Here is a 57,198-nt window from a genome sequence, read left to right as displayed (position 1 = left end):
CACATCACGGTCATGATGGACATCTGGGGCGGCGTCGATGCGATCAAGCAGCACGCGCCGGCCATCATCGATACGCGCGTCGGCGACGCCCGCCTGTTGAACGGTCCGAAGGCCGTCGATGATGAGGTGGGTCACGCGTCGCAGGACGACATCGACGCGATGTTCAACTAAAAATATCGAACAGCTTGTGACGAAAGAAACCCGGAGATCGCTCCGGGTTTTTCTTTTCAGGACGGCCGCCGGATCGCGATGAAACAGCCGAGCGCCAGCAGCGCCATCGCGATCAGCATTTCCAGCGCAACCGGTCCCGACCACCGGTCGATGACATAGGCCAGCGCGAACGGCGCGAACGCCTGACACATCTGCGCGGGCCGCGCGATCCGGCCCACCACGCGGCCGTATCCCACAGGCCCGAACAGCGCCAGCGGCAACGCGCCGCGCGCGATGGTGACAACGCCATTGGCCGCGCCGAACATCAGCGCGAACACCGTCGCGACGGCAGGCGAAATGCCGATCGCCACCAGAAGAGTGAATGCGCAGGCCATCAGCGCCATGGCTATCCGTGCGACCCAGAGCGGATGCAGCCGCCCGCCCGATACAAAGTCCGCAATCCGTGTGAGCACCTGCGCCGGCCCGAACAGCGCGCCGATGACCACCGCAGTTCCCGCATCGATCCCGCCGCGCTGCAGGATCGTCAGCAAATGCGCCAGCGTTCCGGATTGCACGAAGGCGTGGGCTGCAAATCCCGCCGCCATCAGAATGAATGGTACACCGGCGGCCGGTATGATCTTCGCAGGTTTCACCGGCACGGCGCCCTCAGCGACGGGCACCGGCACGTAGACCGCGTTGCGCGGCAGCACGAAGGCATAAAGCGGCGCGACGATGAACGCCATCACACCGGCGAATACGAAATAGACGCTGCGCCAGCCGCCATGCGAGATCAGCAACTGGGTCGTCGGCCATGAAAGAGTGGACGCAAGACCGCCGACGAAGGTCACCAGCGTAATCGGCCGCCGCGAGGCCATTCCGAAAATACGCGCCAGCGCCGTGAAGGCGGGGTCGTAGAGATTGCAGGCCATCGCGAGGCCGAGCAGCACCCAGCTTGCGAGATAAAGCCAGTACTGGTCGGTCAGCGGAAGAATTACGAGCCCGAGCGCGCCGATCAACGCGCCGCCTGCCATGATAAAATGCCCGCCATGGCGCTCGACCAGGCCGCAGGCGAACGGAGCGGCGAGACCGGAAACGCCCAGAGCGATGGAAAATCCGAAAAGCGCCTGCGCCAGCGACCAGCCGTGCGCGGCGGCGATGTGCGGCATCGTCAGCCCGGGCGGATAGAACAGCGCGCCCCAGCCCAATATTTGCGTAATGCAGAGAACACCGACAGCGCGGTAAGGGCCGGAGATCAGCACCCGAAGTCCGGCCTCCTTTTTTTGCCGCCCGTCTGCGCGAGCGGTCAGTCGTCAGGACAACGCTGAGGCCGGCTGCTCAGGCGCGCGGCGCGCAGCGGACGTACACCATTGTTCCATAGCGTCCCGAGGCGTCCTTGTCGATGAATCGCGTCATCAGAACCCGTCCATCGAAGGAAACAATCTCGCGATCCTTTTCCCCGCCAGCAGGACCGGCCGGACCGATGTAGTTCTTGCCGCTCTGGCTGCCCTTCAGGCGCAGCTCCTGCGGTGTGGCCTCGTCCGGAAGATGCATGATGACGCCACCGGTGGCGCCCTGCCCGATCACATAGGGATTTTTGCACTGGCCCCGCGCCGCCGCTTCAGTGCGGGCGCGATCCTCCGGTTTGTGGAACGACGCGAGCCCCCACCGTCCGACAATTTCATCGGATCGGATAGTCGCCGGGACGTCAGGCGCCACGCCGGGTTCCTGCACGGTGGGCTGCGATCCGCCGAAACCACCGAACCCGCCGAACCCTCCGCCGCCGCACGCGCCGAGAAAGCCCGACAGCACCGAGACGGCCATCAAGGTGGTGATTTTGGACCTGTTAGATGGCTCGATCGCTTTGATCATGGTGTCTCCCGGCAAGATTCTTGGGTCCCCGCTTGCCCGACTGACAAGCCGGGCCATCAACAGCGGATGATGGGGTGTTATCAAATACGCCCGCGCCCCTCTTATGGTTTCCAGATCATCCTATATTGGCCTCACCAAGGCCTTAAGGGCCTCGCTTGACAGGATCGGCGGCAACCCATATTCCGAACCCGTCATTAGCACTCTTGGAGCGTGATTGCTAAGGGTAAGGCTTCGGTCCCTCAAGGGGTTAGCTTAGCCCATTATCCACGGCCCGCGCTCCACCGCACGTCAAATCTTGCAATCAACGTCTAGAGGATACCCGATGGCCAAGACAACTTTTCGCCCGCTGCATGATCGTGTCGTCGTCAAGCGCATCGACGCCGATGAAAAGACCAAGGGCGGCATCATCATTCCCGACAGCGCCAAGGAAAAGCCTTCGCAGGGCAAGGTTGTCGGCGTCGGCCCCGGCGGCCGCGACGAAGCCGGCAAGCTGATCCCGATCGACCTCAAGGTCGGCGACACCGTGTTGTTCGGGAAGTGGTCGGGCACCGAAGTGAAGCTCGACGGCGAAGACCTCCTCATCATGAAGGAGTCGGACATCATGGGCGTGCTGAAGTAAGCGATCGACCAAAAAACGCGGCGCTCTCGGTCGTCATGCCCGGACTTGATCCAGGCATCCACGACTTGATCGACCGACGACGTGGATGGCCGGGACAAGCCCGGCCATGACGCAAAACAATCTTTCCATTTCGGAGTAACTCACATGGCTGCCAAGGACGTTAAATTTTCCGGAGACGCGCGCGATCGCATGCTGCGCGGCGTCGACATTCTCGCCAACGCCGTCAAGGTGACGCTCGGTCCGAAGGGCCGCAACGTCGTCATCGACAAGAGCTTCGGCGCACCGCGCATCACCAAGGACGGCGTCACCGTCGCCAAGGAAATCGAACTTGAAGACAAGTTCGAGAACATGGGCGCGCAGATGCTGCGCGAAGTCGCCTCCAAGACCAACGACACCGCGGGCGATGGCACCACCACCGCCACCGTGCTGGCGCAGGCGATCGTGCGCGAAGGCGCGAAGTCCGTCGCCGCCGGCATGAACCCGATGGATCTCAAGCGCGGCATCGACATCGCCGTGACGGCCGTCGTCAAGGACATCGAAAAGCGCGCCAAGCCGGTGGCTTCCTCGGCTGAAATCGCCCAGGTCGGAACCATTTCCGCCAACGGCGACTCCAACATCGGCTCGATGATCGCCAAGGCGATGCAGAAGGTCGGCAACGAAGGCGTCATTACGGTCGAGGAAAACAAGGCGCTCGAAACCGAAGTCGACATTGTTGAAGGCATGCAGTTCGACCGCGGCTATCTCTCGCCCTACTTCGTCACCAACCCCGAGAAGATGACAGCCGAGCTGGAAGACGCCTATGTCCTCCTGCACGAGAAGAAGCTGTCCGGCCTGCAGGCCATGTTGCCCGTGCTCGAAGCTGTCGTTCAGACCGGCAAGCCGCTCCTGATCGTCGCCGAAGACATCGAAGGCGAAGCTCTCGCGACGCTGGTCGTCAACCGTCTGCGCGGCGGCCTCAAGGTCGCTGCCGTCAAGGCTCCGGGCTTCGGCGATCGCCGCAAGGCCATGCTGGAAGACATCGCGATCCTCACCGGCGGCCAGCTGATTTCCGACGATCTCGGCATGAAGCTCGAGAACGTCACCGTGAAGATGCTCGGCCGCGCGAAGAAGGTCGTGATCGACAAGGAAAACACCACCATCGTCAACGGCGCCGGCAAGAAGGCCGACATCGAGGCGCGCGTGAACCAGATCAAGGCGCAGGTCGAGGAAACCACCTCGGACTACGACCGCGAGAAGCTTCAGGAGCGTCTCGCCAAGCTCGCCGGCGGCGTCGCGATCATTCGCGTCGGCGGCGCGACCGAGATCGAAGTGAAGGAAAAGAAGGATCGTGTCGAGGACGCGCTCAACGCGACCCGTGCGGCCGTTCAGGAAGGCATCGTGCCGGGCGGCGGAACTGCCCTGCTCCGCGCCAAGAAGGCCGTCGGCCGCATCCAGAACGACAACTCCGACGTTCAGGCCGGCATCAACATCGTGCTGAAGGCTCTGGAAGCTCCGATCCGCCAGATCGCCGAGAACGCCGGCGTCGAAGGTTCCATCGTTGTCGGCAAGATCCTCGACAACAAGACCGAGACCTACGGCTTCGACGCGCAGAACGAAGAGTATGTCGACATGGTCGCCAAGGGCATCATCGATCCCGCCAAGGTGGTTCGTACCGCCCTGCAGGACGCAGCCTCTGTCGCCGGTCTTCTCGTCACCACCGAAGCCATGGTCGCCGAACTGCCGAAGGAAGCAGCACCGGCGATGCCGGGCGGCGGCGGAATGGGTGGCATGGGCGGAATGGGCGGCATGGGCTTCTAAAGCCCGTCGCTTTCACCCCAACGACATCAAAAGGCCGCCTCCGGGCGGCCTTTTTTATTGCCTCAGCCTCTGAAGAATTTTCGCGACAATCCGTCCCGGTTTTGAGATTGTCCGCATTCGACGCACTCCCCTGCGATTCAGGATCAAGTTCAGGATCAAACTCCATGCGCGCATTGATGATTGGCTGCACCGTCGCTCTCGTGAGCGCAGGATCGTGGTCGGCAACCCACGCCCAAACGGCGAAAGACGCGAAAGCTGCCCCCGAGGGCAGCGTGCGCTACTTCAATTCGCTGGGCGACCTGCTCGGCGACCTGCCGGTCGATGCCTTCATCAAGGAAACGCGCGCAGGCGGAAAGCTTGTCTCGGCGCTGCTCGACGTCTGCTATTCGGTCTCGACCACGTCGGATCGCAAGGATCGCTTCGCCATCGAACTGAAGGTCGAGGGCGAGAAGCTCAGCGGCAGCGGACAGAGTTTCGAGAACAAGACCCCGGTGTCGGTCAACCTGATCCGCAAGGGCGGCAAGTCCACGTCATTCGACGGCAAGATCACTTTGGGAGGTGTTCCGAACTCCGTATCGTCGCCGGACAACTCCGATGTCGATGAGAAGGAATTCCAGCAGTCGCAGGTGGTCGATGACGACCTCTCCGACGCGCCCAAGGATTTCACGCAGGTGTCGCCGCAGTCGGTGGCTGTCCGCGTCAAGCGCGAGAATTTCGCCGATCTGGTCAAGAGTCTGAAAGGCCAGAACGTGCAGATCGCGCTCGACAGCATCGCAACCGATTGCAACGCGCTGCGCTCGGGCGGACAGGTGCTGCGCCTGGTGGTCGATCCGGCGCGCGCACCCGGCCTGGTCGCGAGCCTGAAGACGTCGCCCGGCGTGGTGACAGCGGGCTGGACCTCCGGCAGCTACGACATGGAGCGCGCGATCCGCTTTGCCGCGGCCGACTGGAGCGAAGGCGGAAAGCTGAAGCGGGACAAATTCGCCAACGCCATCGCCGCGACGGCCGCGAAAGTCATGTCGGCGAAACCAGGCACGGCAACCTGGAACGACACGACCGGCGAACTGACTTTCACGATCAAGCGTCCGAGTCAGTTGGCGCCTGCACTCGACCTGACCGAAACGCTGGAAATCACGGCACTGGTCAGTCCCGATAAACCCGGCGGGTCCGACCGCATGATCGTCTGGCTCGCCGTTCCCACCAGCAAGACCACCGACGAGAGCGCCGGTCCTCAATTGCAGTTCGCGGACAACGCCGGCGGCGAGGAGGAAAGCACGTTCAATGACGACGACGGCATGATCAAGGCGATCGCGTCCGAGTTGAAAGGGCAGCGCTGGGACACCGACAAGGCGTCATGGAAGTAATCCACCGCCCCGCGTCCGCCCGCCACAAGGTCCGATAAAACATGACGCGCTATGATGCCGTCATCATTGGCGCGGGCCTCGGGGGTCTCACCGCCGGCGCGATCCTCGCACGTGCTGGACGCAAGGTGCTCGTGATCGAGCGCAGCAATTCGGTCGGCGGCGCGGCCTCAAGCTACAAGGTCGGCGATCTGTTCGTCGAAGGCTCGCTGCACGAAACCAGCGACCCGCACGATCCGCGCGATCCCAAGCATGGTCCGCTGACGCGCGCCGGCGTCCTCGACGCTGTGAAATGGATTCCCTCAGGCGCGTTCTACGAAGTGCGCGGCGGTCCGGTCGGCGCGCCGCTCACGCTGCCCGACAATTTCGGCACCGCCCGGCAAGCGTTGACGGAGCGATTCCCGGAAGCACGTGACGGCATCGCGCGATTGCTGGGCGAGATGGAGAAAATCTCCTCCGCGATGGGGACCCTGTCGCGCGGCAGCCGAGCCTTCAGGACACCGCTGCAAGCCTTCGGCGCGCTGCGCAATCTGTTGCCCGCAATCCGCGACTGGAACCTGTCGCTGTCGCAAAAGCTCGACCGGGTGTTCGGCAACAATGAAGCCGTCAAAGCGGCCATCGCCGCCAACCTGTCCTACTATCACGACGACCCCGCCACGACGTGGTGGATGTTCTTTGCGATGGCGCAGGGCAGTTACTTCCTGAGCGGCGGACGCTACGTGCAGGGCGGATCGCAGCGGCTCTCCAGCGCGCTGGCGCGGGCCATCAAGACTGCTGGCAGCGACGTCATCCTGCGCCGCGCCGCAAGCCACATCGGCGTCGATGCGCAAGGCCGCGTCGTCAGCCTCACCCATACGGCGAAAGACGGCAGCGATCCGCAGACCGTGGACGCCGCGCGCGTCATCGGCAACGCTGCGCCGGAGGTGCTGGCCGCGCTGCTGCCCGATGCGGACGGCGCGAAACTGAACGCCGCCTACAGCAATCGCCCGCGATCGATTTCGTTGTTCGCGCTGACGCTCGGCCTGTCGAAGCCGCCGCGCGAGTTCGGCATCGCGCGGTATTCGACGCAAGTGCTGCCGGACTGGATGACCACGCTCGGCGATTACGCACTTGCCACGACGCTGATGGCGGGCGAGCCCGATCGGCATATGCCGCCTCTCGCTGTCGTCGACTATGCGGCGATCGATTCAGGCGTGCCCGCGCCACCTTATGTTCTGTCAGTCGTCGGGCCGGATGCGTTGTCGAACTGGGACGGCAGCGACGATCAGGATGCCTATCGCGCCAAGCGCGCACGGTGGCAGGACGCCATCGTGGCCTATCTCGACACACACTATCCGGGACTGGCGGGCGCCGTCGTGACATCGTCGTTCAACACCGCGCTGTCGGTGCGGACATATCTCGGCGCGCCGCTGGGCGCTGTTTATGGTTTCGCGCCCGTGCCGCCGCGCTCGCTGTTCGGCGCGCCGAAACGCACGCCCGCGACGCCGATACCGGGACTTTACCTTGCATCGGCCTATGCCGGATTCGGCGGTTACACCGGCGTGATCCAGTCCGCAGGCGCCTGCGCCGACATGATCCTCGGCGAGCGCTGAAACCCGCCGCTCAGTTCGTGTTCAGCCGGAACCGCAACGTCTTTGCACCGACGAACGACACGAAATCGCCCTGCCGCTTCCAGGTCGCCGCTTCGCTCAACGTAGCAACCAGCGCGTCGTCCGCTTGCGCACGCGCAGGCGAGCAGCCGCGATCTTCCAGCACACCCGGCACGAAGATGACGGTGTCGTTGGCCACCGAGAACTGGCCCTTGCCGGCCTTGCACCACAAATCGAGCACGGCTTCGCCCTTGTCGCCGATTTCGAGCGTCGGAATTTTCTTCGATCCCGGCTGCGGCGCAACGTCCAGAGTCATTTCAGCGCCGAACGGAAACTCGCTGGCGGCATTTGCCGGCGCAAGCCCGATCACACTCGCCGCGACGGCAAGCCCGAATACAGCGTGTCGCAAAATCGTCATGACTGATGACCCCGAATTTCGATTTCGCGCAGGTTCTAGACGCTAGCAGAGTTGTTTTCCAGTGCGCGCGCTGCCCAAATTGCGCGCGCATGACGGACAGAAAAGCCAAATGAAAATCCCCGCAGCTTGCGCCGCGGGGATTTGTGGAGAGCCGTAACAGCGATGAGTTACTTCAGTACCATCGCAGTGAACGGATAGACGTAGGCTTGCAGCATCACGAGGAAGCCGACGAGACATGCCAGCACGATCGAGTGCCAGAACACGTAGCGAAGGATCGTGCCTTCGTGGCCGTACCAGTTGGTGGCGGTCGAAGCCACGACGATCGACTGGGCGTCGATCATCTTGCCCATGACGCCGCCGGACGAGTTCGCCGCCGCCATCAGGATCGGCGAAATGCCGAGCTGTTCCGATGTGATCTTCTGCAGGTTGCCGAACAGCACGTTCGATGCCGTGTCGGACCCCGTCAGCGCAACGCCCAACCATCCGAGCAGCGTGCCGAAGAACGGATACAGCACGCCGGTCGCGGCGAAGGCGAGGCCGAGCGTCGCATCGACGCCCGACAGGCGCGTCAATGTGCCGATCGCAAGCATCGCCGAAATCGTGATCAGCGAGATCGCGCAGACCTTGATGGTGCGGCCATACTCTCCAATCAGCTTGGCGGGCGAGAAGCCCATCAGGAAGCCGGAGATGATCGCCGCGATCAGCATGCCCGTTCCAGTGAAGGACAAATAAGTGAACGAGAACACGGCGCCTTCCGGCGTCGGCTTCGCGGCCACCGGCGGCACCTTGTTGATCATGTTGTGCAGTTCGGGAACCGGGTAGTTCCAGGTGAAGATCGAGTTCGCCCAGGTCTTGAACGACCCGTTACCCCAGATCAGCATCACGATACAGACGATGATCCATGGCAGCATCGCGCTCCAGAGCTGGCCCTGCGTCAGCGGGGTCGTATCCAGTGGCTTGTTCGCCTTCATCGTCGCCGACGATTCGTCCTTGCCGCGCAGCACAGGCGACAGCCACAGCTCCTTCGGCTGCCAGACCTTCAGGAACAGGATCAGCGCCCCCATCGAGATCAGCGATGCACCGATATCGACGATCCAGGGATTGATGTAGTTCGAGATCACGAACTGGGGAATCGCGAACGAAACCGCGGTGACCAGAATCGCCGGCCACACCTGCATCATGCCGCGCCATCCGGCGAACGCCCAGATCACCCAGAACGGCACCAGCAGCGAGAAGAACGGCAGTTGCCGTCCGACCATCGCACCAAGAACATAGGGATCGAAGCCGGTGACGGACGCGAGGCCCTGGATCGGGGTGCCGAGTGCGCCGTAGGCGACCGGCGCGGTGTTGGCGATCAGCGACAGGCCGGACGCCGCAAGCGGCGAGAAGCCGAGACCGATCAGGACCGCACCGGTAATCGCGACCGGCGTGCCGAAGCCCGACGCGCCTTCGAAGAACGCGCCGAACGAAAACGCGATCAGCAGCAACTGGAGACGGCGGTCGGTGGTGACGCCGCCGATCGCACGTTGCAGCAGCTCGAACCGTCCGGTCTCGACCGTGATGCGGTAGAGGAAAATGACGTTGAGCACGATCCAGCCGATCGGGAAGAATCCGACCACGACGCCGAGCAGCGACGCACGGATCGACATGCCGGCAGGCATGGTAAAGACAAAAATCGTGATGATGTTGGCGACGATCAGAGCGATGATCGCGGCGATGTGAGCCTTGACCTTGCCGCTGGCGATCAGCACCAGCAGTGTCACAACGGGGATGGCGGCTGCTATCGTCGACAGCGCAGCGTTCCCCAGCGGATTATAAATTTGATTCCACATTGCAGTTTCCTCCCCACGTCATTGTTCGAACGGCCGACCAGCGTGGTTGGTCAACGCGTCTGCATGCTGGAGAGCACAAGCGTGTGATGAAAATCGTGAGCGCAGACCCGAGCCCCAAAACGCTCACAATGCCGCTAAATGAACGGCCCCCAGCCTTCGCCGTCGGCGCCATGCTAGAGTGAATGTCGCACCATGGACAAGATGCCGCAGGGTCAGCTCTTTGCGACTTTAGTCTAAAAATTGAGAATTTCTGATATTTTTCAGGGCCTTGCTGCCCATCCAAGGAGAAGAATTCTGTGAATGGTATCGGCGCGACGCTCAAAACCGTGTGGAGGATTGCCGCACCCTATTTCCGTTCCGAAGACAAATGGGCGGGCCTGGCCCTGCTCGCCGCGGTCATTGTCATCGAACTTGCGACGGTGGCCATCAATGTCTTGCTGAACTCCTGGAACAACCGCTTCTACAACGCGCTGCAGGAACGCAACTGGGACAACTTCGTCTCCGAAATTCTCTACTTCACGATCATCGTGACGATCTTCATCGCGATCGCGGTCTATCAGCTCTATCTCAATCAGTGGCTGCAGATCCGCTGGCGCAAATGGATGACCGAACGTTATCTCGGCGAGTGGCTCAATCACGCCAATCACTACCGGATGCAGCTCCAGGGCGACGCCGCGGACAACCCCGACCAGCGCATGACCGATGACGTCAAGCTGTTCGTCGACCGCACGCTGAACATCGGGGTCGGCCTGCTCAACGCCGTGGTGACGCTGGGGTCGTTCATCGTCATCCTCTGGACGCTGTCGAGCGCCGCACCGCTGCATCTGTTCGGACGGGACATCGACATCCCGGGATATATGGTCTGGGGCGCGCTGATCTATGCCGCGCTCGGCACTTGGCTGACGCACCTGATCGGCCATCCGCTGGTCGGGCTGGACTTCCGGCAGCAGAAATACGAGGCGGATTTTCGCTTCAACCTCGTGCGCGTCCGTGAGAACTCCGAACAGATCGCCCTGCTGGACGGCGACAGCGCCGAGCGTCAACGCCTGCTGACGCGCTTCGGATTCGTGGTCGAGAACTGGATCGGCATCATGAACCGCACCAAGAAGGTGACGGCCTTTACCGCGAGCTATTCGCAGGCCTCGGTGATCTTTCCTTATATCCTTGTCGCGCCCGCCTACTTCGCCAACAAGATGCAGCTCGGCGGCATGATGCAGACCGCCTCCGCCTTCGGCAGTGTGCAGGGCGCGTTGTCCTTCTTTATTTCGACCTATCGCACGCTCGCCGAATGGCAGGCGGTGATCGCGCGCCTCGACGGCTTCGAGACCGGAATCGGCGCGGCCAAGACGCTGGCGGCAAACCCCGCCTCGATCCAGACGGTCGCCACACCCGGCGCTTCCGTGATCGGCCTCGGCGATCTGCTGCTCGCGTTGCCGAACGGCAAACCGCTGATCCAGACCTCGGGATTCACGTTGCGAAAAGGCGAGCGCACGCTCGTCACCGGCCCATCCGGTTCAGGCAAGTCGACGCTGTTTCGTGCCATCGCCGGCATCTGGCCATTCGGCAAGGGCGCGATTTCGATTCCGAAAGGCGCATCGCTGATGATGCTGCCGCAGCGTCCCTACTTCCCGGTGGGCCCGCTGGCGTCCGCGATCACCTATCCCGCGAAGGAGAACACGTTCGATACGGCAAGGCTCGAGGAAGTGCTGAAACTCGTCGGATTGCCGGCGCTGGCGTCGCGGCTGGCCGAGGAAGGCCATTGGAACAGAACGCTGTCGCTCGGCGAGCAGCAGCGGCTCGGCCTCGCGCGGGCGCTGTTGCACGCGCCACAGTATCTCTTCCTCGACGAGGCAACGGCCTCGCTCGACGAGCCGTCGGAGACCCTGCTCTATCGCCTGATCGAGGAAAAACTGCCGGACACCACCGTCGTCTCGATCGGACACCGCAGCACGCTCGATGCATTCCATCAGCGCCGGGTGTCGCTGGTTCGGGACGGAGACCGATTCACGCTGAGCGACGAAGAGAAGCCAGCGACGGTGGCGTAACAATCGCGCGGGCGAAAGCAACACAAGCCGCTACAGCCAGTGCTCCGGCCATGGCTGCCGCCGGACCCAGCGGTGCCAGACGAAGGCAAATGCGGTCAGCAGCAGCGCGCCGGCGAAAACCGGCGCGACCACGAAGGTCCATGGCAGATTGGCTGACACCACCAGCAGCGGGTTGATCCCCGCCGGCGGATGAAACGTCCGGGTGACGAACATCGCAAGGACCGCCAGCCCCACCGCTGCGGCGGCCGCCCACGCCTGCGGGCCTGCGGCATGAAGCACCATCAGCCCCACCAGCGTCGCCACCAGATGACCGCCGATCAGGGCGCGCGGCTGCGCTGGCGGCGCATCGGGTGAGCCGATGACAAGCACGATCGAGGTCGCGAACGGAATAACGGCAAGCGGATAATTCATCGTGGCCGACAGCCACTCCATCCCACCGATCGCCAGCGCGGCGCCGAGACCGGCGATGGCGCCGGCTTTCACGTTGCGCTTTCCGGCCTCGTCCAAAAATTCCGATGACTGACGCCGGCTTCTGCTCACAGGAATTCACCGTCACGGCATTCGACAAACAAAAGGGGCGGCAGATTTCTCTGCCGCCCCTGAAGCTTTCAGATGAAGGCTCTTACTTCAGGCCGCTGAGCGTTGCGTCGGCCGAGAGCTTGGCGATGAACGTGTCGCCGCACCACTTGGAGCCGATGCCACCCGGATTGATCGGGGTCGCGTTGTTCTGCTGACCGGCATTGAAGTCGCTGGTGAAGGCGTTGCAATCACCCTTGCTGAGATCGGTGCCCGAGTAACGCAGGTCGAGGGTGAACACCTTGTAGGTGAAGCCCACGCCGATGTTCCAGGTGTTGTAGTCAGCATACTTGATGCCGAACTGGAACGGGTCGCCGACGATGCCGGTGCCATAGAAGGCATCAGAGGTGCCCAGCCACTGGCGGCCGAATTCACCCGACACGTAAGCGCCGATGCCGCTGGTGCCGAACAGCGTGCCCGGTGCGGTGATCTTACCGGTGATCGACGCGTAGGTGCCGTCAGCGCCGGTGTTCAGGAAGTTCGGCGAGTAGAACACGTTGCCGCCCAGCGAGAAGTTGTCGTTAAAGGTGTAGGCCACCTTGCCGTACACTTCGTAGAAGGAGACGTCCTTCTTCATGACGTTGCCGTTGGCGAGGATCACAGGATTTGCCTCGTTCGGGCAAACCGCGGCCACGGTCAGGATACCAGCGGTACAGGTTCCACCTGGATACAGGTAACCGAACACACCGAAGTCGAAGGCGACGGGGCCGAAGGTCGGGCGGATACCGCCGTAGACGTCGATTTCAGCAGCGGCGCGGTTGGCGAACGAAATGCTGGTCGCGGCCGTACCGACGTAGAGCTGAAGGTTTGGATTGATGTTGTAGCGCGGCTCGAAATAAGCGGTACCGGCCGGCTGGTTGTTCGACTGCGTGACGCCGCGGAACAGGTAGTTGCTCATGATGCCGGCGCCGAACGCGATATCCCAAGGCGACACGACTTCAACCGGCGGCGCCTTCTTGTAGACCTTGCCGAGATCGGCGGCCGACGCCGAACCCAGACCCATCGCAACCGCAACGGCTGCGATCGACAAACTTACTTTCTTCATGACGATCCCCATCATCGTTTAAAATTCAGTCCGATTGCCGAAGGTCCGAATGACAAGCGTAATCGACTGCGTGAACTCGTGGTCCCAATCTGCGGGGCACAGGGATGTTCGGAAAGCAAAAAACCCAAGCAATTGCCGCCTTTTTAGGCGTTTAAACCGCTTCAAAAGATGTTCTGCCGCAGTGTTGCATTCTGACAACAAATTTCGGCCTCAATTGAAGCCGGCAGCAGGTATTCCTGCGAACCCTTGGCAATTGAACATCCACCGAGACACCCGGACGCCAGGAATTGCGCGCCCCCTCGTCCGATTCGCCGCCGCCGCCGTTCGGCCCGGACCCCGCCAGCTCCGGACGCGCGCGCCTAAACGCGAAAGGCCGCAGCGATTGCTGCGGCCTCCCAAAATCCTGCGCCAAAAAGCCCTGCGGTACCCGCCGAGGCGGGCCTAGGACCTCAATTGTTGCTGTCGTCGCTGCCGGAGCCGAAACCAGACGACCAGCTTGGGGCCGGAGCTGGAGCAGGTGCCGGGCTGGACCAGCTGGGCTCGGCTGAACTCGCAGCGGATTCAGGCGCGGGCGCCGCAGCAGGCTTCGGAGCGCGCTTCTTCTTCGGAGCGGCCTTCTTGGGTGCAGCCTTTTTAGCCGCCTTTTTGGGAGTGGCCTTCTTGGCGGAAGATTTCTTTGCCGACTTCTTGGCGGCCTTCTTGCTCGCCTTCTTGCCGGACTTTTTGACCGCCTTCTTCGCCGATTTTTTGGCGGACTTCTTCGCAGACCTCTTGGAAGATTTCTTCGCGGTTTTCTTCTTCGCCGCGGTTACCTTCTTCGCCTTCTTGCTTTTAGCTTTCTTCTTCTTCGCTTTAGCCATTGTGGTCCTCCTGTTTCGCCAGCCGCACGTTCAAACCGGCGTTCAAGCACTCCCAACGCGGGGGCCCTTCATCGATGCCGCCAATAAATCCGGTCGAGGACCGCCTGTCGCCCAATCGAGCAGCTCAATCGTGTGCACCACAGGGACTGACGTTCCGTCGGTACTTTCCACCGAGCCAATCTGCACCATGCAACCGATGTTGCCGGCAGAGATGATGTCCGGCGTCGTCGAAGCGATGTTGGCGATCTTCCGTTCGCGCAGTCGCCTTGCAATGTCGGGCTGGAGGATGTTGTACGTTCCCGCCGAACCGCAACACAGATGACTCTCCGGCACATCTTTCACCACGAATCCGCTCTTGGAAAGCAATTCTTTCGGAAGCTGCGTGATTTTCTGTCCGTGCTGCAACGAACATGCGGAGTGATACGCGACGACGAGATCGTTTTTGCTTTGTGGCCACGCGATGTCGAGACCACCGAGATATTCGGTGACGTCCTGCGCGAGAGCCGATATTCGCGCGGCTTTCTCCGCATAGGCGCGATCCTCGCGCAACATGTAGCCATAATCCTTGATGGTCGTGCCGCATCCCGACGTGGTTACGAGGATGGCGTCGAGGCCGTTTTGGTCGGCCTCCCTTGTCCACACCTCGATATTCGCCCGCGCGCGCTTCAGCGCATCGCCGTCGTGGCCCATGTGATGCGTCAGCGAACCGCAGCACTGTTCGTCGGCCACCAGCACGACCTCGATGCCATGGCGGGTCAGCATCCGGATCGCGGCCTGATTGATACCCGGCGACAGCACCTGCTGGGCGCAGCCTTGCAGCACCGCCACGCGGCCGCGCTTTTCACCCTCGGCGGGAAATACCGTGCCACCGGCTGGCCCGGCCGCAGGTAAATGCGCCGGCGCAAGCGCGAGCATCGCGCGCAGCCGGTCGAAGAAGGTCGGCGTGGTCTGGCCTTTGGGGGAAGCCGGCAGCAACGCCGCGAACGGCTTGCCGAGCCGGGCCGCGATCATGCTTGCCCGAAACAGGCCGGGACGCGGCAGCACGAAGGCGAGGACGCCGCGCAGGAATCGCTCGGGAAGCGGCCTGGAATATTCCTCCTCGACCTTCACCCGCGCCTGATCGACCAAGTGCATGTAGTTCACCCCCGAGGGGCAGGTGGTCATGCAGGCGAGGCACGAGAGGCAGCGATCGATATGCTTGACCACCTCCTGCGTCGGGGCCCGGTCGTTCTCGAGCATGTCCTTGATGAGGTAGATGCGGCCGCGCGGGCTATCCAGTTCGTCGCCGAGCAGGACGTAAGTCGGGCACGTCGCCGTGCAAAACCCGCAATGCACGCAGGCCCGCAGGATCTTGTCGGCTTCGCGGATATCCGGATCGGCAAGCTGCGCGAGAGAAAATTCGGTCTTCATTTAGCGCACCATCCGGCCGCGGTTGAGAACATTGCGCGGGTCGAAACTCGCCTTGACGCGCAGGCCCAGCGCCGCCACGCCGGCCTCCTGCGGATGAAACACATCCACCGCGTTGCGCACCTGATCGCTGGCGCGCAGCAACGTGGCGTGGCCGCCGATCGCCTTCAGCCGCTCCCGCAGGAGTACCGCATGGGCGTCCGGTGCGGGCGGCAGCGCCGCCCAGATCAGCCCGCCGCCCCAATCGTAGATCACATCGCCGCCTGTTTCGCGCGCCAGCGCCTGCCCGAATGCCCCACCGGAGGCTGGCGGGCAGACGATACGCCACACCGGCCAGGCGCCCAGCGATCCGGCCGCCGCGAACGGCGTAACATCGCGAAGGGAAGTCCAGACCGATCCGGACGCTTCATCCTCGATCATGTCCGCCGCGCCAAATGGCGCAAGCGCATCGCGTACCGATCCCGCGCGGTGCGGAACCGAGGCGCCGATCCCCTCCAGCCGGACCAGCGTCACCGCCTGCCGGGTCTCGCCCAGACCGGACAATGTGCCGTCCGCACTCCGGAAGATCGAGGCCGGCAGATGCGCCACGCCCGACACGTCGTATGGCGATCCCAGCGCGACGGTCATGGCCCGGTTCGCCGTGACGTCGTCGAGGCCGCGCAGCACCAGCGTGCGCTCGGTTTCCGCCTTGGGCAGCACCTTGAGCGTCACCTCGGTCATCACCGACAGGGTGCCCCACGACCCCGCCAGCAGCTTGCAAAGGTCGTAGCCGGTGACGTTCTTGACCACCTTGCCGCCGGTCTTGAAGGAGTCGCCAAAGCCCGAGACGGCATGGGCGCCGAGCAGATGATCACGCACGCCGCCGGCCTTGATGCGCCGCGGACCCGCCAGACCCACCGCGATCATGCCGCCGACGGTCCCGGCACCGCGCGGAGTTCCCAGCAGCACCGAGGTGTCCATCGGATCGAACGCGAATTGCTGGTTCTTGGAATCGATCAGCGACAGAACATCCGCCATCGGCGCGCCGGGCTGCACGGTGATGATCAGTTCGTTCGGCTCATAGGACGTGATCGCGTTCAATGCCGAGACGTCCAGCACGGCATTGGTGGCCATCGGCTGGCCGATCGCGCGCTTGCTGCCATGACCGATAATTTCAAGCGGCTGCTCGGCGGCGACCGCATCGCGGACCGCCTGCTCCACATCCTTCGCATCACGCACTTTCAACGTATCCACGCCGCCGCCCGTTTTTCTATCTGTTGCAAATCAAATGATCCCTGCCGGTCACCCGGCGGTTGCTCTGGAAGCGATCGCATTCAAAATCGCGGGATATCAGGAAACGCGAGCTTGCCGCCGTGGACATGGACGCGGCCCAGTTCTGCACAGCGATGCAGCGTCGGAAACACCTTGCCCGGATTGAGCAGGCCTTGGGTGTCGAACGCGCATTTGAGGCGTTGCTGTTGGGCCAAGTCGATGTCGCTGAACATCTCGGGCATCAGGTCGCGCTTCTCGACGCCGACGCCATGCTCACCGGTCAGCACGCCGCCGAGCTTGACGCACAGCCGCAGGATGTCCGAGCCGAAGGCTTCCGCCTTGTCCATCTCCTCGGGGATATTGGCGTCGTACAGAATGAGGGGATGAAGGTTGCCGTCGCCGGCATGGAAGACATTCGCGACGCGCAGGCCGTATTTTTCCGACAGATCGCGAATACCGGCCAGTGCTTCCGGCAGCTTGCCGCGCGGAATCGTGCCGTCCATGCAGAGATAATCCGGCGAGAGCCGCCCGACCGCCGGGAACGCCGCCTTGCGGCCAGACCAGAACAGCAGCCGCTCCTGTTCGGAATTCGAGATCTGCAACGTGGTCGAGCCGCACGCGCGCGCGATTTTCTCCACGCGCTCGATCAGTTCGTCGACCTCCGCCTTCGGGCCGTCGAGTTCGATAATCAGCAGCGCCTCGACGTCGAGCGGGTAGCCTGCGTGCACGAATGCTTCCGCGGCGACGATGGCGTTCTTGTCCATCATCTCCATGCCGCCCGGAATGATGCCGGCGCCGATGATGTTCGCGACGCACTGGCCGGCGGCTTCGATCTCCGCGAAACCCACCATCAGGGCGCGCGCGGTCTCCGGCTTTTGCAGGATGCGCACGGTCACTTCGGTGACGACGCCGAGCAGGCCCTCCGACCCGTTGATGACTCCCATCACGTCGTAGCCGTCGTTCTCGGGCGCCTTGCCGCCGATGCGCAGGATTTCGCCGGTGATCAGCACGAATTCGCAGCCCAGCACATTGTTGGTGGTCATGCCGTATTTCAGGCTGTGCACGCCGCCGGAATTCTCCGCGACATTGCCGCCGATCGAGCAGGCGATCTGCGACGACGGATCGGGCGCGTAGTAGAAGCCCTTGTGCGCCACGGCCTGGCTGATGGCGAGATTGGTCACGCCGGGCTCGACCACCGCCACGCGGTTGTCGAAGTCGATTTCGCGCACACGCTTGAACTTGCCCAGCCCCAGCAGCACGCCGTCCGCAAGCGGCAGCGATCCGCCCGACAGCGACGTTCCGGAGCCGCGCGGCACCACCTTGATGCCGTTGTCGTGGCAGTATTTCAGAACCTGGGACACCTGTTCCGTGGTGTCGGGCAGCACCACCACCATCGGCGGCTGGCGATAGGCGGTCAGCGCATCGGATTCGTAGGGCTGCATCTCACGGGTCGTGGAGATCACGCCCTCACCCGGCACGATCTTTTGCAAAGCTGCGACGATTTCCTCGCGGCGATCAAGGATTGCCCGATCCGCTTCAGGCATAATGATAGACATGGCAATCTCCAGCGTGTTTGCGTCACGCATATTGTTCCGATGGTTCAAGCACAGCTTGCCGGTTTTGAATAGTTCCAAAGCGGGTCGCGCGAGAGGTGGATCTATCCGACCAGCGCACCCAGTTCCCGCCGAACCGGCATCACCGGCATCACGGCCTGCACCACCAGACCGCGGGCACGTGCATCGAGCACGCCGACGGCGCGCAACGCGAACAGGGTGATCGCCTGCACCGAATCGCGCAGCTTCACCGGATCGTCGATATCGTCAGGGGCGAGCGGGCCAACCAGCGATTCGTGCAGCGCCCCGATCAGGGCAGTTGCGGCAAGCGAGATGTCCTGCGCCGGAAGGTGCCCTGCCCTGACCGCCGCCTCGATCCGCGTTTCGACTTCAGCGGAGATTTCGCGGCGGCTGGCAAGGCGCGATGCGGTGACATCGACATCCACCGGCTCGGCAAGGATGCCCCAGGCGAGCTTGCGATTCGACACCACGTGCACGGCGATCGTCGTCACAGCCGCAGCCAGCGCGGACGAAGGTCCGGGGGCAGCGTCAGCGGCGCGGCGGATCGCCGTCAATTCCGCGCGCGACACATCGGCGATCAGTTCGGAAATCAGGTCGGCTTTGGACGGAAAATAGCGATAGACGGTGCCCGCCGCGACATTGGCGCGGGTGGCGACCGGCGCGATCTGAACCGCAGCCATCCCGCCTTCGGCAGCTGCGTCGCGTGCGGCGGAAAGGATCGCATTGCGGCGTGCCGCAAGACGTTTCACGACCTGATGAGTTCGCCTGTAAACCATTGACGGCGTTCGTCTCCCAAAAAGAAGTGAACATCAGTTCAAAAGCGAAGACAAGCGATTCGGCAGAACGGGAATTAAATTCGCAGTGCAGCATAACCTTTTTGGCCGAGGCACGATCTTGTCCAAAACCGGTTGCCACTTTTCGGGACCATGCCTAGCCGCTGAATCCCATCGCCCGCGCCAGTGCAGCCACCGCCATGCCTGTGATGACCGCAACGAACTCGTTGCGCCGGATAATCGTGATCGCGACCGCGGCACCAATGGCGAACAGAACGACGGCGCCGCCATTGACCGCGATCGGCAGCGATGCCGCGACGATGATCGATCCCGGCAATGCGTCGAGCATCCGCCGCACGCGCGGCGTGACATTGACGTATCCCATCAGCCAGAAGCCGCCGAGGCGCGAGGCGACCGTCACGACCGTCATGACGGCCAGTGCGATCATCACATCGGAGCGCAGGAAATCGCTCATGCGCGCTCTCCATGCGGCTTGATTTGCGCGTCATCGGCCGGATCGTCCATCAGCCCGGCACTGATCGCACCCGACAGCGCGCCGCTGATGATGAACCACCAGCCGGGCACAAGCCAATGCACCGTGAGCGCCACCACGCCCGCCACAACCCACGGGATCGCCCGTCTCGGGCCTTTCCAGGCCGGCACCAGCATCGCCGCGTAGAACGCGGGCACCACCAGATCGACGCCGTATTTTTTCGGGTCGCTCAACTGCCCGGCCAGCAAATATCCCGGCACCGACGAGAGAAACCAAAGGACATAGAGCAGAATGCCGCCGCCGACGAAGAAGGACGCGTCCGCGCCGCCGTGATTGCGATAACGCGTGGCGGCGAGCCAGCCGCCATCGGTGACCAGCAGCATCGAGGGATAGGACTGCCACGGCGGCAGCGTGCCGAACCACGGACGCAGGCTGGCGCTCATCAGCGAAAAACGGATATTCACGGTGATGGTCAGCAGCGCCAGCGTCGCGATCGACGACACCGTCAGCGTATCCGGCCAGGATGAGACCGCGACGAACTGCGACAGCCCGCCATAGACGAAGGCCATCATCACCTGCACTTCGGTGAGCGTGAAGTTCTTCTGCGCGCACAGCGCTCCGAACGCCATGCCGAACGCGATCGTGCCCGGCAGCATCGGCGCAATGGCGTAGATGCCGGGCATGATGGCCTTCGACGACCAGTAAGCTGGCGCGTGAAAATGGTCTTGGGGCGCCTCAGGCATCGTATTGGCCGTGGTCATCGATTCATCCGCAGGAGGATTCATCGGTGCGGCGAATAAGCCGGGCGGTCAAGCGACGCGGCTGTGACCCATGTTCAAATAAGGGTCAAACGCGTCCGCCCATGCGGATCGCGGGGAGCAGACGGCAAACCACAGCACGCTCAAAAGAAAAGGCCGGTTCGAAAACCGGCCTTTTCAAACGATTGATGTCTGGCGCGTTACGCCTGCGGCTGCGGTTCCAGGCCGGCGTCCGGACGCGGGCGCGGCTTCCCGGCGGGCGGCACCGCCGAAGTGCGCGGACCGGTCGGCTCGAGAACTGACTCGCGGTTCGGCTTCTTGCCGGCCAGCAGATCGGTGATCTCATCACCGGACAGCGTTTCGAATTCGAGCAGGCCCTTCGCGAGCGTCTCGAGATCGGCGCGCTTCTCGGTGAGGATTCGCGTCGCTTCCTTGTAGCCTTCTTCGACAAAGCGTCGGATCTCGGTGTCGATCTTCTGAACCGTGGCTTCCGATGCGTTCTGGGTGCGCGACACCGACATGCCGAGGAACACCTCGTCCTGGTTCTCGCCATAGGACACGGTGCCGAGTTCTTCCGACAGACCCCAGCGCGTCACCATCATGCGCGCAAGCCGTGTCGCCTGCTCGATGTCGGACGATGCGCCCGACGTCACCTTTTCCTTGCCGAAGATCAGTTCTTCCGCGACGCGCCCACCCATCATGATGGCGAGACGCGAAGTCATCTGCTCGAGCGACATCGACAGCTTGTCGCGCTCGGGCAACTGCATGACCATGCCCAGCGCACGGCCGCGCGGAATAATGGTCGCCTTGTGGATCGGGTCGGTCGCGACGACGTTGAGGCCGACGATGGCGTGTCCGCCCTCGTGATAGGCCGTCAGCATCTTCTCTTCCTCGGTCATGACGAGCGACTTGCGCTCCGCGCCCATCATCACCTTGTCCTTCGCTTCCTCGAACTCGGACTGCGTCACCATGCGCTTGTTGCGGCGCGCGGCGGTGAGCGCCGCCTCGTTGACGAGGTTCATCAGGTCCGCGCCGGAGAAGCCGGGCGTACCACGTGCAATGGTCTTGAGGTTGATATCCGGTGCCAGCGGCACCTTGCGGACGTGAACCTTGAGGATCTGCTCGCGGCCGACGACATCCGGATTCGGCACCACGACCTGACGGTCGAAGCGGCCCGGACGCAGCAGCGCGGGATCGAGCACGTCGGGACGGTTGGTCGCGGCAATGAGGATCACGCCTTCATTGGCCTCGAAGCCATCCATCTCGACCAGCAACTGATTGAGGGTCTGTTCGCGCTCGTCGTTACCGCCGCCGAGGCCAGCGCCACGATGACGGCCGACCGCGTCGATTTCGTCGATGAAGATGATGCAAGGGGCGTTCTTCTTGGCCTGCTCGAACATGTCGCGCACACGCGATGCGCCGACGCCGACGAACATTTCGACGAAGTCCGAACCCGAGATCGTGAAGAACGGCACATTGGCTTCGCCCGCGACGGCGCGTGCGATCAAAGTCTTACCGGTGCCCGGAGGGCCGACGAGCAGCACACCGCGCGGAATGCGTCCGCCGAGCCGCTGGAACTTGCCGGGGTCGCGGAGAAACTCGACGATTTCCTGCAAATCCTGCTTGGCTTCATCGACGCCTGCGACGTCCTCGAACGTTACGCGGCCGTGGGCTTCCGTCAGCATCTTGGCGCGCGATTTGCCGAAGCCCATCGCCTTGCCGGCGCCGCCCTGCATCTGGCGCGACAGGAAAATCCACACGCCGATCAGCGCGATGAACGGCAGCCATGAGACCAGCAGCGACACGAACCACGGCACATTGTCACCCGGCGGCTTGGCGGTGATCGACACCTTGCCGTCATACAGGCGCTTGATCAGCGTCGGATCGTTCGGCGCATAGGTGTGGAAGGTCGAACCGTTGGTGAATGTGCCGTTGATGTCCGGACCCTGGATGACCACGTCGCGGACGCGGCTCTGGTCAACCTCGGTCAAAAGCTGGGAGAACGAAATATCCTGCGAGGCAGCCCGCTGTCCCGGATTCTGGAAAAGCGTGAACAATGCCAACAGCAACAAGACGATGATGACCCAGAGGGCGAAATTGCGCAGGTTGGCGTTCATTGGGCTTCCTTCGTGGCCGCACCGATCGCGGCCTTATATCCTTGGGCCGACAACAGGTTTTCCGTGCGGTTGCAATACAATCTAGGTGCGGTCCCCCTTGCTGCCAAGGGAAGCGCCTAGGACTATTTAACGCATATTACCGGCATTCCGGGTGAAATAAGGGCACTGTTTCCAGCTATTTCGACAGTGGTTAAGGCAATCCAGCCTCAATCAAAGCAATCCAGCCTTGCGCCGGCCCCGTGGCGGCGCCGGCGCAATGTGGATGCGGTTGTTCCGGATGCTGATGACAGCCCCCGCGAGCGTCTGCTTCAGCCGAATGCGTCCATTCCCGGACTTTTCCCTCGCGGCCAGATCCAGGGCTTGTGACAGCGCCTCCACCTTGCCGAGTTCGGCCGGTCCTTCATGGCCGACGCGGTTGACGGCGCGCAACAACAGGCGGATCCGGATTTCGTCGGACAGGGCGGTGAAAGCCGCCAGATCGAAAGCCGCGCCCGAATACGCATGGTTGATACTGGCGAGATAGCGTTCCGCGCCATCCGTCATGATTTCCAGCGCAGCGTTGGCGCGGGCCAGACGCGTCGCGAGACGCGCCAGGCCCCGTGCATCGGCACCTTCAGCCGCCAGCCCCGGCATCAGCGCGCGCAGACGCGGTCGTGTAAAACGCGCGTCGTAATTGGTGGGGTCGTCGGCGAACGCGATGCCGGCTTTTTCGAGCGTGGCGACAAGCCGAGATTTCGGCACATCGAGAAACGGCCGCACCAGAACCACGCCGTCGCGATCCGATTGGCGGGCCATCGCTGCCAGCCCTGCAAGACCGCTGCCGCGCGACAACCGCATGATCACGGTCTCCGCCTGATCGTCCTGCGTATGCGCCGTGAAAATATGGGATGCTCCGTGACGCTGCGCGGCGCGGGCCAGCAGCCGGTAGCGCGCGGTCCGAGCGGCAGACGGCAATCCGGTTTTCGGCTTGTCCCCAGTCCAGCGCACGGTGCGATGTTCAACGCCGAGCGATGCGGCGAGCTGCTTGACGGCGCGTGCCTCACGCGCAGCTTCCTTGCGCAGGCCATGATCGACCGTGACCGCAACAAGATGCGGCGCTTTCTTCAGCGCGTCACGCCAGCGGGCGGCGAGCCACATCAGGGCCAGCGAGTCCGGGCCGCCGGACACCGCAAGCACGATTGCCGACGCGGCTTTCCAGTCGGCGAACAGACGTTTCGCCTCGGCGACAGTGATGACGGATTTTGCTTCGGGCTGGGGCATGATGTCGTCCGGAAGTCCAGCGTCAGCATAGCCGGATCGGCCGCGAAAATCTTGCCCGGCTTCCGCCGATCAATATCAGCAGCCGACGCGCTTCTGCTCGCGGGACACGCCCTGCTTCACCCCGTTCGACGCACGCGGGTATTTGCGCGTGACTTCGCCGAATGCCGCGCAGGCGGCCTCCTTCTCCTTCAGCGCCGCGAGCGACTGACCCAGCCGCAGCAACGCATCCGGCGCCTTCGCGGAGGTGTCGTACTTCGTGGTGACGCCCAGGAAGGTTTCAGCCGCATCGCGGTACTTCTGCCGCTGGTAAAGGCTTTCGCCGAGCCAGTACTGCGAATCCGGCAGCAGCGCATCGCTCGGATACTTTTGCGCGAAGTTTCGCATCGTCTCTTCGGCGAGCGCGTAATCCTTGCGCTGGATGTAGCCGATGCCGAGATCGAACTCGTCGCGCGGGGTCGCCGACGGCGGCAACGTGGTCAGCGAAGCCGTCGTGTTCGGGGCCTGCTGCACCGGACGCTGCATCGGCGCACGATTGGGATCGCGTGAATTGCCGACATTCGACAGATCCAGCGGCTCGCCGGCGTCACGGCCGCCCGGTGCGCCGATCGGACCTTCCGCCAGCGGCGCCTGGCCTCCGCCGAGCGCGCGCGGCACGCCCGGTGCATTCGGATTCTGGCTCGGGTCAAACGCATCGCCGCGGCGACCGCTGCTGGCAACGGGTGCCGCGATAACCGGCGGCGCCTGTCCGACACCGGGCTGCGGCGCGGGCGGCTGCCGATAGCCGGGATCGGGCTGAACTGGTGGCGCAACCGCGATGTTCGGCGCAGCCGCACGAGGTGCGGCGGCCTGATTTGGCGCAGGCTGCGCGCCTTGCATCGCCCGCAACTGTTCTTCGAGCTGGCGGTTGCGATACTGCAATTCCTCGTTCTGGCCGGTCAGCGTCCGCAGCTGGTTTTCCAGCTGCTCGATCCGCATTTCAGGATCGATGTCCTGCTGTGCGACGGCACTGACAGACAGCCATGCGGGAGCGGTTGCGAGAACCGCACAGACGAGAATTTGAAATCTGGATGACATTTTGACCCGGCCGAGAATAAGACCAATGCTTTTCAAAGCACCCTACACTGACGGTTTCACTACGCCAAAAATGTGACTGCAAACAGTCTCTGATGTTGTCCGGGCATGATCTTTTCTGAAAACCGGTCCCCGCTTTTCGGGATCATGTCCCGCGCGCACCGAAAACAAAAACGGCGCCCGGAGGCGCCGTTTTAAATGCCTTGAGAACTACCTTACGAACTGGCGTTCAGCACGGTCACCGCACGGCGGTTCTGCGACCAGCACGAGATGTCGTTACACACCGCGACCGGGCGTTCCTTGCCGTAGGAGATGGTGCGCATCCGGCCGGGATCGATGCCGCGTGACGCGAGGAAGCTGCGAACCGACTGCGCACGCTTGGCGCCGAGCGCGATGTTGTATTCGCGGGTGCCGCGTTCGTCGGCATGGCCTTCGATGGTGAAGGCATAGCGATTGTACTGCTGCAGCCACTGCGCCTGCTTGTCGAGGGTCGCGATCGCCTGCGGCGACAGTTCGGTCTGATCGCTTTCGAAGAACACGCGATCACCAACGTTCACCACGAAATCCTGCTGGCTGCCCGGGGTCGCCGCGCTCGCCATGGCATCGCCGCCGACGCCGGTCTTGTTGGCGCACGCGCCCATCGACAGCGCAACAGCGAGAACAGCGGCCAGCTTCAATCCCTGGAGGATACGCATCTGATGTTTCATTCCGGAGCCTCCACGCTCTGGTTACTAAAAGACTTCATCCGGTCTACAGGGGCTTGGTTAAGCGAACGTTCCGTCAACCTTGATGAGGGGTTGCCGGAGACGGTCAAATGCCCGACATCGGGCAAAACCGATGCCGATGGTTAATGCGGTATGAATATGGCGCGACGGTGAATGCGCCAAGCAAAAAGGGCCCCAGCGCGAGGCTGGAGCCCTTTATGAACGAGGGATTTTCCGCTGACCGCGGGGCCGGCCCTGCCTCAGGACCGGGGAGCGATGGTGGCCTGCGCGAAGGGAAACTGCGGCAGGGTAAGAACCGATGCCGATTCAGCCGACGCCTGGTCGCGCTCGAACAATTTCCGCCGCTCGAAGAAACTCGAACGGAAATAAGGATAGCGTTCGAAAATCCGTTCCCGCACGGCGAGATAATCCGCCGCCATCAACCCGACGGGCTTGATCAGTCCGGGGAAAATGCGCGGCTCGCAAAGCGGCTTCTGCAAAAAGACGCGGCGATAAAAGGCCTGATGCTCCGCGCGCACGGTGGCAAGACCGATGTCCGCATTGAAATAGGCACACGCCACGTAGCCCAGCCGCACCGTTAAATACGGCAATTCCGGATACCGCTTCTCGCGCGAAGGGTCCGCCACGAAGCGCGTCGGATCGACGATGATTTTACCGCTGGCCAGTTCCGGACCGAGGATGTCCGGGAAGACGTTGACGGAGGGCGACGTCGGATGATCCGGCGTTGCGACGCTGATGCGGATGGAACTCGCCAGTTCGCCGTCGAGATAAATGCCGAAGATCCAGGAGTTCGGGGACTCGTCGAACTCGTCCGTGACGCGCCGGTCGCTGCGCGCGCCGATCGCCCCTTCGCGCAGATAGGCGCGGTAGCGCAGCCGGTAGATCCGCTCGCGATCGGCAGGGGTTTCGGCAAGCCGGTAATCGACTGCATCGAGCGGGTAACTTCCCTTCTCGGATGCACGGGCGGATGTCTGAATGGCTGAGATCATTTTTTGCTCCGACCGGCGGCGCTGAAGCCATGCGCCATTGGCAAGAGGTTAATGCTTTCTTAACAGGAGAGCAAAGCGTTGCATGAGTTAACCTTAACCACCCCGAGAACGCATTGTCGTGATCGCGTATGCCCGGCACCTGGACGATTGAGAGATGGGACGCCCGGTCAGCGCGACGTCTGGCGGATCGGAACGACGGAACTGGTCGGCGATCCATGGGACGCCTTGAGAAGTTCGCGCACGCGCGGGGCGGGAACGGGACGGCTGAACAGATAACCCTGCGCTTCGGTGACGGTCCCCTCGGCGCTGATCAATTCAAGCTGTTCGTTGGTCTCGATACCTTCGACCACAACGGACATGCCGAGATCCGCGCTCAGACGTGCGACGCCGCGCAGCAGCGTCAGCGGCCGCTGGCTTCCGATGTCCTCGAGGAACGAGCGATCAATCTTCACCTTCTGCAGCGGGAAATTGTGCAGGTAACTGAGGCTTGAATAGCCGGTGCCGAAATCGTCGAGCGAGATGCGGACCCCGGCTTCGCGCAATTGCATCAGAACATCGAGCGTCCACTGGGTGTTACGCAACAGCGACGACTCGGTGATTTCGATTTCCAGCCGGTGCGCGGGAAGCCCGGACACCTCAAGCGCGTAACGAACCTCGGTCATGACGTCGCGCTGATGGAATTGCTGCGACGAGAAATTGACCGCAACGCTGACGGCTTCAGGCCACTTCATGCACTCCATGCAAGCCTTGCGCAAAATCCAGCGGCCGAGATCGACCACAAGACCCATGTCTTCCACGACCGGAATGATATCGGCCGGAGAAACGGCCCCGCGGATCGGGTGATTCCAGCGCAGCAGCGCTTCGCAGGTCGAGATGCGTCCTGACTTCAGGTTGACGAGCGGCTGATAGTGCAGCTCGAACTCTTCATGGGCGAGCGCGTGACGCAAATCGAGTTCAAGGACGCGCCGCGTTTCGACCGTGCGCGCCATCTCGTCACGGAAGAAGCAGAATGTGCCGCGGCCGTCAGCCTTGGCGCGATACAGCGCCATGTCGGCGTTCTTCAGCAGCACGTCGACACTGACGTCGGGCGACGTCATCGCAATTCCGATGCTCGCGCCGATCTCGACCAGATGATGATCGATCTCGTAACGCTCGCTGAGACGCTCGACGATCCGGCGGGCAAGCGAAGCGGCGTCCTCGGTGGATTGAATCCCGCGCTGGAACACCACGAACTCGTCGCCGCCGAAACGTGCGACGAAATCCTCCGGCCGCAGCAATCGCCGCAGCCGCGCAGTAACCGCGCAAAGTAGTTTGTCGCCGCTCGGATGGCCGAGCGTATCGTTGACCTGTTTGAACTGATCGAGGTCGATAAACAGCAGCGCCGACAGCGAAGACGCGCCAAGGGAGGCCGCGAGCAATTTCTCGATCTCGTCGCGGAAACTGACGCGGTTCGGCAGTCCTGTCAGTTCATCGACCCGCGCCATATGGCTGATCTTGGCCTCGGCATTGCGGCGCTCCGTGATATCTTCAACCAGCACGACTGTGCCGCCGCCCGCCATCGGCTGGAATGTCCAGCACAACGCCCGGTCACCGCGCGCACCCGCATCAAGAGCAACAATCTCGCCGGCGCGAGAGGCGTCGATTTCGGCCACAATGGCGTCGGCGCTTGCCTGCGAAAGCGTCCTGGCGGCGACGGCTTCCGAAACCACGTCCCGAACGGCCACGGTCCGTCGGACCAGATCGCGCGACAGACGGAGCATTTCGGTAAAGCGGTAATTGATCACAGCGAGACGGCCTTCGGCCGTGAACATGCAGAGGCCGTGCGGCATGTTGTTCAGCGCGGTGTCGAACTGCGCGGCGATGGCGGCTTCCCGCTCGCTCGCGCCCAGCGCCTCGACATAGATGTGCTTGAGGCTTTGCGTGATGCGCTTCAGCCCGATGAAGAACAGTCCATTCAGGAACGCGAGCCCGATGTAGTACGGATCGCCGCGCAGGACTTCCGCCACCGACATCGGCCCGCACGCCAGAAGAATTTGAAGATTGAAGATCCACGGACGTCCGTAGGTGCGGCCGGAACCAGCCGCGATATAGCCGGTGGTGACGGTGATGCAGAGCATGTGCGCGACCGGATCGTCGCTTCCCAGCAGGACGATCGAGCACCAGACGCCAAGCACCGCGGCGTAAATCACAGCGCCGTGCCGGTAGCGCGTTTCCCAACGCATCGCGTCGTCGTGCGACAGGCTGGAGCCGAAACGCTTGTACATGTACATGTCGTAGGCGCGGAATGTACCGACGGCGACGATCAGGAACGCACAGGGCCAGACATACACATTGCCGGTCTTCACGGCGGTCAGGATGGCAGCGACGGCCATGCAGATGGCGCCGACCAGCATCGGCAGGGGATTCTGAAACAGCGAATCCACCAACGCCGCATAGACTGTCGGCGAGACGGTTGTCTCTTCAGACTGCTTTTTCCGGTAAGCCAGTTGCATCGGCGCGCGCACATCCTTTGGATGCACAGCATTACCCGCCGCTGATGAAGTCTTTCTGAGGGAACATCGTTACCGATGCGTTATCCCGATCGCGGCAGAGCGGCAATTTGCCCGCAAATTCAGCAGACTAGGCAAGCCTTGCCGCGCGCCCGGGCAAAGCCGCGCGGGCGGTAACCTTTCGTTTACGAAAGCAGCGGCGACCACGCCGGATCGGATGCGAAACCGGGCGTCGGCACCTTCTGTTCGTTGCGGCCGGAAATATCCACCGTGTAAAGCGACGGTCCGCCGCCGCCGCCCGCCTCGCGGAAGAACATCACGACGCGACCGTTCGGCGCGAACGTCGGCCCTTCATTATGGAAGCCGGAGGTGAGGATGCGCTCGCCCGAGCCGTCCGGTTTCATGATGCCGATGGCGAACTGGCCACCGCCTTGCTTGGTGAACGCAATGTAGTCGCCGCGCGGCGACCAGACCGGCGTGGAGTAGCTCCCCTCGCCGAAGGAAATGCGCTGCGCCGCGCCGCCGCCGGCACCCATCACATAAATCTGCGGCTTGCCGCCGCGATCGGACTCGAAACAAATCCTTCCGCCGTCGGGCGCGTAGGACGGCGACGTATCGATGGCCGGGGTGTCGGTCAGGCGCGTGGTCGATTTCGAGCGCAGGTCCATCACGAACAGGTTCGAGTTGCCGCCCTGCTGCAGGCTCATGATGATGCGCTGGCCGTCAGGCGAGAACCGCGGCGAGAACGACATGCCGGGGAAGTTGCCGACGATCTCGCGCTGGCCGGTTTCGACGTTGAAGAGATAGACGCGCGGGTCGCCCTGGCCGAATTCCATGTAGGTGATTTCCTGCGTGGACGGCGAGAATCGCGGCGTCAGCACGAGGTCGGCCCCGCGCGTGAGATAGCGCACATTGGCGCCATCCTGATCCATCATGGCGAGCCGCTTGACGCGGCGCTCCTTGGAGCCGGTCTCATCGACGAACACCACGCGGCTGTCGAAGTAACCTTTTTCACCGGTGAGGCGCTCATAGATCTGATCGGAAATGATGTGCGCAATGCGCCGCCAGGATTCCGGCGACGTGAAATACTGCTGGCCGGTGAGCTGCTGGCTGGCGGGCACGTCCCAGAGACGAAACTCGGCCTTGAGGCGGCCGTCGCCCTGCCGCGTGGCGCGGCCGGTAACAAGAGCTTGGGCATTGATCTGACGCCAGCTCGCAAACTGCGGCGGCACGTCGATGTTGGAAATGCGTTCGATAAAGGCAGCCTGATCGATCGGCGCGAACAGTCCGCTGCGCTTGAGATTGTTGGTGATGACCTGCGCGATGCCGGCCGCGACTTCGTTGTCGCCCTGCGTGCCGGGCACAAAGTTTGGAATAGCAATCGGGATCGGCTGGAAGTTGCCTTCGGTAACTGTGACGCGCGCCTGCGCCAGCGCCTTGCTCATCGGTGTCACCAGCAGCAACCCTGTGGATGCCGCGCCCGAGAGCATCCGGCGGCGCGAAAGCGTCAAACCCTGTTTGTTTAAGTCGTGCTTGCTCATTCCAAACTCAATCTGGCGTTTGTCGCCGTTAGCGATATGGGCGTGATCTGATCCGAAAACCGGTTTCCATTTTTCGGGATCATGCCGTCACGAAAACTTTTCAGTAAAAGCGGGCTCGAAGAATTTCCATTCGTCGAAATAGGCCGCAGGCAGATTGTACGGCTGGCACTCGATGATCGCGCGCTGCGCGCTCTCCTGATAGACGCGGAAATACGGGCTCGATCCGCCGGGCAGCGGCACCGGCATGGTTTCCAGCGTACCGTCGCGCTTCAGCTTGATCGTGAAGACGGCTTCGACCTTCTGCGCCTCGATACCGCCATAGGGCTTCTTCCAGCACCGCTCCACCTGCTGGCGGAACATCGCACCCCAGGTCGCTGAGTTGTCGGCAGCCCTGCCCTTCGCCGTGCCGAGCGCGGCCTGCGAATTCAGCGCGGCGCCCGTAATGGATTCGCGCGACGGATCACGCTTGTCGAGCAGCGCCGCGATCTTCGACTGATCGAAGGTGCGTTCGGTCTTCTGCTTTTGCGGCTGAGGCGGCGCAGCCTTGACCTGCTGCGGCTTCGGAGGCTTCTTGGCCTCCTCCTTCTTCAGCGCTTCCGCGATCGGATCGACCTTTGCGAGATCCGGCTTCTTCTCTGCGGGTTTCTGTTCTTCCTTCGGCTTGTTCTCAACCACCGGCTTCGGCGGGTCGGGTTTTTTCTCGACCGGCTTTTCCTCGGGCTTCGGTGTTGGCGGCGGAGCCGCCTCCGTGACCACCGGCGGCTTCTTGTCCTCGATCTTGCCGACAGGGTCGTCAACCGGCGGCTTGGCCTCGGCGACCTTCTCCACCATCGGCTTCGGATTTTCCTTCTTGCCGGTCTTCATCCCCTGCGTCGCCTTGGCGAACTGCTCGGCGGAAATGATATCGACGGGAACGGAATCCTCCGGCATCGACTCGAAGGCCTTGGTCGAGAACGACACCAGGCCCCAGCCGATCACCAGGGCATGTAACGCGACAGACGCTGCGACTGTCTTGTCGATCTTCACGTCAGGTTCCCTGCTCGACCTCGGTCACCAGAGCCACGCGCTTGAAGCCTGCAGCGGACAGGCGTCCCATCACGCGCATCACCGTACCGTAATCCACCTTTGTGTCGCCGCGAACAAAGATCCGCTCCTCGAGGCCGCCACGAGCCTCGGTCACGGCTTTCAGTTTCGGCACCAATTCGTCCATCGGAATCTCGGTGTTGTTCAGAAACACCTTGCCGGTGAGCTGAACCGACAGCGTCAGCGGCTCCTTGTCCTGATCGAGGCTCTTGGCTGCCGTCTGCGGCAGGTCGAGCGGAACGCCAACAGTGAGCATCGGTGCCGACACCATGAAGATGATGAGCAGCACGAGCATCACGTCGACCATCGGGGTGACGTTGATCTCGGCCATAACGTTGGCGCGACGATGACGCCGCCGCCCGCCGTCCGATCCACCGCCCGTGTTCATGCCCATATCGGGTATCCCAAGCCGAAACGATCGGCGTTCACAAATTCAGCCTTCACGCGCGCTCATCGATCTGGCGCGACAGGATCGCCGAGAACTCGTCGGCGAAACCTTCAAGCCGCTGGGCCTGCCGGTTCACTTCCGAGACGAACTTATTGTAGAAAATTGTCGCCGGAATTGCGGCGATCAGGCCGATGGCGGTGGCAAATAGCGCCTCCGCGATGCCCGGGGCCACCACCGCCAGCGAGGTATTCTTGGACGCGGCAATGGACTGGAAGCTCGACATGATGCCCCAGACGGTGCCGAACAGGCCCACAAAGGGGCTCGCGGAGCCGACCGTCGCCAGCACCAGCAGCCTGCGATCCAGCCGCTCGACCTCGCGGGCGATCGACACGCTCATCACCTTGTCGATCCGCATCTGAAGGCCGGCGAAGGAGCGCGACTGGCTCTCGAAGGAACGTTTCCACTCGCGCATCGCAGCCACGAACAGCGCCGCCATCGATTGCGTCGGCTTGGCGGCAAGCGCGCGGTACAATTCATCGATGGACTGGCCCGACCAGAATGCCTGTTCGAAGCGATCCATCGCCTTCTTGGTGCGCGCGTAGAGAAACATCTTGTCGATGGCGATGGCCCAGACCCACACGGAGCAGGCCAGCAGACCAAGCATCACCGTTTTGACGACGAAGTGAGCCTGCCAGAACAGCGAGATCAGCGACACGTCAGCGGAGGCCAGCGGCAATGCCGACTGCGCTACGTCTGCTGGATTCATGATCGGTATCCTCTCAAGGCGATTGTCCCAAATTCACGCGCAGAACGCTGCGTGGCGCAGTCACCGGTCGAGCAACTGCCGCCGCAGCGAAAACGCTAACGCTGCCGATTGCCCCGTTCCGGTCTCGTGTCGCGTGGGATGGCCTGTCCCAAGGCCGGGTCCTGAATCCCCTGCTAACGTGTCAAAACGAGGGCTGTCGGCATCACTTTAGCCCAGATAACCAAACGCTAATCATGGTTAAGGCAAGGTTACCGGGGCGGGTCCGGAGGCGAAAAATGGCTTTGTAAACCGCCTCCTGTGACACCTGAGCGACCGGTTCCCCACCGGTCATGGCGGGGCTGTGGACGCTGCCCGCAGCCGCCGGACCAGCGGCTTCAGCAGCTGCGGCGAGAGGTAAATCGGAAACTGGGCCAACGCGAAATAGAGCCAGGTGAGGCCCGGCAGCACACCGTCGGTACCGGCCAGCATCAGTCCCATGTTGCGCTGGGACGCCATCAGCCCGAGCGCCAATGCGCGTTCCCGGCCCGCCTTGCGGAACACCAGCGTGGTCACGCCCAGCAGCACCGCGAACACCACGAAGGCGAACACGGTGAGCAGCAGCACATGAAGCGGCTGCGCCCAGAAGCTCGCAGCCACCGTTCCCATCACCGCGCTGACAAACACCAGCAGCACCAGAATATTGAAGCCGTCGATGGCGTGCCTGTGGCGCACGATCGCGTCCGCGCCTGCCAGCCGCCGGATCACGGTCGCAGCAAGGATCGCGCCGGCAAGAATCGCGAACAGCTTCAATCCCAGCGCCAAAGGCGACAGCGTCAATGCGTTGCCGAAAAACAGGTAAGCGAACAGCGGCGCGCTGAGCGGCACCAGCGCCGTACTCGTCACCAGCGTGATCAGCACCAGCGTCGCATCCAGTCCCATCAGCGCGACCAGCGCGGGCGACGCCATCATCGGCGACGCCACCGCCTGCAACATCAGGCCAAGAAACAGATCAGGCGCGGATGTATCGAGACCGCTCGCCACGCCGCCGATGCCGAACAGCAGCGGCACGGCAATGGTGCTCCACAGTGTAGCGCCGATCACCAGCGCCGGGCGCGCGAGGTATCCGCGCATCGCCGCGACATCGACCCGCATGAACGAGATCACGAGGAGGACGAACACCGCCTCGGTGACATAGGGCTTGAGCAGCGCGCCGAGCGGCGGGATGGCGATGCCAATGAACACCAGCGCCGCGATGGCGCGGGTGCCCTGGCGCCCGAGCCAGGCGAGCGCGGCTGCGGGCAACGCGATGAGATGCTGCGCATTTGCAGGCATGATGTCTTTCGGCGGGTTCAGGAAAGCGAAGGATGTACGAATGGACGACGATCAGCGCGATCACGCGCCTCGATCAGCCTGCCATGTGCCGCTGCATGAAACGGATCGCCACCAGCGGCGGCGGAGTGAGGTCACGCGCTTGGTCATGCCTCATTGATACGCATCCGGCGCCTCAAGGCAATTGGAAAGCACTTGAATAGCCAATCGTAAGGACACGCATGAGCAAACAGCATATCGGCAGCACCACCACATCGCGCGGCAGGATGCGCTTTGCTCAATGCAGGGAATGGGCTTTATTCGGATCATGACATCCACGGTCCCTGCATCCTCCGATCCCGGCCTGCCGACGCGCTCGGCATGGGTCCCCGCGATCCTGATCCTGTCCAATCTGGTGCCGCTGGCCGGGATCCTGTTCTGGGGCTGGGACACCTTCGTGCTGCTGTGTCTCTACTGGCTCGAGACCGCGGTGATCGGGTTCTGGACCATCCTGCGGGGGGCGACGATGTCACGCGATCCCGGTTCGGTGGCGGGCCGCAGCATCGCCGGCACATTGGCACTCGCGGGATTCTTCACGGTCCATGCCGGATTGTTCATGACCGTGCATATGCTGTTTATCTACACGCTGTTCGCAGGCCCCTGGGCCGGGCGCATTGACGACGCGCGGGACTTCATCGGGCTTATCGTCATCGGCAAGGATCTGTGGATTCCGCTGGTTGCGCTATTCGTCGGACAGGGCGCGATCTTCATCAACGACGCCGTCAACCGCTTCGTGTTCACCAGGCCGCCGCTAAACAGCGCCGATACGGGCGTCATCATGGGCGGCTTCTACAAGCGCATCGTGATCATGCATCTTGCGATCATGGGCGGCGCATTCATTGCGCAGATGATCGGAAGCGTCGCGCCATTGATCGTTCTGGTCCTGCTCAAGACCGCGATCGAAATCCGGTTTCAGATGAAAGCGCGGAGCAAGGATGCCGCTGCACCGGTTCCATCGCCTGCAACTCAGTAAAGCGCACGCATTTCACGCGCGTCCCGGTTGAACAGAGCCGCATCACCAAATAGAATTGACCCGCTATGAAATTCATTACTCTCAACATCGGTTCGGTTTTCCTTCAACGCTAACGGCTCACCCCCGCATTTCGCGGGGCCAATCGCGTTGAAAAATCGAAATCCATACCCCAGCCTCGCTCTGGACGAAGAGCGTGCTGCTGGCCGATGTTTATGAGCGCTGTCTTATGCCTAACACTGCAAATCCCACGCGCACGCTTAGCGATGCGCAAATCGAACAATTCGTCCGCGACGGATTCGTCAAAATCGAGAATGCATTTCCGCGCGAGCTTGCGGACGCATGCCGCTCAATCCTCTGGCGGGACACCGGTTGCGATCCGGATAATCCTGCAACATGGACCAAACCTGTCATCCGACTGGGCCAGTACGGGCAACAGCCGTTCGCGATGGCCGCAAATACTCCCGTTCTCCATGATGCGTTCGACCAGCTTGCCGGCAAGAACCGCTGGCAGCCCCGCATGAGCCTCGGCACTTTTCCGGTGCGGTTTCCGTCGCCGGACGACCCGGGCGATGCCGGATGGCACATCGATGTCAGTTTCGGCACCGAAAATCCCGACTTCATGCAATGGCGGGCAAACGTAACGTCGAAGGGACGCGCGTTGCTGATGCTGTTCCTGTTCTCGGATGTCGGTGAAGATGATGCCCCAACCCGTATTCGCGTTGGATCTCATCTCGAGATCGCGCGAACGCTGGCTCCGGCAGGCGATAACGGTTTGACGCTGGGACAGCTGGCCGCGAACGGCTTCGCCGAAACGGCGGAATTGCCGGAAGTGCTGGCAACGGGCGATGCCGGGACGGTCTACCTCTGCCATCCCTTTCTTGTTCATGCGGCTCAGCCACATCGCGGCAGCCGTCCGCGGTTCATGGCTCAACCGCCGCTTCTCCCGGCGGCTGCACTGTCCTTGAATCGGGACGACGGCGACCTTTCGCCTGTCGAGCGTGCCATCAGGAATGCGCTGTCAGATTGACGTCAAAAACAAAACCGCCCACCTGTTCGACAGGTGGGCGGCTTCGTTAGCCGGTCAGGAAGACGGGGGCGTGTCTCAAGGCGTGATCTTGTCCGAGAACCGGTGTCCACTTCTCGGGATCATGCCTATCCCTGAGGCTGATCGTTCGGCGGCGTCGGGCGCTGCTTGTGCTGCGCCATGAAGGCGTCGAACTCTTCCTTGTCCTTGGCGTGACGCAGGCGATCGAGGAAATCCTTGAACTCGGTCTGCTCTTCCTCGAGACGGCGCAGCGTCTCCATGCGGTAATCGTCGAAGGCGCGGTTGCCGCTCGACGGCGCGTAGAATCCGCGGCCTTCCATGCGGCTGCGCATCCGTTCCATTTTGTACTGCATGCGCTCCATCTTGTCGGCGAAGCGCCCATGACGATCGTGAGACCAGCAACCCATGTTTCTGCTCCAGAGTGAGTAAGCGAGAGCGGCCAAACCGAGCGGCCACCAGATGATGAAACCGGCGACGATCAGAATGATCCGTCCGGGGTGAAAGCCGGGACGCCAGTCGCTCCGCGATTCGAAATTGTCGTGATGCGGTCCGGCCCAGGACGGGCGGCCCCATCTGTCGAGATGTGCAGTGTTGGCGGTTCCAGAGTTCGCCATGAGCATCCTCCCTGTTTCACGCTTCCGTGAATGTAAATAACATTTACATAGATAAAACATCCGGAGATTTTGTCAAGCGGGGCATGGCCAGCCGCATCGAAATTATTTCGGGGGAGTTCCGGGCGGCCGCTGGTCGGTCGGGAACCCAAGACCCTTCAAATAGATCAGAACACCCGCCTCCAGCAGGTCTTCCGCCGACATCGGCAGTTTCCGCCGTGCCGCGTCGCCCCGCCCGAACAGCGATGCGATGCCATGCGAGATCGACCAGATATGCAGCGCCATCATCATGGCCGGCGGGCGAGGTACATTCGGCGGCGCCATCGCCACCAGGCGTTCGGATGCTGCGCGAATGACAGCGAAGGCGCGCTCGCCGGCAAGCAGCAACGCGGGATTGCTCTCGATCGGAATGCCCGATTCAAACATCGCAGAGTAATAAGCGGGGTTTTCGCGCGCGAAGGCGAGATAGGCCTTGCCGATACGTTGAAACGCCGTCGGCGTATCCGGCCGACCGTCGTCCCAGGCCGCGGTGAGCTGCGCTTCGAATTGCTCGAAGCCCTGCTGCGCCACGCTGGCGAGCAATTCATCGCGGTCGCGGAAATGGCGATACGGCGCGGCCGGGCTGACGCCCGCCGAGCGCGCCGCTTCGGCGAACGTGAAACCCGCCGGTCCCTTGGCGGCGATCAGATCGAGCGCGGCCTGCACCAGCGCCTCTTTCAGATTGCCGTGATGGTAGCCGCCTTCGCGGCGGCCGCGGTTCTTGTGCCAGCTCATCGTTCATTCATGCTCATGTAAGTGTCTTTTACATGAGTTGAACGCAGCCGTCACCTGCACAGATGCTTAGTTTGCCGCTTTGGGCGGCCCGCAGATCAGATCGATGGTGCCTTTGGCAATCGCCTCCAGATCCGCGCGCGGCACACGCGCGCGCGCCCGAACCGCGAGCGCATCGACAGTCGACGCCGCGACCTGCGACAGGATCTGGATATTGGCCGCCGGCGGCAGTTCGCCGGTTTCCAACGCGGTCTGAAACCGCTTGGCGAGTGTCCGCTGCGTCGATCCCAGCGCCCTTTGCACCAGAGAACGGATTTCCGGATCAGCCATCGCCTCCGAAGTCGCGGTCATGACCGTGAAGCAGCCGCGCGGGCCATTCTCGCCCGCAAGATAAACGTCGAGCGCGATCGCGTAGATCTTTTCCAGCATCTGCCGCAGCGTCAGCCCAGGATCGAACGCAGGCGCAAACGTCGCCGCCATTTCTGCACGATACTTCTCATAGGCCTTGAGGAACAGGTCGCGCTTGTCGCCAAAAGTCCCATAGAGGCTCGGCCGGTTGATGCCCATCGCCTCGCTGAGATCGTCGAGCGAGGTCGCCGCGAACCCTCCATCCCTGAAAGTATCCATCGCCTTGCCGAGCGCCACGTCCGGCTCGAACGCACGCGGGCGGCCACGCTTCCTTGACGCAGCGGGCGGCGTTTTCGAAGATTCTTTCTTTTTTTGTACCATATCGCAAATAATTCTCTTGACCGCATTTAATTTATGCGGAACGGTATAAAAATCAAGGACGGATCGGTTTCAACAAGGAGACGCACCATGGACCTCTATTTCTCACCGCTCGCCTGTTCGATGGCAACCCGCATCGCGCTCTATGAAGCCGGCGCCGAAGCCCGCTATCTCGAGGTCGATCCGAAATCCAAGAAGGTGCTGCAGGACAATTCGGATTTCCGCAGCGTGAACCCGCTCGGTCTCGTTCCGACCGTCAGCACGGACGACGGCCTCGTGCTCACCGAGAACGCTGCCATCCTTCAATACGTCGCCGATCGTTTCCCGGATGCCGGCATCGGAGCGGGCTCAGGCATCGAGCGCAGCCGGTTGCATCAGTGGCTGTGTTTTGTCGGCACCGAACTGCACAAGGGGCTGTTCGTCACCCTGCTCGACCGGAAAGCGCCGGCGGAAGTCCATTCCTATACGCTCAGCAAGGGGCTTTCACGGCTCGATTTCCTCAACAGCTATCTGGAAGGCCGCGAATTCCTGCTCGATCATTTCAGCGTCGCCGATGCGTATCTCGGCACCGTGCTGAACTGGACCATGGCGATACCGCCGATCGATCTGACGAAATGGCCGGCGATCAACGACTATCTCAACCGCTTCCGCGCGAGGCCAAGTGTGGCGAAAGCGCTGGCCGAAGAAATGGTGCTCTTCAAAGCCGAAGTCGCACGCCACAAAGCGGCAGCGTAATTCTCTGACGACAACTTGAAGCGGCGGTGCATCCCCTCGTATCGCCGCTGTTTTTTGAGAAGCGGAGATTCGGCCTTCTCGTTCGTGATAACGCTAGGCCGCGTCCTGATCCGCCTTCATGGCGATGCGCAGCGCCTTCGGGATCGGACGCGCGCGGCCGCCCGAGACGAACGCAACCTTGACCCGCGCTTCCACCAGGATGTCGTCGCCACGGCGCACCTCCTGCGCCAGCGTGATCGACGCGCCCTTGATGTCCGACGGCACCGTCACGATGTCGAGAACGTCGTCCATCCGCGCGGGCTTGAGATATTCGATCTGCATCGCCCGCACCACGAACGCAAAACCCGGCGCCTCGTCCTGGGCTTCCGCGAACAGCGCGTGCTGATCCGCGCCGAGCAGCCGCAGATAATTGGTGCGGCCCCGCTCCATGAAGCGAAGATAGTTGGCGTGATAGACGATGCCGGTGAAGTCGGTGTCTTCGTAATAGACACGCGCCTGCATAACGTGCCGGCCGTCGCGGATCGATCCGTCGAGATGAATGGTCATGCTTCAGCCTTTGCGCAAAATTCCCGTCGGCACAAGCACGGCACCTCGCTAGGAGATGGCGGCAGGCGCTCCGCCCAACGTCACCTGCACAATCTCGGGAGGAACGCCGAGACGGAACGGCAAGATGCTGCAGCCCAGACCGCCCGAAACGATGACATCGCATTTTTCGCGGCTATGACCGTAGGCGAACTTGCCGCCGTACCGCGACGGCACCACCGGCGACCAGCCGAACAGCCTGACCTGGCCGCCATGCGTATGCCCGCTCAGTTGCAACGCGACCCGCGCGGGCACGCGCGGCGCGACATCGGGCTCATGCGCCAGCAGAATGACCGGCGCATCGTCAGTGACTTTCGCCAGCGTCGCGGAAAGATCGTCGACACCGATACGGCCGGTCGGCCGGAAACGCCGCGCGGGCAGATAAGCCAATTGGTCGCCCAGACCGGCGAGCCAGAACGGCCGGCCGTTCTTGGTCAGACGACGCGCATCATTCTCGTAAACCGGGATGCCGACGGCTTCCATCGCGCGCCGCGCGACCGTGTGGCCCTCGCCCGCGCGCTGGATCGCCTTGTCTTCCCACCAGTCGTGGTTGCCGAGAATCGCATGGACGCCAAGCGGCGCTTTCAGTCCCGCCAGCACCGGCGCCCATTCATCGGCCGGAATGTAGCGCGTTACGTGGCGATGCCCGGCGACGTAATCGCCCAGCATCACAATGACATCCGCGTTGAGGCGATTGGTGCGATCGACGATGGTCTGGATGCGATCGAGCGACATCCACGGATCGCAGGCATGGAGGTCGGTGATGACGGCGATCTTGAGATTGAAATCCGCGGGCCACTGCTTGGGCGCGATGTCATAGCGCGCGACGCGAAGCCGTCCGGGTTCGATTCCGAATCCATACGCCGTGGTCGAAGCGCCAAAAGCGCCGAGCCCTGCGACGAACCGAAGAAAATGACGACGTGAAATCATGAATGGTTAATCTGTGATGCACGCCATCCATGCCTGCAAATTGGAGCGGAATTACGGTTCCGCGTCGTCTTCGCCGCCCCCAAATAGCCCGAACTGCGACGGATCGCGCGACGGCTCGGCAAGACCGAGATGCCTGAACGCGTGGGAGGTCAGCAAGCGCCCGCGCGGCGTGCGCTGAAGATAGCCACACTGAATCAAAAACGGCTCGATGATGTCCTCGATAGCGTCGCGCGGCTCGGAGAGCGCCGCCGCCATGGTTTCGACGCCGACCGGCCCGCCGCCGTAGTTCATCGCGATGGTCGTCAGATAGCGGCGGTCCATGGCGTCGAGACCCGCCTTGTCCACCTCAAGCGCGCCGAGCGCGTTGTCCGCGATCTTGCGGTCGATGGCGTCGGCGTCGGCCGCCGACGCAAAGTCGCGCACACGGCGCAGCAGCCGTCCCGCGATGCGCGGCGTGCCGCGCGCGCGCTTCGCGATTTCATTGGCGCCATCGGCGGTCATGCCGATGTTGAGGACACGCGCGCCGCGCGTCACGATCTTTTCGAGTTCTTCCTCGGTATAGAAATTCAGCCGCACCGGAATGCCGAACCTGTCGCGCAGCGGATTGGTGAGAAGTCCAGCGCGCGTGGTTGCGCCCACCAGCGTGAATTTCGCCAGATCGATCTTCACGGAGCGCGCCGCCGGTCCCTCGCCGATGATGAGGTCGAGCTGGAAATCCTCCATCGCGGGATAGAGCACTTCTTCGACAGCCGGACTGAGCCGGTGAATCTCGTCGATGAATAAAACGTCGCGCTCTTCAAGATTGGTCAGCAAGGCCGCGAGATCACCGGCCTTGGCGATCACCGGACCGGACGTGGCGCGGAAGCCGACGCCGAGTTCGCGCGCCACGATCTGCGCCAGCGTGGTCTTGCCCAATCCCGGCGGTCCGACGAACAGCACATGGTCAAGCGCTTCGCTGCGCTTGCGCGCAGCGTCGATGAACACCTGAAGATTGGCGCGCGCCTGCTGCTGGCCGACGAACTCGGACAGGTTTTGCGGCCGCAGCGAGGTGTCGCCGATGTCGTCGGCGCGGCGTTCGGGGGTGACGATGCGAGGCGAGTTCATGACGTATGTTTAACCCGATGCAGCGGACGGGCAAGCCACCAGCAGAAACTGGCGGCGAGAAAAGCGAGGACGGCCAGCATGGAGAACAGCGAGAGCGCCTGCGCCGGCGACTGCACACTCGGCAGGATCAGCGCGGAGGATTCGCTCGGGTGGACATACATCCCGAATACAACAAATCCGGCGACGGCAACGCCTGCGGCAAGCCATGCCATCCAGATGGCGTTGAGATCGGCGTAGATCGCGCTCCATGCGAAAATGGTCCCTGCCGCGGCCGACGGCAAAAACGATGCAAGGATCGCGACCGCCGCCAGCAGCCACGCCGCGAATGAAGCGACCGTGCGCAACGCATCGAGGTCGGCCACCGCCAGCAGCAATTGCAACAGCGGCGCGCCCAGCGCGATCACCAGCAGCGACACGATCGCGGCAATCGTCAGCGGGCCTACAATTGTGAAGATCGCAACGATGCCGAAAAATCGTCCGATCCGCTTGAGGCTGCTGGCCCCGGCGCTCGCATCTCGCGCACCGCCGGTCACTTCGACAGTTCCTTCAAGCCCAGCCGGATCAACTGCGCCGTCTCGGCTTTCTCACCCGCGCTGCGTGAAGCGGCTGCGATGGCAGCCGCCGCCTGCGGCTGGCCGTAGCCGAGATTGACGAGCGCCGAGATCGCATCGGTGACGGGACGCGGCGCGCGGTTCTCGTCGATCGCGCCGGACAGATGCACCACTGCCGGGTCGAGATTGGTGAAGGCCGGAGTCTTGTCCTTCAACTCGGTGACGATGCGTTCGGCCACCTTGGGGCCGACGCCCGGCGTGCGCGCAACGGCAGCCTTGTCGCGCAGCGCAATCGCATTCGCAAGATCGTGCGGCGGCAACGTGCTGAGCACCGCGAGCGCAACTTTCGCGCCGACACCCTGCACTGTTTGCAAAAGGCGAAACCATTCGCGCTCCATGTCGGAGCGAAAACCGAACAGCTTGATCTGGTCTTCGCGCACGTAAGTCTCGATCGACAACACCGCCGCTTCACCCGGCTGCGGCAGCGCCTGCAGCGTGCGCGCCGAACAATGCACCTGATAGCCGACGCCCTGCACGTCGAGGATCACATAGTCCTCGCCGTAGGAATCGATCAGACCTTTGAGCTTTCCGATCATGCGCCGGCGACCTTCAGCTTCAGCAGTGCGCTCTGGCGGTGATGGGCATGAGTAATGGCGATGGCCAGCGCGTCGGCGGCGTCGGGCGTCTTCGGGTCTGCCTTCGGCAGCAACATGCCGAGCATGACGCGGATCTGGTTCTTGTCGGCATGACCCGCGCCGACCACGGTCTTCTTCACCTGATTGGGCGCGTATTCCGCCACCGATATTCCGAACATCGCCGGCGCCAGCATGGCGACGCCACGCGCCTGACCGAGCTTGAGCGTGGACGCGCCGTCCTTGTTGACGAAGGTCTGCTCGACGGCGGCCTCGGCGGGCTTGAAGTCGCCCAGCACGCGGGCGAGGCCTTCATGGATCGCCAGCAGCCGCTCCGCCAGCGGCGACATCTCGCGCGATTCCACCGAGCCGCACCCGACATAGATCAGCCGGTTGCCATCGACGTCGATCACGCCCCAGCCGGTCCGGCGCAGGCCCGGATCGATTCCCATAATGCGGACGGGTGAGCGAATCGGCAGAGATGTCATGCCGGGATGATAGCGGAAAGTCCCCGGAACGTCCGCGTCACAACAGCGTCCCGCGCAGGATCAGCAACGCGGCGCTGAAATAGATCATCAGCCCCGTGACATCGACGAGGGTCGCGACGAACGGCGCCGAGGCGCTGGCGGGATCGAAGCCGACCCTCTGCAGGGCAAAGGGAAGCATCGAGCCGGCCACCGAACCGAATGTCACGACGCCGACCAGCGCAGCCGCCACCGTCAACCCCACCAGAATCCAGTGCTCGCCGTAGTCATAGATGCCGAGCTTCTGCCACAGCACGATCCGCACCATGCCGATGGCGCCCAATCCGGCCCCAAGAATCAGACCGGTCGGCAGTTCACGAAACATCACCCGCCACCAGTCCGACAGCCTCACCTCGCGCAGCGCCAGCGAGCGGATCAGCAGCGATGTCGCCTGCGAACCGGAGTTGCCACCGGAACTCATAATGAGCGGAATGAACAGCGTCAGGACCAGCGCTTTCTCGAGTTCACCCTCGAAATGCTGCATGACGCTGGCCGTCAGCATCTCGCTGATGAACAGCACCGCCAGCCAGCCGCCGCGCTTGCGGAGCATGCCGCCGAGCCCGATCTGCATATAAGGTTCTTCGGTCGCCGACATGCCGCCGAACTTCTGCACGTCCTCGGTATTCTCCTCGATGATCGCATCGATAATGTCATCGACGGTGACGATGCCGAGCAAATGGCCCGCCTTGTCGATGACCGGAACCGCCAGCAGATCGTGCTTCGTGATCAGCCGCGCCACGTCTTCGCGATCGACCAGCGGAAGCGTGGTAATCGGCGCGGTCGCGGGCGCCAGAGTGAGAATTTTTTCGGATGGCTCCCCGGAGATCAGCCGCCGCAAAGTCACCGCGCCGACAAGACGCCGGGCGACGGGATCGAGCAGATAGATCGCATAGACGGTTTCGCGGGTACGCTCGACCTGGCGGATATGCTGAAGCGTCTGTTCGACCGTCCAATTGCTGGGCACGCTGACGAACTCCGTCGTCATCATCGCACCGGCGGTGTTCTCCGGATATTCCAGCAGACCGACGATCGCCCCGCGCGACACATCATCGAGCCCGGCCAGCAGCTCCGTCTTCGCAGGCTCCTCCAGTTGCTGCACGATGTCCGCCGCCATGTCGGCGGACATGCCCGCGAGCAGGGGTGCGGCGACATGGCGGGGAAGCGCCTCGATGATCTCGGCACCGAAATCCAGTTCGGGCTTGTCGAGAATTTCAATCGCGGTCTCGCGCGGCATCAGCCGCACAACGTCCGCGGCGTCCGATGGCGAGAGCTTGTTGAGAATTTCGACGATGTCGGCGGCGTGTTCGCCGATCAGGCTTGCAGCCAGAACGGCCGCATTGAAAGCGCTTTCCCGCGCTGCGTGGGTATCGGTCATGACTCACCTTGAGGTTCTGCCGGCAACGGCAGGGTCGGTGAGCCGCAAGCGCTCTAGACCACAACCGTTGTCGGCGAAATACGTGGACTGTCGCTTGGCATAGTTGATTGGTTCCAATGATGAGCGGCGAACACGGACACAAGCCGCCTCGCCGCTGAGATGGGCCCTCAATGGAGCCCCGTCAAGAAAAAATCCTGCTGGGCCACACCAAATGGCGGTTACGCGCCCATCTTGGCAGCGAGTGCGTCCGACACCTCGAAGTTCGCATAGACGTTCTGCACGTCGTCATGCTCGTTGAGCAGATCGAGCAGTTTGAACAGCTTCTCGCCGGTTTCGTCGTCGACCGCGATGGTGTTCTGCGGCTTCCACAGCAGCGCCGCCTTGCGCGGCTCGCCGAACTTCGCCTCCAGCGCCTTGGCCACTTCGCGGAAGGTCTCCTGCGAGGCGAAGATTTCATGACCGTCTTCGCTGGACGCCACGTCGTCGGCGCCGGCCTCGATCGCCGCTTCCAGCATGGTATCGTCGGAGGCGGCCTTGGCGTCGTACTCGATAACGCCGAGGCGGTCGAACATGAAAGACACCGAGCCGGTTTCGCCGAGGTTGCCCCCGGACTTGGTGAAGTAGGAACGGATGTCGGAGGCCGCGCGGTTGCGGTTGTCGGTCAGCGCCTCGACGATCACCGCGACGCCGCCGGGACCGTAACCTTCGTAACGGATCTCATCGTAGTTTTCGCCCTCGCCGCCGATGGCCTTCTTGATCGCGCGCTCGATATTGTCCTTCGGCACGTTTTCCGCGCGCGCCGCCGTGATCGCCAGCCGCAGCCGGGGGTTCATCGCCGGGTCCGGCGTGCCGAGCTTGGCGGCGACGGTAATTTCCCGCGCCAGCTTGCCGAACATCTTGGAGCGCATGGCGTCCTGTTTGCCCTTGCGGTGCATGATGTTCTTGAATTGGGAATGTCCGGCCATCGGAGGTCTCTCGGGTGTTCAGCGGCGAATTGAATGATGGAATACAACGATTCCGGGCATTGTTAATGCAACGGCCCGGCGGGGCGGCGTTATAGGCCGGGAATGGCTAAAATTAAAGGCAGAAAGGCCGATTTTCGGTACGGCGATATGGGAAACGGCGCATGCAGCACGGTAAAAGTTAACCATGAGTTCACGCCGGAATGCGATACTGCATGCCTATTACTCATATTTTCAGAGAGCCATCCATGGCGTTCGGCCTTTTTCGGAAGCGGCAGCCAGAACAGGCGATGCCGGATATTGCACCTGAGGTTTCGCCCGTCACCGTTCCAGGCTCTCCCGCAACCTCCGACCACGATTCAGCGCGCGAGATCCTCGAACTGCTCGAACTCGAACTGGTGGCGATGGTCCGCCAGCTTGAACGAGCCGCCAGTTCGGTGGCGAGCGGTGCGCAATCCACCGCAACCACCCTGTCCGCGATCCGCCATCGCGCAGATACCCTGACCGACCGCACCAGCGACGCGCAGGCGACCGCGGAAACCTTCTCGCAGGCCGCGGAAAAATTCACCCAGTCGGCCTATGGCATCGGCGCGCAGGTCCGCGACGCAAGCAAGCTCGCCGACGAGGCCAGCGCCGCGGCGCGCGAAGCCAGCCTCAATGTGGACCGGCTTCGTGAATCCTCTGCGGCGATCGGCAATGTCGTCAACCTGATCGCCACCATCGCCAAGCAGACCACCCTGCTCGCACTGAATTCGACCATCGAGGCCGCGCGTGCGGGATCCGCGGGCAAAGGGTTCGCGGTCGTCGCGTCCGAAGTGAAAGCGCTTGCGGTTCAGACCCAGAACGCCACGGAAGAGATCAAGAAGAAGATCGATGCCCTGCAGCAGGATGCGGCGACGTCGTTCGATGCGGTGCACCGGATCACCGCCGCGATCGACGCCATCAAGCCGGTGTTCGCGCATGTCAACGGCGCCGTCGCCGAGCAGAACGAAGTGACCGGCGAGATCGCACAGAACGCCGCATCGGCCTCCCAGTTCATCGTGTCGGTCGGCACGAGCAGCGCGGAAATCGACAGCGCAGCCAAGGAAGCCGAGACTCACGGCGAGAGCGTCGCGCAGGCCGGCAAGGCCGTGACGATGTTCGCCGAGAAGCTCAAGACGCGCTGTGCGGTGCTGCTGCGCCAGAACGAGGGCGAGGAACGGAAGGCCGAGCGGATGCCGTGCCGGCTTCAGATCGAGATCGCGGCGCGCCCCTCCCCGATCATGGCCGAAGTGCTCGAACTGTCGGTCGCCGGCGTGCTCATTGCCGGAGCCGGCGTGGACGCGATTCCTGTCAATCAGGGTTTGAAGGCGAAGCTGGAAAGCATCGGCGCGTGCGAGATCCGCGTCACCGGCCACACTTCAGGCGGCGCGCAGGCCGAGTTCGTGTCGGCCGACGCCATGCTGAAAGGCAAGATCGAGGACAAGGTCTGGAGCCTTCACGACGAGAATACCGAGTTCGTGACGCGGGCGATGGAAGCCGGCGACGCGATCACCAAGATTTTTGAAAATGCAGTCGCGCAGGGCGACATCACGCTCGAGGATCTGTTCGACGAAAACTACGTCAAGATCGAGGGTACCGATCCGGTGCAGTATCGGACACGTTTCCTCGACTGGGCGGATCGCGCGCTTCCGGAATTTCAGAACACGATCCTCGGGCACGACGCGCGGGCCGCGTTCTGCGCTGCGATCGACCGCAACGGCTATCTGCCGGTGCACAACAAGCTCTATTCCCAGCCGCAGCGCCCGGGCGACACCGCCTGGAACACCGCGAATTCCCGCAACCGCCGCATCTTCAACGACGCTGCTGGTCTCGCTGCGGGCCGCAACACCCGCTCCTATCTGATCCAGAGCTACGCCCGCGATATGGGCAACGGCAAAACCGTGATGATGCGCGAGATCGACGTGCCGATCCGCGTCAAGGGACGGCACTGGGGCGGTTTCAGAACGGCTTACAGTATCTGAATTACCAGAAATCCGGCACGGCACGGTCCAGCATCGGGCCTATGCGCACCGGGGCCACGCGCGTTGCAAGACCCGTCGCGTCGTCGGTCTCCACCGCGACGCCGCTGAGCGTCGCAACACCGTCCGCAGGCTCGAAGCGCCCCGCCGGATAGCCGCGCAGAAATCGCCCGAGCGGTTCTTCGCGGTCCATTCCGATGATGGATTGATAATCGCCGGTCATGCCGGCATCTGTCATGTAGGCCGTACCCGCGGGAAGAATCCGGTGATCCGATGTCGGCACATGAGTGTGCGTGCCGACCACGAGACTGGCGCGGCCGTCGCAATAATAACCGATCGCCTGCTTTTCGCTCGACGCTTCCGCATGGAAATCAACCACCACCGCGTCGGCGGCTTCACGCAACGGGCACGCGTTCAGTTCGCGATCGATGATGGCGAACGGATCGTCGAACGGCTGCATGAAGATGCGGCCGATGCCGTTGATGACAAGCGCGCGCTTGCCGGTCTTGGTGTCGACGAGAGCCGCGCCCCGGCCCGGCGTACCCGGCGGAAAATTCGCTGGCCGGATCAGGCGCGGCGCGCGGTCGATGAAAACCAGCGCCTCACGCTGATCCCACGAATGGTTGCCGAGCGTGATCGCGTCCGCGCCGGCCTCCAGCAATTCGTGATAGATCGCCTCGGTGATGCCGAAGCCGCCGGCGGCGTTCTCGCCATTCACCACGACAAGATCGAGTGTCCAGTCGCGAATGAGACCCGGAAGGATTTCCGCCACGGCCACGCGGCCGCTGCGCCCCACCACATCGCCGACAAACAGAATTCTCAATTACAATCTCCGCAGATCGATCAGTTCGCGTTCGGTTAGCACACAATCGAGCTGTTCGTCGTGGGGCAGCGCGGGAACGACTTCAATTTCCTGCACCGCAAAAGCGACGCCTACGACGGTAATTTTCTTGATGGTACGCAGGTCCTGCAAGGTGCGGTCGTAATAACCACGGCCGTAGCCGATGCGGTGACCGACACGGTCGAAGGCAGCCAGCGGCACCAGCACAATGTCGGGATCGACCTCGGGCGCGTCGGAGGACGGTTCGAAAATTCCATACTGTCCGCGCACCAATCCCTCGTCCGGCTGCCAGGCGCGAAAGATCAGGGCGTGATCGCGCGCGATGATCACCGGCAGCGCCAGCGCGGCACCCTTGTCCGCAAGCGCGCGCATCAGTGGAAACGGATCGAGTTCGCTGTTGATCGGCGAATAACCCGCGACGATGGCGCCGCGCGGCAGCTCGACCGGCAGGCTCGCCGCGGCGATGACCTCTGCCGCGTCGACGCGCTGCTCGACGTTCAACGCGTCACGCCGTGCCAGTGCGCGGCCACGAAGTTCAGTCTTCAGATTTTGCGAGGAGTCGGCTTCCATCCACCACCGAATTCTTAATTCTTGTCACCTCTCCCATTGCAGCGAGAGGTCGGAGGCGAAAACAAAAGTGCGAAGCCACGATGGCCGTTGAAGCACTCGATCCCGGAGCACCTACGAAAGTAGGTGGGCACCATATGACCGGATCCACGGACCCGGCCAGGGACAGTTCCCTGAAGGATCGATAAGGCCCCGGGGATATTATGGCTTCTGACGCGCGACGCAGCCTCGCCTGACCAATGTAGTCACGATCACGGCAGAGCGCCAGCGGCGCTGCCCTCAATCGTCAGCCGATCGCGATTCCATTGCGGGCCGGACGGTTCAGCGCCTGCGTCATCTTTTCGATGCGGTCCGAGGCCGAATTCAGCGCATTGGCCACCGCCGACTGGGTCGCCCGTGCCCGGTCCGCGGCCACAACGCGAACGTCACGCAGCGCGTTGAGTTCCTCCTCGAGGGCGCGGATACGTTGTCCGGCATCGACGAGCTCGTCGGCGACCGTCAGGGCCGCCATCACGGTGAGGCGCTGGTCGCCGATTTCGCCGAACTTGCCGCGCAGGCTGGCGATACGGGCTTCCAGGCTTTCCGCAAGCCGCAGCAAGCGGTTCTCCTGCCCGGCCTCGCAGGCCATCCGGTATTGCCGGCCGTTGATGTTGACGTTGATGTGGCTCATGACAATTTTCTCATGGCGATTCTCCCGAATCGATCACGGAGCGGATGGTGTCGATGGCGACGTCGAGCCGCTCCGCGATCTCGCGATTGGTCCGCTCCAGCGCGCGCGAGCGCACCAGCGTTCCATCGAGTTCGTTGGCAAGCCGCGAACGGTCCGCGCCCAGCGCCTGAATCCGCGCGCCCAGTTCGTCGTCGGCGCGGTCGGCGTCCCGCCGCCGCTCCACAGCACTTTCAAGCGCATCAAGGGCCGCCGCCAGCCGCCGCGTGGCAAGCTCGATATCGCTCGACCCCGCGGGCGCGGGCTCTGGATTGGCGAAACCGTTAGCACTGCGATCGGTCATCACGGAACGAGAGCCCTTTGCATCTGGCCCGGCATCCCAAATTAAGGCGAACCGGCAAGCATTTAGCCGGATAAATTTACGACCCGGGAGAGCCGCGCGCAACGCTGGCCGCGAGCTATGCACACAAAGCGAAAACTCACACTGGAAAGACCGGAATGCCCTTGGACTCAAGGGTTTCGCGATGCTATCCACCCGTTGAAAGCATCCCCGGCCGTGGCATTTTTGAGACATGCGGCCACTTCCCACACCGAATGTCAGGCGGACCTCCATGACTGTGCGTGTCGATCCTTCCCGTATGGCTAATGCGATTCGCGCGCTTGCCATGGACGCCGTCGAAAAAGCGAAGTCGGGCCACCCCGGCCTGCCGATGGGCGCGGCCGATGTCGCGACCGTTCTGTTTACGCAGTTCCTGAAATTTGACGCCAGCGACCCGACATGGCCGGACCGCGACCGCTTCGTGCTGTCCGCCGGTCACGGCTCTATGCTGCTGTATGCGCTGCTGTATCTCACCGGCAATTCGTCGATGACCATCGAGCAGATCAAGAATTTTCGTCAGCTTGGATCGCTGACACCGGGGCATCCCGAGAATTTCATCACGCCGGGCATCGAGACCACCACCGGTCCGCTCGGACAGGGCATCGCCACCGCCGTCGGCATGGCGCTGGCGGAACGCCATATGGCGGCGGAATTCGGCGGCGACATCGTCGACCACCGTACCTACGTGCTCGCCTCGGACGGCGACCTGATGGAAGGCATCAGCCAGGAAGCCATCGCGTTCGCCGGACATCTCAAGCTCAATAGGCTGATCGTGCTGTTCGACGACAACGGCATTTCCATCGACGGCGCGATCTCGCTGTCGGATTCGGTCGATCAGGTGAAGCGTTTCGAATCGGCCGGATGGGCCGCTGAGCGCGTCGACGGCCACGATCCGAAAGCGATTGCGGACGCGCTGACCCGCGCACAAAAGTCCGACCGTCCAAGCATGATCGCCTGCAAGACCACGATCGGTTTCGGTGCGCCGAACAAGGCGGGCTCGGAGAAATCCCACGGATCGCCGCTCGGCGCAGATGAAATCGCCGGCGCGCGCAAGAACCTGAAGTGGGATTCGGCACCGTTCGAAATTCCACAGGACATCCTCGACGCCTGGCGCGCGGCCGGATCGCGCGGCAAGGCCGCGCACGACGCGTGGACCAGGACCATTGCCGCGAAAGACGCCGCCGCACGCGCCGAGTTCGAGCGCCGCACCAAAGGCGAACTCCCCACGAAGGCGCTCGCCGATGCGGTGGCCAGGATGAAGGCGTCGCTCGCAGCCACGCCGAAGGACATCGCCACCCGCACCGCGTCCGAACAATCGCTGGAAGTGCTGTGCGCGGCAGTTCCGGAGATGATTGGCGGCTCGGCGGACCTCACCGGCTCCAACAACACCCGCGTCAAGGGCATGGTCGCGATCTCCGCCAACAATTACGGCGGCCGCTACGTCAACTATGGCATCCGCGAACACGGCATGGCGGCGGCGATGAACGGCATGGCGTTGCACGGCGGCCTGATCCCGTATTCCGGCACATTCCTGGTGTTCTCGGACTACCTGCGCCCGGCGCTGCGGCTGTCCGCGCTGATGGGTGAGCGGGTGATCCATGTGCTCACCCACGATTCGATCGGATTGGGCGAAGACGGCCCGACCCATCAGCCGGTCGAGCATGTGGCGGCGCTGCGCGCGATCCCGAACTGCAACGTTTTCCGGCCCTGCGACACCGTCGAGACGCTGGAATGCTGGCAGCTCGCGCTTGAGGCCAAAGACCGTCCGAGCGTGCTGGCGCTGACTCGCCAGAACCTGCCGCAGCTTCGCTTGGCGAACGACGCCGACAACAAGTGCGCCGCCGGCGCCTATGAAATCTCCAAGGCCGATGGCGAGGCGAAAGTCTCGATCTTCGCGTCCGGTTCGGAAGTCTCGCTGGCGGTCGAAGCGCAGAAGCTGCTGGCCGCGCGCGGCATTCCGACGCGGGTGGTCTCGGTGCCCTGCATGGACCTGCTGCTGGAACTGCCGAAAGCCCAGAAGGACGCCATCATCGGCAAGGCCCCGGTGAAAATCGGCGTCGAGGCGGCGATCCGGCAGGGCTGGGATGCGGTCATCGGTTCGGACGGCGTCTTCGTGGGCATGGACGGATTCGGCGCCAGCGCCCCGTACAAGGACCTGTACAGGCATTTCGGGATCACCGCCGAGGCCATCGCGGAAGCCGCGCAGACTTCCCTGAAGACCAGATAACCCTGCTGGAACATTCAGGATTCAAGTGATTGCATCGTGGCGTTATTCGGGGCAAAAACCGCCTCGAAAATCGTCATTTCCGACCTATCGAGGAGAACTTGAATGGCAGTCCGTGTCGCGATCAATGGATTTGGCCGTATCGGCCGCAACATCTTGCGCGCCATCCATGAATCGAAGCGCACGGACATCCAGGTCGTCGCCATCAACGACCTCGGCCCGGTCGAGACCAACGCCCACCTGCTCCGCTACGACTCTGTACACGGCCGTTTTCCCGGAACCGTGACCGTCGACGGCGATTCGATCAATCTCGGCAACGGCAAGATCAAGGTCACCGCGGTGCGCGATCCGGCGACGCTGCCCTGGAAGGACCTCGGCATCGACATCGCGATGGAATGCACCGGCATCTTCAGCGCCAAGGCCAAGGCGTCGGCGCATCTGACCGCGGGCGCCAAGCGCGTGCTGGTCTCCGCCCCGTCTGACGGCGCGGACGCGACCATCGTCTACGGTGTCAACCACGACAAGCTCGCCAAGGATCACCTCGTCGTCTCGAACGGCTCCTGCACCACCAACTGCCTCGCGCCGGTGGTGAAGGTGCTGAACGATACCGTCGGCATCGAGACCGGCTTCATGACCACGATCCACGCCTATACCGGCGACCAGCCGACCCTCGACACCATGCACAGCGATCTCTATCGCGGCCGCGCCGCCGCGCTGTCGATGATCCCGACCTCGACCGGCGCTGCCAAGGCCATCGGCCTCGTGCTGCCCGAGCTTCAGGGCAAGCTCGATGGCGTCGCGATCCGCGTGCCGACGCCGAACGTCTCCGTGATCGATCTCAAGATCGTTGCGAAGCGCGCGACCACCAAGGAAGAGATCAACGACGCGATCAAGCGCGCCGCGCAGCAGGAGCTGAAGGGCATCCTCTCCTTCACCAACGACCCGAACGTCTCGATCGATTTCAACCACGATCCGAGTTCATCGACCTTCGCCATGGACCAGACCAAGGTGCAGGGCGGAACGCTGGTGCGCGTGCTGTCGTGGTACGACAACGAGTGGGGCTTCTCGAACCGCATGGCCGACACCGCCGCGGCGATGAGCAAGCTGATCTGATCTCACCGGCCCTCGCCGCAACCCGTAGTCGCAACGAGTCCTGATGTCCGGATTTCGCACCCTCGATGATGTCGACGTGAAGGGAAAGCGCGTGCTGCTGCGCGTCGACCTCAACGTGCCGATGGACAACGGCCGCGTGTCCGACACCACGCGGCTGCAACGCATCGCCAAGACCATCATCGAACTGTCGGAAGCCGGCGGCCGGGTCGTGATCCTCGCGCATTTCGGCCGGCCCAAGGGACCCGACCCGAAGGAATCGCTGAAGCCGGTCGCGACCGCGCTCGGCTATGTGGTGCTGCGTCACGTTGAGTTCGCGCCCGACTGCGTGGGTCCAATAGCCGAGAAGGCTGTCGCCGCCTTGAAGAATGGCGAAATTCTTTGCCTCGAGAACACCCGCTTCCACGCGGGCGAAGAAAAGAACGACCCTGCCTTCGTCGCGCAGCTCGCGAAGCACGGCGACATCTGGGTCAACGACGCGTTCTCCTGCGCGCATCGCGCTCACGCATCGACCGAAGGACTCGGCCATGTGCTGCCCGGTTATGCCGGCCGCACCATGGAGGCCGAACTCGATGCGCTCGGCAAAGCGCTCGACGAGCCGGTGCATCCGGTGATCGCCATCGTCGGCGGCTCGAAGGTTTCCACCAAGATCGATCTTCTCGAAAATCTTGTCAGCAAGGTCGATGCGCTGGTGATCGGCGGCGGAATGGCCAACACCTTCCTGCACGCGCAGGGCATCGATGTCGGCAAATCGCTCTGCGAGAAGGACCTCGCCACCACGGCGCTGCGCATTCTCGTCAAGGCGAACTCCACCAATTGCGCCATCATCCTGCCCGTCGATGCCGTGGTCGCCGAAAAATTCGAAGCCAATGCGCCTTCACGTGCCTGCGCGCTCGAGGCCATTCCGGCCGACGGCATGATCCTCGATGTCGGACCGCAATCGATCAAGCGGATCGATGCCGCGATCGACGAGGCCGCGACGCTGGTGTGGAACGGGCCGCTCGGCGCGTTCGAAATGTCACCATTCGACCGTGGTACGGTCCAGGTCGCCAAGTATGCCGCAGCCCGCACCAAGGCCGGCAAGCTGGTGTCCGTCGCCGGCGGCGGCGATACCGTTGCGGCGTTGAACCACGCTGGCGTGGGACGGGATTTCACCTACGTTTCAACCGCTGGCGGCGCATTTCTTGAGTGGATGGAAGGGAAACCTTTGCCCGGCGTCGAGGTTCTTAGAGTACGCTAATTTTCAACGGATCTGGCGCCCTCGGCGCTGCCTTCAATAACGCGGAGAACAAGCACTCATGGCTCGCATTACGTTGCGTCAATTGCTGGATCATGCTGCTGAGAACGACTACGGCGTGCCGGCGTTCAACATCAACAACATGGAACAGGCGCTGGCCATCATGGAAGCCGCAAGCTCCGTGGATGCGCCTGTCATCATTCAGGCGTCGCGCGGCGCACGCTCCTACGCCAATGACGTGATGCTCAAGCACATGATGGACGCAGTGACGGAAATCCATCCGCAGATTCCGGTCTGCGTGCATCTCGATCACGGCAACGAACCCGCCACCTGCATGACCGCGATCCAGGCCGGCTTCACCTCGGTGATGATGGACGGCTCGCTGAAGGCCGACGGCAAGACGCCCGGCGACTGGGACTACAACGTCGGCGTGACCAAGACCGTCACCGACATGGCCCACCTCGGCGGCATTTCGGTGGAAGGCGAACTCGGTGTGCTCGGCTCGCTTGAAAGCGGCGAGGGCGAGAAGGAAGACGGCCACGGTTTCGAGGGCAAGCTTTCGCACGACCAGCTTCTCACCAATCCCGACGAAGCCGTGAAATTCGTCAAGGAAACCCAGGTCGATGCGCTCGCGATCGCCATGGGCACGTCGCACGGCGCCTACAAGTTCACCCGCAAGCCCGATGGCGACATCCTCGCCATGAACGTCATCGAGGAAATTCACCGCAAGCTGCCGAACACCCATCTTGTGATGCACGGCTCCTCGTCGGTGCCGCAGGACTTGCAGGAGATCATCAACAAGTTCGGCGGCCAGATGAAGCCGACCTGGGGCGTGCCGGTGTCGGAAATCCAGCGTGGCATCAAGCACGGCGTGCGCAAGATCAACATCGACACCGACAACCGCATGGCCATGACCGGGCAGATCCGCAAGATTCTCTCCGAGAACCCGAGCGAATTCGACCCGCGCAAGTATCTGAAGCCTGCGATGGAAGCGATGACCAAGCTCTGCAAAGCGCGCCTGCAGGAATTCAATACCGCAGGTCAGGCCAGCAAGATCAAGAAGGTGCTGACCACCGCCCAGATGGCGCAGCGCTACGCCAAGGGCGAGCTCGCCGCAAAGATCGCGTAAATATTCCATCGACAGGGCGGGACTTCATCCCGCCCCTTTTTTGGCCGCAGTCCGGGGGCATCACACCGCCATCATGGCCACAAAACCTGTCCCGCCGCGCCCCGCGCCTCGGCTGTATCTGGCGACGCCGCTGGTCACCGATCCAGCGCAGCTTGCGCCGCATTTGCCCGCGCTGCTGGCCGCGGCCGATGTCGCCGCCGTTTTGCTGAAACTCGCCTCCACCGACGAGCGCGGCCTGATCCAGCGCGCCAAGGCGCTCGCGCCCATGGTCCAGAAGGCCGGCGCGGCGCTGCTGCTCGACGGACATTTCGAACTGGTCGCACGTTCCGGCGCAGATGGCGCGAACATCTCCGGCATCGAGGCGATGCAGGAAGCCATGCCAGCCCTGAAGCCCGATCGCATCATCGGCGTCGGCGGTCTCGTCACACGCCACGACGCCATGACGGCCGGCGAAGCCGGCGCCGACTACGTGCTGTTCGGCGAGCCCGATGCGCACGGCGAACGGCCGTCGCCGGACGCGATCTTCGAACGTCTGCAATGGTGGGCGGAAGTGTTCGAGCCGCCCTGCGTCGGCTTTGCGGCGACGCTGGACGAGGCACATCTGTTCGCATCAGCGGGCGCGGATTTCATTCTGGTCGGCGATGTCATCTGGCAGGATTCGCGCGGGCCCGAAGCGGCGCTGCGCGATGCGAGCGACGCCGTTGCACAGGGCTTCGCGGCCGCTTTCGCCACGACCACGGTCAAAGAGGGATAGACCGCGATGACCGCGCCTCGCCGTGCCACGCCGTTCGCAGCCGCTCATGCAGGATTTCTTGCATCGGTCGTCGCCGGTGTGATCGCATTTTCCGCGAGTGCGTTGGCGCAGGCGCCTAATCCTTTTCCGACACCGATCCAACCTTCCGAAAAGCCTCCTGCCGCGAAATCCCCCGCGCCGAAGAAGGCGCCGAAAGCAGCACCTGCGCCGTCCGCGCAGAAAAAATCCGAACCCGCGAAAACCGCAGCGCCTGCCGCACCTGCGCCCGCCCCGGACGATCCGAATGTCGATCTCGCTTACGGTGCCTATCAGCAGGGACTTTATCGCACAGCCTTCAACATCGCGTTGAAGCGCGCGCAGGAGATCAGCGATCCCAAATCGATGACCTTGCTGGGTGAACTCTATTCCAACGCGCTCGGCATCAAGCGCGACGACGTCAAAGCCGCGGAATGGTACAAGCAGGCCGCGGATCGCGGCGACCGCGAAGCAATGTTCGCGCTGGGCATGATGAAGATCGCCGGACGTCCCGCTCCGCCCAACCGGGAAGAAGGCGCGCGGCTACTCGCGTCATCCGCC

The 57,198-nt window shown here is 62.9% G+C and carries 55 protein-coding genes and 1 other RNA gene (2 of these 56 only partly in view); 16 read left to right on the top strand and 40 right to left on the bottom strand.

Annotated elements, in window-relative coordinates; all coding sequences use genetic code 11:
* Positions 1–171, top strand: partial view of a protein phosphatase CheZ gene (locus AC1RKJ_RS15705; RefSeq protein ID WP_492791851.1) — the end only. 603 nt of this gene lie to the left of the window's left edge; 171 of the gene's 774 nt are visible here — the last part of the coding sequence; its start codon lies off the left edge, out of view; its stop codon occupies positions 169–171.
* 56 nt (positions 172–227) lie between these two features.
* Here AC1RKJ_RS15705 and AC1RKJ_RS15700 read toward each other — a convergent pair whose 3' ends face one another.
* Both AC1RKJ_RS15700 and AC1RKJ_RS15695 read right to left on the bottom strand, forming a co-directional pair.
* Positions 228–1,409: an MFS transporter gene (locus AC1RKJ_RS15700; protein ID WP_492791850.1), complete on the bottom strand. Its 1,182-nt coding sequence runs from the start codon at positions 1,407–1,409 to the stop codon at positions 228–230.
* 76 nt (positions 1,410–1,485) lie between these two features.
* A complete protein-coding gene (locus tag AC1RKJ_RS15695; RefSeq protein WP_492791849.1) occupies positions 1,486–2,019 on the bottom strand; it encodes a hypothetical protein in 534 nt (177 codons plus the stop codon).
* 322 nt (positions 2,020–2,341) lie between these two features.
* Between AC1RKJ_RS15695 and AC1RKJ_RS15690 the strand changes: the two genes are divergently transcribed.
* The 4 genes from AC1RKJ_RS15690 to AC1RKJ_RS15675 all read left to right on the top strand — a co-directional run bounded on the left by AC1RKJ_RS15690 (position 2,342) and on the right by AC1RKJ_RS15675 (position 7,388).
* Entirely contained in the window at positions 2,342–2,638 is a 297-nt protein-coding gene (locus AC1RKJ_RS15690) for a co-chaperone GroES (protein ID WP_492791848.1), read from the top strand.
* A 144-nt stretch (positions 2,639–2,782) separates the two neighbouring features.
* Positions 2,783–4,435, top strand: coding sequence for a chaperonin GroEL (groL, locus tag AC1RKJ_RS15685; RefSeq protein ID WP_492791847.1), 1,653 nt, complete (start codon positions 2,783–2,785; stop codon positions 4,433–4,435).
* Positions 4,436–4,599: 164 nt separating this feature from the next.
* A complete protein-coding gene (locus AC1RKJ_RS15680; protein WP_492791846.1) occupies positions 4,600–5,799 on the top strand; it encodes a hypothetical protein in 1,200 nt (399 codons plus the stop codon).
* 41 nt (positions 5,800–5,840) lie between these two features.
* Positions 5,841–7,388, top strand: a complete 1,548-nt coding sequence (locus tag AC1RKJ_RS15675; RefSeq protein ID WP_492791845.1) for a phytoene desaturase family protein — start codon at positions 5,841–5,843, stop codon at positions 7,386–7,388.
* A gap of 10 nt (positions 7,389–7,398) precedes the next feature.
* Here the strand turns inward: AC1RKJ_RS15675 and AC1RKJ_RS15670 are convergent, their stop codons facing one another.
* Together AC1RKJ_RS15670 and AC1RKJ_RS15665 are read right to left on the bottom strand one after the other, a co-directional pair.
* Positions 7,399–7,803 (bottom strand): META domain-containing protein, encoded by a 405-nt coding sequence (locus tag AC1RKJ_RS15670; protein ID WP_492791844.1) that lies wholly within the window; start codon positions 7,801–7,803, stop codon positions 7,399–7,401.
* Positions 7,804–7,970: 167 nt separating this feature from the next.
* On the bottom strand, positions 7,971–9,635 hold the full coding sequence (locus AC1RKJ_RS15665) for an L-lactate permease (RefSeq protein WP_492791843.1): 1,665 nt from the start codon (positions 9,633–9,635) through the stop codon (positions 7,971–7,973).
* 296 nt (positions 9,636–9,931) lie between these two features.
* Between AC1RKJ_RS15665 and AC1RKJ_RS15660 the strand changes: the two genes are divergently transcribed.
* On the top strand, positions 9,932–11,680 hold the full coding sequence (locus tag AC1RKJ_RS15660) for an ABC transporter ATP-binding protein/permease (RefSeq protein WP_492791842.1): 1,749 nt from the start codon (positions 9,932–9,934) through the stop codon (positions 11,678–11,680).
* A gap of 30 nt (positions 11,681–11,710) precedes the next feature.
* On the opposite strand, the gene AC1RKJ_RS15655 is transcribed toward AC1RKJ_RS15660, so the two are convergent.
* The 20 genes from AC1RKJ_RS15655 to AC1RKJ_RS15560 all read right to left on the bottom strand — a co-directional run bounded on the left by AC1RKJ_RS15655 (position 11,711) and on the right by AC1RKJ_RS15560 (position 34,157).
* The gene (locus AC1RKJ_RS15655) at positions 11,711–12,163 is read right to left on the bottom strand and encodes an HPP family protein (protein WP_492791841.1); all 453 of its coding nucleotides are present in this window, start codon (positions 12,161–12,163) and stop codon (positions 11,711–11,713) included.
* A gap of 139 nt (positions 12,164–12,302) precedes the next feature.
* Entirely contained in the window at positions 12,303–13,301 is a 999-nt protein-coding gene (locus AC1RKJ_RS15650) for a TorF family putative porin (protein ID WP_492791840.1), read from the bottom strand.
* Between the two features lie 449 nt (positions 13,302–13,750).
* Entirely contained in the window at positions 13,751–14,161 is a 411-nt protein-coding gene (locus AC1RKJ_RS15645; RefSeq protein ID WP_492791839.1) for a histone, read from the bottom strand.
* A 42-nt stretch (positions 14,162–14,203) separates the two neighbouring features.
* On the bottom strand, positions 14,204–15,571 hold the full coding sequence (glcF, locus tag AC1RKJ_RS15640) for a glycolate oxidase subunit GlcF (protein ID WP_492791838.1): 1,368 nt from the start codon (positions 15,569–15,571) through the stop codon (positions 14,204–14,206).
* A complete protein-coding gene (locus AC1RKJ_RS15635) occupies positions 15,572–16,801 on the bottom strand; it encodes an FAD-binding protein (RefSeq protein ID WP_492791837.1) in 1,230 nt (409 codons plus the stop codon).
* 80 nt (positions 16,802–16,881) lie between these two features.
* Positions 16,882–18,375, bottom strand: coding sequence for an FAD-linked oxidase C-terminal domain-containing protein (locus tag AC1RKJ_RS15630; RefSeq protein WP_492791836.1), 1,494 nt, complete (start codon positions 18,373–18,375; stop codon positions 16,882–16,884).
* A 101-nt stretch (positions 18,376–18,476) separates the two neighbouring features.
* A complete protein-coding gene (locus tag AC1RKJ_RS15625; protein WP_492791835.1) occupies positions 18,477–19,169 on the bottom strand; it encodes a TetR/AcrR family transcriptional regulator in 693 nt (230 codons plus the stop codon).
* A gap of 154 nt (positions 19,170–19,323) precedes the next feature.
* Positions 19,324–19,641: an AzlD family protein gene (locus AC1RKJ_RS15620; RefSeq protein ID WP_492791834.1), complete on the bottom strand. Its 318-nt coding sequence runs from the start codon at positions 19,639–19,641 to the stop codon at positions 19,324–19,326.
* Positions 19,638–20,420, bottom strand: a complete 783-nt coding sequence (locus AC1RKJ_RS15615; RefSeq protein ID WP_492791833.1) for an AzlC family ABC transporter permease — start codon at positions 20,418–20,420, stop codon at positions 19,638–19,640. Before AC1RKJ_RS15615 ends, AC1RKJ_RS15620 begins: the two co-directional genes overlap by 4 nt.
* A gap of 197 nt (positions 20,421–20,617) precedes the next feature.
* Entirely contained in the window at positions 20,618–22,534 is a 1,917-nt protein-coding gene (ftsH, locus tag AC1RKJ_RS15610; protein WP_492791832.1) for an ATP-dependent zinc metalloprotease FtsH, read from the bottom strand.
* 210 nt (positions 22,535–22,744) lie between these two features.
* Positions 22,745–23,794: a tRNA lysidine(34) synthetase TilS gene (tilS, locus tag AC1RKJ_RS15605; RefSeq protein ID WP_492791831.1), complete on the bottom strand. Its 1,050-nt coding sequence runs from the start codon at positions 23,792–23,794 to the stop codon at positions 22,745–22,747.
* A gap of 75 nt (positions 23,795–23,869) precedes the next feature.
* Positions 23,870–24,868 (bottom strand): tol-pal system protein YbgF, encoded by a 999-nt coding sequence (gene ybgF / locus AC1RKJ_RS15600; RefSeq protein ID WP_492791830.1) that lies wholly within the window; start codon positions 24,866–24,868, stop codon positions 23,870–23,872.
* A 212-nt stretch (positions 24,869–25,080) separates the two neighbouring features.
* Complete coding sequence (gene pal / locus AC1RKJ_RS15595; RefSeq protein ID WP_492791829.1) at positions 25,081–25,572, bottom strand: peptidoglycan-associated lipoprotein Pal; 492 nt, start codon at positions 25,570–25,572, stop codon at positions 25,081–25,083.
* 257 nt (positions 25,573–25,829) lie between these two features.
* Entirely contained in the window at positions 25,830–26,579 is a 750-nt protein-coding gene (locus tag AC1RKJ_RS15590; RefSeq protein WP_492791828.1) for an N-acyl amino acid synthase FeeM domain-containing protein, read from the bottom strand.
* A 167-nt stretch (positions 26,580–26,746) separates the two neighbouring features.
* On the bottom strand, positions 26,747–29,071 hold the full coding sequence (locus AC1RKJ_RS15585; RefSeq protein WP_492791827.1) for a putative bifunctional diguanylate cyclase/phosphodiesterase: 2,325 nt from the start codon (positions 29,069–29,071) through the stop codon (positions 26,747–26,749).
* Positions 29,072–29,253: 182 nt separating this feature from the next.
* Complete coding sequence (tolB, locus tag AC1RKJ_RS15580) at positions 29,254–30,609, bottom strand: Tol-Pal system beta propeller repeat protein TolB (RefSeq protein WP_492791826.1); 1,356 nt, start codon at positions 30,607–30,609, stop codon at positions 29,254–29,256.
* A gap of 87 nt (positions 30,610–30,696) precedes the next feature.
* Positions 30,697–31,635, bottom strand: coding sequence for a cell envelope integrity TolA family protein (locus AC1RKJ_RS15575; protein ID WP_492791825.1), 939 nt, complete (start codon positions 31,633–31,635; stop codon positions 30,697–30,699).
* A gap of 1 nt (position 31,636) precedes the next feature.
* Positions 31,637–32,086, bottom strand: a complete 450-nt coding sequence (tolR, locus tag AC1RKJ_RS15570; RefSeq protein WP_492791824.1) for a protein TolR — start codon at positions 32,084–32,086, stop codon at positions 31,637–31,639.
* A gap of 46 nt (positions 32,087–32,132) precedes the next feature.
* Positions 32,133–32,846 (bottom strand): protein TolQ, encoded by a 714-nt coding sequence (gene tolQ, locus AC1RKJ_RS15565; RefSeq protein WP_492791823.1) that lies wholly within the window; start codon positions 32,844–32,846, stop codon positions 32,133–32,135.
* 327 nt (positions 32,847–33,173) lie between these two features.
* Entirely contained in the window at positions 33,174–34,157 is a 984-nt protein-coding gene (locus AC1RKJ_RS15560) for a Na+-dependent transporter (RefSeq protein ID WP_492791822.1), read from the bottom strand.
* Positions 34,158–34,461: 304 nt separating this feature from the next.
* On the opposite strand from AC1RKJ_RS15560, the gene AC1RKJ_RS15555 reads away from it, so the two are divergent.
* Positions 34,462–35,166 (top strand): DUF6498-containing protein, encoded by a 705-nt coding sequence (locus AC1RKJ_RS15555; protein WP_492791821.1) that lies wholly within the window; start codon positions 34,462–34,464, stop codon positions 35,164–35,166.
* Between the two features lie 226 nt (positions 35,167–35,392).
* Positions 35,393–36,193 (top strand): phytanoyl-CoA dioxygenase family protein, encoded by an 801-nt coding sequence (locus AC1RKJ_RS15550; RefSeq protein ID WP_492791820.1) that lies wholly within the window; start codon positions 35,393–35,395, stop codon positions 36,191–36,193.
* A 125-nt stretch (positions 36,194–36,318) separates the two neighbouring features.
* Here the strand turns inward: AC1RKJ_RS15550 and AC1RKJ_RS15545 are convergent, their stop codons facing one another.
* From AC1RKJ_RS15545 to AC1RKJ_RS15535, 3 genes are all read right to left on the bottom strand, one after another.
* Positions 36,319–36,825 carry a DUF2852 domain-containing protein gene (locus AC1RKJ_RS15545; RefSeq protein ID WP_492791819.1) on the bottom strand — a complete coding sequence of 169 codons (507 nt, stop codon included), beginning with the start codon at positions 36,823–36,825 and terminating at the stop codon, positions 36,319–36,321.
* Positions 36,826–36,927: 102 nt separating this feature from the next.
* Complete coding sequence (locus AC1RKJ_RS15540) at positions 36,928–37,596, bottom strand: TetR/AcrR family transcriptional regulator (protein WP_492791818.1); 669 nt, start codon at positions 37,594–37,596, stop codon at positions 36,928–36,930.
* Positions 37,597–37,662: 66 nt separating this feature from the next.
* Positions 37,663–38,322 carry a TetR/AcrR family transcriptional regulator gene (locus tag AC1RKJ_RS15535; RefSeq protein WP_492791817.1) on the bottom strand — a complete coding sequence of 220 codons (660 nt, stop codon included), beginning with the start codon at positions 38,320–38,322 and terminating at the stop codon, positions 37,663–37,665.
* A gap of 87 nt (positions 38,323–38,409) precedes the next feature.
* Here AC1RKJ_RS15535 and AC1RKJ_RS15530 point away from each other — a divergent pair, with 87 nt between their 5' ends.
* On the top strand, positions 38,410–39,054 hold the full coding sequence (locus AC1RKJ_RS15530) for a glutathione S-transferase N-terminal domain-containing protein (RefSeq protein ID WP_492791816.1): 645 nt from the start codon (positions 38,410–38,412) through the stop codon (positions 39,052–39,054).
* Positions 39,055–39,147: 93 nt separating this feature from the next.
* Here AC1RKJ_RS15530 and ybgC read toward each other — a convergent pair whose 3' ends face one another.
* The 8 genes from ybgC to AC1RKJ_RS15490 all read right to left on the bottom strand — a co-directional run bounded on the left by ybgC (position 39,148) and on the right by AC1RKJ_RS15490 (position 45,717).
* On the bottom strand, positions 39,148–39,600 hold the full coding sequence (gene ybgC, locus AC1RKJ_RS15525; protein ID WP_492791815.1) for a tol-pal system-associated acyl-CoA thioesterase: 453 nt from the start codon (positions 39,598–39,600) through the stop codon (positions 39,148–39,150).
* A gap of 48 nt (positions 39,601–39,648) precedes the next feature.
* The gene (locus AC1RKJ_RS15520; protein WP_492791814.1) at positions 39,649–40,566 is read right to left on the bottom strand and encodes a metallophosphoesterase; all 918 of its coding nucleotides are present in this window, start codon (positions 40,564–40,566) and stop codon (positions 39,649–39,651) included.
* 51 nt (positions 40,567–40,617) lie between these two features.
* Complete coding sequence (gene ruvB, locus AC1RKJ_RS15515; RefSeq protein ID WP_492791813.1) at positions 40,618–41,670, bottom strand: Holliday junction branch migration DNA helicase RuvB; 1,053 nt, start codon at positions 41,668–41,670, stop codon at positions 40,618–40,620.
* The gene (locus AC1RKJ_RS15510) at positions 41,667–42,203 is read right to left on the bottom strand and encodes a hypothetical protein (RefSeq protein WP_492791812.1); all 537 of its coding nucleotides are present in this window, start codon (positions 42,201–42,203) and stop codon (positions 41,667–41,669) included. The genes ruvB and AC1RKJ_RS15510 overlap by 4 nt, the downstream gene beginning before the upstream one ends.
* Positions 42,200–42,817, bottom strand: a complete 618-nt coding sequence (ruvA, locus tag AC1RKJ_RS15505; RefSeq protein WP_492791811.1) for a Holliday junction branch migration protein RuvA — start codon at positions 42,815–42,817, stop codon at positions 42,200–42,202. The genes AC1RKJ_RS15510 and ruvA overlap by 4 nt, the downstream gene beginning before the upstream one ends.
* Positions 42,814–43,341 (bottom strand): crossover junction endodeoxyribonuclease RuvC, encoded by a 528-nt coding sequence (ruvC, locus tag AC1RKJ_RS15500; RefSeq protein ID WP_492791810.1) that lies wholly within the window; start codon positions 43,339–43,341, stop codon positions 42,814–42,816. Before ruvC ends, ruvA begins: the two co-directional genes overlap by 4 nt.
* Positions 43,342–43,378: 37 nt before the next feature.
* Entirely contained in the window at positions 43,379–44,752 is a 1,374-nt protein-coding gene (mgtE, locus tag AC1RKJ_RS15495; RefSeq protein ID WP_492791809.1) for a magnesium transporter, read from the bottom strand.
* A gap of 218 nt (positions 44,753–44,970) precedes the next feature.
* Positions 44,971–45,717, bottom strand: a complete 747-nt coding sequence (locus AC1RKJ_RS15490) for a YebC/PmpR family DNA-binding transcriptional regulator (protein WP_492791808.1) — start codon at positions 45,715–45,717, stop codon at positions 44,971–44,973.
* Between the two features lie 245 nt (positions 45,718–45,962).
* On the opposite strand from AC1RKJ_RS15490, the gene AC1RKJ_RS15485 reads away from it, so the two are divergent.
* Complete coding sequence (locus AC1RKJ_RS15485; protein WP_492791807.1) at positions 45,963–47,717, top strand: methyl-accepting chemotaxis protein; 1,755 nt, start codon at positions 45,963–45,965, stop codon at positions 47,715–47,717.
* A gap of 1 nt (position 47,718) precedes the next feature.
* Here the strand turns inward: AC1RKJ_RS15485 and AC1RKJ_RS15480 are convergent, their stop codons facing one another.
* The 5 genes from AC1RKJ_RS15480 to AC1RKJ_RS15460 all read right to left on the bottom strand — a co-directional run bounded on the left by AC1RKJ_RS15480 (position 47,719) and on the right by AC1RKJ_RS15460 (position 50,132).
* On the bottom strand, positions 47,719–48,537 hold the full coding sequence (locus AC1RKJ_RS15480; RefSeq protein WP_492791806.1) for a TIGR00282 family metallophosphoesterase: 819 nt from the start codon (positions 48,535–48,537) through the stop codon (positions 47,719–47,721).
* Positions 48,538–49,125: a 5-formyltetrahydrofolate cyclo-ligase gene (locus AC1RKJ_RS15475; protein ID WP_492791805.1), complete on the bottom strand. Its 588-nt coding sequence runs from the start codon at positions 49,123–49,125 to the stop codon at positions 48,538–48,540. It abuts the gene before it with no gap.
* 68 nt (positions 49,126–49,193) lie between these two features.
* Positions 49,194–49,354: non-coding RNA, 6S RNA (gene ssrS / locus AC1RKJ_RS15470), on the bottom strand.
* Positions 49,355–49,408: 54 nt separating this feature from the next.
* A complete protein-coding gene (locus AC1RKJ_RS15465) occupies positions 49,409–49,792 on the bottom strand; it encodes a cell division protein ZapA (protein WP_492791804.1) in 384 nt (127 codons plus the stop codon).
* Positions 49,793–49,802: 10 nt separating this feature from the next.
* Positions 49,803–50,132, bottom strand: coding sequence for a DUF4164 domain-containing protein (locus tag AC1RKJ_RS15460; RefSeq protein WP_492791803.1), 330 nt, complete (start codon positions 50,130–50,132; stop codon positions 49,803–49,805).
* Between the two features lie 268 nt (positions 50,133–50,400).
* Between AC1RKJ_RS15460 and tkt the strand changes: the two genes are divergently transcribed.
* From tkt to AC1RKJ_RS15430, 6 genes are all read left to right on the top strand, one after another.
* The gene (gene tkt / locus AC1RKJ_RS15455) at positions 50,401–52,395 is read left to right on the top strand and encodes a transketolase (RefSeq protein WP_492791802.1); all 1,995 of its coding nucleotides are present in this window, start codon (positions 50,401–50,403) and stop codon (positions 52,393–52,395) included.
* Between the two features lie 102 nt (positions 52,396–52,497).
* On the top strand, positions 52,498–53,505 hold the full coding sequence (gap, locus tag AC1RKJ_RS15450) for a type I glyceraldehyde-3-phosphate dehydrogenase (RefSeq protein WP_492791801.1): 1,008 nt from the start codon (positions 52,498–52,500) through the stop codon (positions 53,503–53,505).
* A 43-nt stretch (positions 53,506–53,548) separates the two neighbouring features.
* A complete protein-coding gene (locus AC1RKJ_RS15445) occupies positions 53,549–54,742 on the top strand; it encodes a phosphoglycerate kinase (RefSeq protein ID WP_492791800.1) in 1,194 nt (397 codons plus the stop codon).
* 58 nt (positions 54,743–54,800) lie between these two features.
* Entirely contained in the window at positions 54,801–55,868 is a 1,068-nt protein-coding gene (fba, locus tag AC1RKJ_RS15440) for a class II fructose-bisphosphate aldolase (RefSeq protein WP_492791799.1), read from the top strand.
* Between the two features lie 73 nt (positions 55,869–55,941).
* The gene (locus AC1RKJ_RS15435; protein ID WP_492791798.1) at positions 55,942–56,622 is read left to right on the top strand and encodes a thiamine phosphate synthase; all 681 of its coding nucleotides are present in this window, start codon (positions 55,942–55,944) and stop codon (positions 56,620–56,622) included.
* A gap of 6 nt (positions 56,623–56,628) precedes the next feature.
* Positions 56,629–57,198 carry the 5' portion of a tetratricopeptide repeat protein gene (locus AC1RKJ_RS15430; RefSeq protein ID WP_492791797.1) on the top strand. 540 nt of this gene lie beyond the right edge of the window, so only the first 570 of its 1,110 coding nucleotides appear in the window; its start codon is at positions 56,629–56,631; its stop codon lies off the right edge, out of view.

This window comes from Afipia sp. GW822-FHT04G07 (assembly GCF_058800765.1).
Note: the sequence above shows the minus strand (reverse complement) of the source record. Positions and strands in the feature narration are given on the sequence as shown.

Coding starts and splice junctions, on each gene's coding strand:
- tilS (WP_492791831.1), bottom strand. CDS start 23,794: ATGCCCCAGCCCGAAGCAAAATCCGTCATCACTGTCGCCGAGGCGAAA.
- AC1RKJ_RS15535 (WP_492791817.1), bottom strand. CDS start 38,322: ATGGTACAAAAAAAGAAAGAATCTTCGAAAACGCCGCCCGCTGCGTCA.
- AC1RKJ_RS15620 (WP_492791834.1), bottom strand. CDS start 19,641: ATGAGCGATTTCCTGCGCTCCGATGTGATGATCGCACTGGCCGTCATG.
- AC1RKJ_RS15545 (WP_492791819.1), bottom strand. CDS start 36,825: ATGGCGAACTCTGGAACCGCCAACACTGCACATCTCGACAGATGGGGC.
- AC1RKJ_RS15590 (WP_492791828.1), bottom strand. CDS start 26,579: ATGATCTCAGCCATTCAGACATCCGCCCGTGCATCCGAGAAGGGAAGT.
- AC1RKJ_RS15485 (WP_492791807.1), top strand. CDS start 45,963: ATGGCGTTCGGCCTTTTTCGGAAGCGGCAGCCAGAACAGGCGATGCCG.
- AC1RKJ_RS15540 (WP_492791818.1), bottom strand. CDS start 37,596: ATGAGCTGGCACAAGAACCGCGGCCGCCGCGAAGGCGGCTACCATCAC.
- tolB (WP_492791826.1), bottom strand. CDS start 30,609: ATGAGCAAGCACGACTTAAACAAACAGGGTTTGACGCTTTCGCGCCGC.
- AC1RKJ_RS15520 (WP_492791814.1), bottom strand. CDS start 40,566: ATGATTTCACGTCGTCATTTTCTTCGGTTCGTCGCAGGGCTCGGCGCT.
- fba (WP_492791799.1), top strand. CDS start 54,801: ATGGCTCGCATTACGTTGCGTCAATTGCTGGATCATGCTGCTGAGAAC.
- AC1RKJ_RS15630 (WP_492791836.1), bottom strand. CDS start 18,375: ATGTCTATCATTATGCCTGAAGCGGATCGGGCAATCCTTGATCGCCGC.
- AC1RKJ_RS15445 (WP_492791800.1), top strand. CDS start 53,549: ATGTCCGGATTTCGCACCCTCGATGATGTCGACGTGAAGGGAAAGCGC.
- AC1RKJ_RS15625 (WP_492791835.1), bottom strand. CDS start 19,169: ATGGTTTACAGGCGAACTCATCAGGTCGTGAAACGTCTTGCGGCACGC.
- AC1RKJ_RS15615 (WP_492791833.1), bottom strand. CDS start 20,420: ATGACCACGGCCAATACGATGCCTGAGGCGCCCCAAGACCATTTTCAC.
- AC1RKJ_RS15675 (WP_492791845.1), top strand. CDS start 5,841: ATGACGCGCTATGATGCCGTCATCATTGGCGCGGGCCTCGGGGGTCTC.
- ybgF (WP_492791830.1), bottom strand. CDS start 24,868: ATGTCATCCAGATTTCAAATTCTCGTCTGTGCGGTTCTCGCAACCGCT.
- AC1RKJ_RS15475 (WP_492791805.1), bottom strand. CDS start 49,125: ATGGAAGCCGACTCCTCGCAAAATCTGAAGACTGAACTTCGTGGCCGC.
- ruvC (WP_492791810.1), bottom strand. CDS start 43,341: ATGACATCTCTGCCGATTCGCTCACCCGTCCGCATTATGGGAATCGAT.
- AC1RKJ_RS15555 (WP_492791821.1), top strand. CDS start 34,462: ATGACATCCACGGTCCCTGCATCCTCCGATCCCGGCCTGCCGACGCGC.
- AC1RKJ_RS15560 (WP_492791822.1), bottom strand. CDS start 34,157: ATGCCTGCAAATGCGCAGCATCTCATCGCGTTGCCCGCAGCCGCGCTC.
- AC1RKJ_RS15460 (WP_492791803.1), bottom strand. CDS start 50,132: ATGACCGATCGCAGTGCTAACGGTTTCGCCAATCCAGAGCCCGCGCCC.
- AC1RKJ_RS15690 (WP_492791848.1), top strand. CDS start 2,342: ATGGCCAAGACAACTTTTCGCCCGCTGCATGATCGTGTCGTCGTCAAG.
- tolR (WP_492791824.1), bottom strand. CDS start 32,086: ATGGGCATGAACACGGGCGGTGGATCGGACGGCGGGCGGCGGCGTCAT.
- tolQ (WP_492791823.1), bottom strand. CDS start 32,846: ATGAATCCAGCAGACGTAGCGCAGTCGGCATTGCCGCTGGCCTCCGCT.
- ruvB (WP_492791813.1), bottom strand. CDS start 41,670: ATGAACTCGCCTCGCATCGTCACCCCCGAACGCCGCGCCGACGACATC.
- mgtE (WP_492791809.1), bottom strand. CDS start 44,752: ATGACCGATACCCACGCAGCGCGGGAAAGCGCTTTCAATGCGGCCGTT.
- AC1RKJ_RS15465 (WP_492791804.1), bottom strand. CDS start 49,792: ATGAGCCACATCAACGTCAACATCAACGGCCGGCAATACCGGATGGCC.
- glcF (WP_492791838.1), bottom strand. CDS start 15,571: ATGAAGACCGAATTTTCTCTCGCGCAGCTTGCCGATCCGGATATCCGC.
- gap (WP_492791801.1), top strand. CDS start 52,498: ATGGCAGTCCGTGTCGCGATCAATGGATTTGGCCGTATCGGCCGCAAC.
- ruvA (WP_492791811.1), bottom strand. CDS start 42,817: ATGATCGGAAAGCTCAAAGGTCTGATCGATTCCTACGGCGAGGACTAT.
- AC1RKJ_RS15680 (WP_492791846.1), top strand. CDS start 4,600: ATGCGCGCATTGATGATTGGCTGCACCGTCGCTCTCGTGAGCGCAGGA.
- pal (WP_492791829.1), bottom strand. CDS start 25,572: ATGAAACATCAGATGCGTATCCTCCAGGGATTGAAGCTGGCCGCTGTT.
- AC1RKJ_RS15435 (WP_492791798.1), top strand. CDS start 55,942: ATGGCCACAAAACCTGTCCCGCCGCGCCCCGCGCCTCGGCTGTATCTG.
- AC1RKJ_RS15585 (WP_492791827.1), bottom strand. CDS start 29,071: ATGCAACTGGCTTACCGGAAAAAGCAGTCTGAAGAGACAACCGTCTCG.
- ftsH (WP_492791832.1), bottom strand. CDS start 22,534: ATGAACGCCAACCTGCGCAATTTCGCCCTCTGGGTCATCATCGTCTTG.
- AC1RKJ_RS15530 (WP_492791816.1), top strand. CDS start 38,410: ATGGACCTCTATTTCTCACCGCTCGCCTGTTCGATGGCAACCCGCATC.
- AC1RKJ_RS15665 (WP_492791843.1), bottom strand. CDS start 9,635: ATGTGGAATCAAATTTATAATCCGCTGGGGAACGCTGCGCTGTCGACG.
- groL (WP_492791847.1), top strand. CDS start 2,783: ATGGCTGCCAAGGACGTTAAATTTTCCGGAGACGCGCGCGATCGCATG.
- AC1RKJ_RS15550 (WP_492791820.1), top strand. CDS start 35,393: ATGCCTAACACTGCAAATCCCACGCGCACGCTTAGCGATGCGCAAATC.
- AC1RKJ_RS15670 (WP_492791844.1), bottom strand. CDS start 7,803: ATGACGATTTTGCGACACGCTGTATTCGGGCTTGCCGTCGCGGCGAGT.
- AC1RKJ_RS15645 (WP_492791839.1), bottom strand. CDS start 14,161: ATGGCTAAAGCGAAGAAGAAGAAAGCTAAAAGCAAGAAGGCGAAGAAG.
- AC1RKJ_RS15650 (WP_492791840.1), bottom strand. CDS start 13,301: ATGAAGAAAGTAAGTTTGTCGATCGCAGCCGTTGCGGTTGCGATGGGT.
- AC1RKJ_RS15490 (WP_492791808.1), bottom strand. CDS start 45,717: ATGGCCGGACATTCCCAATTCAAGAACATCATGCACCGCAAGGGCAAA.
- ybgC (WP_492791815.1), bottom strand. CDS start 39,600: ATGACCATTCATCTCGACGGATCGATCCGCGACGGCCGGCACGTTATG.
- AC1RKJ_RS15695 (WP_492791849.1), bottom strand. CDS start 2,019: ATGATCAAAGCGATCGAGCCATCTAACAGGTCCAAAATCACCACCTTG.
- tkt (WP_492791802.1), top strand. CDS start 50,401: ATGACTGTGCGTGTCGATCCTTCCCGTATGGCTAATGCGATTCGCGCG.